Source organism: Blastococcus sp. SYSU DS1021 (genome assembly GCF_054050995.1).
This window is the reverse complement of the sequence record NZ_JBJHAL010000023.1, coordinates 1-55,882: the sequence shown is the minus strand read 5'-3', so window position 1 is coordinate 55,882 and position 55,882 is coordinate 1. Positions and strand designations below refer to the sequence as shown.

Sequence of the window (55,882 nt, the reverse complement as noted above, 5' to 3'; positions counted from 1 at the left end):
TCGGTGAGCACGACTTCGCGGCCTTCTGCAGGCGCCGCGAGGGGGCGACGACGATCCGCACCCTGCTGCGGCTCAAGGTCTCGAGGGCCGTGGAGGACGCCGGCGTCGAGGTGCTCCGCATCGATGCGTCCGCCGACGCCTTCTGCCACTCGATGGTGCGCAGCCTCGTGGGGGGCCTGATCGCGGTGGGTGAGGGGCGGCGCCCGCTCGACTGGCCGGCGAGCCTCCTGGCACGCTCCGAGCGGTCCAGCGAGGTGCCGGTCGCCCCGGCCCACGGCCTGACGCTGCTCGCCGTCGACTACCCGCCCGATGCCGAGCTCGCCACCCGTGCCCAGGTCACCCGGGCGCGCCGGGGGTGACGGCCGGGCCGTCGAACAGCCGGTCCAGGCGGTAGCCCAGGATCGCCAGCGCGTCCTCGGCGTCCCGCTGCCGGCCGAGCACGCTGTCGCTGAGGCCGTTCACCAGGGCGAGCAGGCTCGCCGCCTCGATGCGGGCGTCCCGCTGTGCGTCGACATCTCCGCTCTGCTGCGCGCGCACGACGTACCCGGTCAGCAGGTCGGCGAGCGCATCCGGGTGGTCGGTGGTGCCCTCCAGCAGCCCGGGGTCGGTCAGCGTTGCGGCGAAGTAGGCCGTCCACGCCATGCGGTCCGCACGACTCGACTCGTCGGTGGGCAGGATGCTGCCGAGCACGACCTCGAGGGCCAGCCGCGGTGGCAGGCCGGCACCGTGCGCGGTGGCGCGCTCACGGACCCGGCGGTCGAACCGCGCCGCGAGCTCGTCCAGGCCGGCCCGCATCAGCGTCCGCTTGTCGGTGAAGTAGTACTGCACCAGGCGCAGCGACACCCTCGCTTCGGCGGCGACCTCCCGCATGGTGACCGCCTGCAGGCCGCGGCTGCTCGCGATGCGCAGCAGAGCCGCTGTGATGTGTGCCCGCCGTTCGCCGTGGTCGACGCGCCTGGGCATCAGGCCTCCGCGCGTGGGCAGCTCACGGATGGGGGGAAGGAGAGCACCCGGTCGGCCACCAGCTCGGGAGCCTCGACCTGCAGCGCGTGGCCGGTGCCGGGGACGACCTCCACGCGCCAGTCCGGCCGTACGGCGGACAGGCGGCGGGCGACCGCGGTGGCATCGTGGATGGTGCTGCGCTCGCCGATCAGCACCTGCACCGGCGGGGCGACGCTCTCGAGCTCGTCGTCCGACCACGGCGAGGGGGCGGGGAGCCGGCGCCGGAAGGCCATGGATGCCGACACCAGGGCCATGAGGTCGTCGTCGGCGAGCGTGCCGTTCACCAGGCGCCGGGCCGCCCGGTGGCGCAGTCCCCGGGGCAGTGCGGCGGCCATCCCGCCGAGGACCACCCAGCGGTAGAAGCGGCCGGTCAGCGGCTGGAGGCCGGCCGGGTCCACGAGCGTCACCGCGGAGATCCGCCCCGGCTGCACCCGCGCGTGCTCCAGGGCCAGCCAGCCGCCGTAGGAGCACCCCACCAGGTGGGCGCCACGGGCCCCGACCCCGGCGAGCACCTCCTCGAGCCAGCCCGTGAGCGCCGGCCCGTCGGCCGGCGGCGCGGTCTGCCGGGAGCGGCCGGGCTCACCGGGTGTGTCCACGACCAGCACCGGGTGCTGCCGGCTCAACGCGGCGACGGCGCGGTACCAGCCGATCGCGTTGCCACCCGCGCCGCTGAGCAGGACGACCGGGGCGCTGCCGGTCGGGCCGGCCCGGTATCCCCGGACGGTGCCCGCCGTGGTCGGCAGGTCGACCGGATCGACCGGGACCGGCCAGACCCGGTCCAGCACCTCGTCGTAGCGCACGAGGAACCTGTTCCGCGCTGCATCGCTGGTGAACGCGGACGGGCGGGCGGTCCTGGTGGGCATGGCGGCTCCTGCCTCGGCAGCCTTGATGATACAGGTGTACCACCAAGCGTCGCCGGGCGGAAGGGCCGCGTCAGGGGACGGAGGCGACCGCCTCGGCGACCGGCGTCGTGCCGGAGACCAGCTCCACCACGGCTCCGTCGCGCGGGGAGTCGAGGAATGCCAGCAGCACGGCGGCGACGTCGTCGCGGGGGATCTCGCCGCGCTCCACGTGCCGGTCGAGGGTGACCCGGCCCGTGCCGGGATCGTCGGTCAGGCCGCCCGGCCGCAGCACCGTGACCGCGAGGGCGGGGCGGGCGAGCAGGTTCTGCTCGGCGGCGAGCTTGGCGCGCAGGTAGGCGGCGAACACCTCGTCGACGCCGTCGGGCGCGGCGCCACCGGCCACCAGGTCGGTCCCCATGGACGAGACGAGCAGGTAGGTGCGCACCCCCGCCCGCTCGGCGGCGTCGGCCAGCAGCACCGCCGCTCCGCGGTCGACGCTGTCCTTGCGGGCGGCCCCGCTGCCCGGCCCGGCGCCCGCGGCGAACACGACCCCGTCAGCGCCCTGCAGCACCTCGGCGACCTCCTCGAGCGAGGCCGACTCGAGGTCGATCACCGCCGGCGTCACGCCATCGGCTTCCAGGTCGGCCCGGTGATCGGGATTGCGGACGAGCCCGACGACGGTGTCGCCGCGGCCGGACAGGAGACGGCCGAGGCGGCGGGCGACCTGCCCGTGGGCCCCGGCGATGACGATGCGCATGCCCACGCCCTACCCGGGGGGCGCGCCGGCTACCGCCCGGGCGCGCGCCAGCTCCTCGGGGGTGTCGCAGTCCAGCCACGGCGCCGGGCGGCCGGGTGCCACCGGCGGGGAGAAGCGGTCGACGGCGAGCCCGGAGACCACCCGGTGCAGGGCGCGAGGGCAGTCCGGCGCGGCCACGGCGGCGCGCAGCGCAGCCGTGCGCCAGGCGCCGAGCAGGAGCTGGTCGCGACCGGTGTCGTCGACCACCAGGACACCGTCGTGGCGCAGGCGTCGGCGCAGCTCCGCGACCAGGTGGGCGGTGAGGAACGGCAGGTCGGCGGCGAGGAGGACGACGACGGCGGTGTCCACGACCGCGAGCCCGGCCCGCAGCGCCGCGACGGGCCCACCGCCGGGCGGCGCCTCGCGGGTCAGGAGGACATCGCCCGGGACCTCCTGCGCCGGCCCCACGACGATCCGCTGCCGCGCGTCGCCGACGGCGTCGAGGACGGCCGTCAGCATCGACCGGCGGCCCACGCGCAGCTGGGGCTTGGCCTGCCCGCCCAGCCGCTCGGCCCGTCCACCGGCCAGCACCACGGCCGAGTACGGGGGCAGCGGGTCCACGCCGACACGGTAGGCCCACGGCATGGGTACCGTCCTCCGCGTGGGACGAGTCACCAGCCGCACCCCGGTGCTGCGCATCCGCGGCGCGCAGCACACCACCCGGCCCGACACGGTCGCCGCGGAGGAGCCGCTCGAGATCCGCCTGGGCGGTACCGCGCTGGCGATCACCATGCGCACCCCCGGCGACGACTTCGACCTGGTGCACGGCTTCCTGGCGACCGAGGGCGTGATCCGCGGCGCCGACGACGTCGCGGGCCTGCGCTACTGCGACTCGGTCGACGCGGACGGGCGCAACACGTACAACGTCGTGGACGTCGACCTGGCGCCCGGCGTGCCGATGCCCGACACCGGGCTGGAGCGGAACTTCTACACGTCCAGCTCCTGCGGGGTCTGCGGCAAGGCGAGCATCGACGCGATCCGCACGAAGACCTCCTTCGACGTCGCCGCCGACACCCTGCGGCTCCCACTGGCGGCCCTGCTGGCGCTGCCGGACCGGCTCCGCGCCCAGCAGCAGGTGTTCGACAAGACCGGTGGCCTGCACGCCGCCGGGCTGTTCGGCGCCGACGGCGAGCTGCTCGCGCTGCGCGAGGACGTCGGTCGGCACAACGCGGTGGACAAGGTGATCGGCGACGGCGTGCGGGCCGGCCGGCTGCCGCTGGCCGGGCACGTCCTGATGGTGAGCGGCCGGGCGAGCTTCGAGCTGACCCAGAAGGCGGCCATGGCCGGCATCCCGGTGCTGGCGGCGGTCTCCGCGCCGTCGTCGCTGGCCGTGGAGCTGGCCCGCGAGGTCGGCATCACCCTCGTCGGCTTCCTCCGTGGCGACGGCTGCAACGTCTACACCCACCAGGAGCGCATCGCACTGGACTGACGCGGCCACCTGCACGGGCCTTGCGCGCCCCGCGAGGTGACCGCAGGAGTGGGGGCCGGAGGCTCCCGCGACGCAGGTCAGGACGCGCTCAGCGCAGCTGGGGCACGGCTCCTGGCCGCGATGTCGTCCGGAGGACGACGTCAGACATGGTCTCCGCCGCGGAGCTGGCTCACCACGTGCGGGAGCAGCGGGCCGAGGACGGCGAGCCCGTCCCGCACCCCGCCGGTGGAGCCGGGCAGGTTGACGATCAGCGTGCGCGCGGCGGTGCCGGCCAGCCCGCGGGAGAGGACCGCCGTGGGGACCCCGTGCTCGGCGCCGTACCGGCGGACCGCCTCGGCGATGCCGGGCGCCTCCCGCTCGAGCACCGCCCGGGTGGCCTCGGGTGTGACGTCGGTGGGGGAGAGGCCGGTGCCGCCGGTGGTGACCACCAGGTCGACGCCGAGGTCCACCGCGTTGCGCAGCACGGCCTCCAGCTCGGCGGCGTCGTCGGGCCGCACGTGCGGCCCCTCCACCGCGAAGCCCAGCTCGCGCAACCCGGCGGCGAGCACCTGGCCGCTGCGGTCCTCGTAGACGCCGGCCGCGGCCCGGTTCGAGGCGGTGAGTACGACGGCGCGCGCGCCGGCCGGGAGCGCGGCGGTCACCGGGTCCACTCCCCGCTCTTGCCGCCGGACTTCCGCAGCAGCCGGACGTCGGTGATCGTCGCCCGCGGGTCGACCGCCTTCACCATGTCGATCATGGTGAGCCCGGCCACGGTGACCGCGGTGAGCGCCTCCATCTCCACCCCGGTGCGGTCGGCGGTGCGGGCGGTGGCGGTGATCTCGACCGCGTCGTCGGCGACCTCGACGTCCACCGTCACGCCGTGCAGGGCGATCGGGTGGCACAGCGGCACCAGGTCCGGCGTCCGCTTGGCCCCGGCGATGCCGGCGATCCGCGCGACGGCGACGGCGTCGCCCTTGGGGACGCCCTTCCCGCGCAGCAGGTCGACCACCTCGGCGCTGACCAGCACCCGGCCGGCCGCGGTGGCCTCCCGGGCGGTGACCGCCTTGGCGGAGACGTCGACCATCCGGGCGGCGCCGGACTCGTCGACGTGGGTGAGGCGTGGTCCGGTCACTGGAGCGCTCCCTCGATCAGCACGACGTCCACGGAGGCGCCGGCGGGCAGTTCGGTGACGTCCTCGGGCACGACGACCAGGCAGTTGGCCCGGGCCAGGTGTGCGACCAGGTGGGAGCCGGGTCCGCCGACCTGGGAGACCTCCCCGCCCTCGTAGCGGCCGCGCAGGTACTGCCGGCGACCGGCGGGGGAGCGCAGCGGGCCGGCGAGCCGGGCGGGTACCCGCACCCGGGCGGGCGAGCTGTGCCCCAGTGCCCGGCGCAGGGCCGGGCGGACGAACACCTCGAAGGAGACGAAGGCGCTCACCGGGTTGCCGGGGAGGGTGACCACGGGGACGCCGTCGACCGTGCCGGCGCCCTGGGGCCCGCCGGGCTGCATGGCGACCTTGCCGAACTCGACGGTGCCGAGCGTGCGGAAGGCGTCCTTGACCACCTCGTAGGCGCCGGCGCTCACCCCGCCGCTGGTGATCAGCAGGTCGGCCGTCGCCAGCTCCGCCCGCACGGTGGCGAGGAACTGGTCCACGTCGTCGGGGACGAAGTGCAGTCGCCGGGGGATGCCGCCGGCCTCCTCGACCGCGGCGGCCAGCAGCACCGAGTTGGACTCGTAGATCTGCCCCCGCGCCAGCGGCTGCCCCGGTGCGACGAGCTCGCTGCCGGTGGAGAGGACCAGTACCCGCGGCCGGCGCCGGACGACCAGCTCCGAAACCCCCACCGCGGCGGCCAGGCCCAGCTGGGCGGCGCCGAGCGGGGCCCCGGCGGGGAGGGCGACGGTGCCTGCGGTGATGTCCTCGCCGGCCGCCCGCAGGTGGCTCCCGGCGGGCGGGCGGTCGCGGATCTCCACGACGTCGGTGCCCCCGTCGGTGAGCTCCACGGGGACGACGACGTCGGCCCCCGGGGGCAGCGGGGCCCCGGTCATGATGCGGTGGACGGTGCCCGGCGCCAGGGGGACGACGTCGGTGCGCCCGGCGGGGATGTCCTCGGCCACCGGCAGCCGGACCGGGCCGCCGTCGTCGCCGGCGAGCTCGGCCCACCGGCCGGCGTAGCCGTCCATCGCCGAGTTGTCGAAGCCCGGCAGCGGCACCTCGGCGACGACGTCGCGCGCCAGCACCCGACCGTGCGCGGCCGACACGGGCACGGTCTCCTCGGGCAGGGCGGGCAGCAGGGCGTCCACCACCGACTGGTGTTCCTCGACCGTGCGCACGGGGCACATCCTCGCCCATCGCCGCGTGCCCGCCACCGGCGGTGGAAGGGGGCGCGTGGATGGCAGCGGTCGTCGTGCTGGGCCAGATCGGCCGCGATCTGGTGCTCCGGCTCTCGCGGGTGCCCGCGGCCGGTGGGTCGGCCCCGGCCACGGGGCGCCGGGAGCTGCTCGGCGGGAAGGGGGCGAACCAGGCGGTCGCGCTGACCCAGCTCGGCGTCCCGGTGGCGCTGGTCGGCGTCGTCGGCGACGACGCCGCGGGACGCGACGTGCGGGCGCAGGCCGCCGCCGACGGGATCGACGTCTCCGGCGTCGTCACCCGGCCGGGCACGCCCACCGCGCTGCTGCTCGACCTGGTGGAGGACGGCGGCCGCCGGCGGCTGGTCGAGGACGTGCCGCCCGGCGCGCTGCTGACCCCCGCCGACGTGGCCGGCGCGGCCGAGCAGCTGGCGGCCTGCCAGGTGCTGAGCCTGCAGCTGCAGCAGCCCGGCGCGGCGGTGCGCGCGGCGCTGGCGCGCGTCCCCCGGACGGCCTTCGTGGTGGCCGACGGCGCCGCGGAGGACCCGGCGACGAGGGAGGCGGTGCTCGCCCGCGCGGACGTCGTCCGGGCCGACGCCACCGAGGCCGAGCTCCTGGTCGGCCGCCCGCTGCCCCGTGTGGAGGACGCCCGCGACGCCGCGGCGCAGCTGCTGGCGGCGGGCCCCCGGCTGGTGGCGATGGCGGTGGGGAAGCAGGGCGACCTGGTGGCCTGGCGGTCCGGACCGGCCCTCGGCGTCGCGGCGGGGGAGCGCGAGGTCGACCCGGCGTGGGCCGATGGCGAGCTCGTCGTGCCGCTGCTCGGGGAGGCGTCGGTCGACCCGACCGGAGCCGGGGACGTGTGGGTGGCGGCGCTCGTCGCCGCGCTGCTCGGCAGGGGCGGCCCCGAGGACGCGGCCTGGCTCGCCGCCGCGGCGGCGGCCGCGACGGTCTCGCACGCAGGGGGCAGGCCGGCGCTGGACCCGGCGGTGCTGGCCGACGTGGTCGCCCGCGAGCGCGGACGCCTGGGAGTCCGGTTATCGTCCGGTCGTGGCTGAGATCGACCGGATGCTCGAAGCGAACGCGGAGTGGGCCGAGCGGTTCCCCGGCAGCAAGCCGGTGGCCCCGGCCCGGAAGGTCGCCGTCGTGGCGTGCATGGACTCCCGGATGCCGCTGTTCCCCCTCCTGGGTCTGGAGGTCGGTGACGCGCACGTCATCCGCAATGCCGGCGGCGTCGTCACCGAGGACACCGTGCGGTCGCTGACCATCTCGCAGCACCTGCTCGGCACCCGGGAGATCGTGCTGGTCCACCACACCGACTGCGGGCTGCAGAAGAGCAACGACGTCGACTTCGCCGACCGGGTCGAGCAGGCCACCGGCCGCCGTCCCCCGTGGTCGGCGCGCACGTTCACCGACGTCGACGCCGACGTCCGCGAGTCGATGCGGCTGCTGCGGGACTGCCCCTACCTCCTGTCGCGCGAGGTGCGGGGGACGGTCTACGACGTCGACACCGGGCGGCTGCGCGAAGTCCGGTAACCGGCCGTCAGCGGCCCCCGTCCAGGGTCCCGGTGACACGCTGGAACGGCCCCCGTCCAGAGGCTCGCCCCGAGCCTGCGAGGGGTGAGGAGGACGGAGGTCCTTCGACTGGTATCGTGCTCGGTTGGCGCGCGTGCCGGCTGGTGCCGCGCGTGCAGAACCGTCTCCCGTGCTCGGCGAGGCGATCCCACCAGCCATCCCGACGACGACGGAGGACGCGCGCCGTGCGCACGTACACCCCCAAGCCCGGCGAGGTCGCCCGGGCCTGGCACGTCATCGACGCCACGGACGTGGTGCTCGGTCGACTGGCCAGCCAGACCGCGCAGCTCCTGCGCGGCAAGCACAAGCCCCAGTACGCCCCGCACGTGGACGTCGGCGACTTCGTCGTCATCGTCAACGCCGGCAAGGTCGCCCTGACCGGGTCCAAGCGCGAGGACAAGCGCGCCTACCGGCACTCCGGCCACCCGGGTGGCCTCAAGACCATCAACGTGGGCGACCAGCTGCGCACGCACCCCGACCGCGTCATCGAGCGCGCGATCAAGGGCATGCTGCCGCACAACAGCCTCGGTCGGCAGATGATCAAGAAGCTCAAGGTCTACGCCGGCCCGGAGCACCCGCACGCCGCGCAGCAGCCCCAGACCTACGAGATCAAGCAGGTGGCCCAGTGACCAGCGCACTGACCGTGACCGACGCCGAGGGGCGTCCGGTGCAGACCGTCGGCCGGCGCAAGGAGGCAGTCGTCCGCGTGCGGCTGCTCCCCGGCACCGGCCAGTTCAAGCTTAACGGCCGCACCCTCGAGGAGTACTTCCCGAACAAGGTGCACCAGCAGCTCATCCGTGAGCCGTTCGTGACCCTCGAGAAGGCCGAGCAGTACGACGTCGTCGGCCTCCTCAAGGGTGGCGGCGTCACGGGCCAGGCCGGCGCGCTGCGCCTGGCCATCGCCCGCGCCCTCATCGAGGTCGAGAGCGAGGACCGCCCGGCCCTCAAGAAGGCCGGCTTCCTGACCCGTGACCCGCGGGTCAAGGAGCGCAAGAAGTACGGGCTCAAGAAGGCCCGCAAGGCGCCTCAGTACTCCAAGCGCTGACCGGCACGGCTGCGTCGGCCATGGGGGGGAGACTCTTCGGCACCGACGGCGTCCGGGGTCGGGCGAACGCCGACCTCACGCCGGAGCTGGCCCTCTCGGTGGCACGCGCCGCCGCAGGCGTGCTCGCCGACCGCGACGGGACCTCGCGTCCCGTCGCGGTCGTCGGCCGCGACCCCCGTGCCAGCGGGGAGATGCTCGAGGCCGCGGTCGTCGCGGGCCTCACGAGCGCCGGAGCCGAGGTGCTCCTCGCCGGGGTGGTCCCCACGCCGGCGCTGGCCTGGCTGACCGGCCGCAGCGGCGCCGATCTCGGCGTCATGATCTCGGCCAGCCACAACCCGATGCCCGACAACGGCATCAAGCTCTTCAGCCGGGGCGGGCACAAGCTGCCCGATGCCGTCGAGGCGGCCATCGAGCAGACCGTCGCCTCCGGCTCCTCCGACGGCCACCGCCCCACCGGCGGCGGGGTCGGCCGCGTCCGCGCACTCGACGACGGCACCGACGCCTACGTCGAGCACCTGCTCGGCACGGCCGTCCGGCCGCTGACCGGCCTGTCCGTCGTCGTGGACGCCGCCCACGGAGCGGCCGCCACGGCCGCCCCCGAGGTCTACCGGCGGGCCGGCGCGACGGTGCACGCGATCGGCTGCGCGCCCGACGGCTGGAACATCAACGACGGCGTGGGCTCCACCCACCTCGGGCCGCTGGTCGAGGCCGTCCGGGCGCGCGGCGCCGACATCGGGCTCGCCCACGACGGGGACGCCGACCGGTGCCTCGCCGTCACCGCCGACGGCGACGTCGTCGACGGCGACGCCATCCTGGCCATCTGCGCGCTGGACCTGCACGAGCGCGGTGCGCTGAAGTCCGACACGGTCGTCGCGACGGTGATGAGCAACCTCGGGTTCCACCACACGATGCGCGACGCCGGGATCACCGTGAGCACGACGGCCGTCGGCGACCGCTACGTGCTCGAGGCCTTGCGCGCCCACGACCTCAGCCTCGGCGGGGAGCAGAGCGGGCACCTCGTCTTCCTGGAGCACGCCACCACCGGCGACGGCCTGCTCACCGGGCTGGCCCTGCTCTCCCGCATGGCCGGCACCGGCGCCTCGCTGGCGGAGCTGGCCTCGGTGGTGCAGCGGCTGCCGCAGGTGCTGGTCAACGTGCCGGTCTCCGACCGCCTCGCCGTGGCCGAGAGCGACGAGGTCGCCGCCGCGGTCAACGCGGTGGAGGCGGAGCTGGGCGACAGCGGCCGGGTGCTGCTGCGCCCGTCGGGCACCGAGCAGCTGATCCGCGTCATGGTGGAGGCGCCCACGCAGGAGCAGGCCGACGCCGTCGCCCAGCGGCTCGCGGAGGTCGTCGCCGCGGTCGGCTGACGGCTGGATCCGGCCTCACCCCTCGGGGCGGACCGGTCGCGCGCGGGGGACGAACGGGCCACGGTCCCCGGTACTCTCGGTGAAATGTGCGGCATCGTGGGATACGTCGGCCCTCAGGACGCGCTGGACGTCGTCCTGGAGGGGCTGCGCCGGCTCGAGTACCGCGGGTACGACTCCGCGGGCATCGCCGTGGTCTCCGGCGGTGAGCTGAGCACGGCGAAGAAGGCCGGCAAGCTGGCCAACCTGGAGAAGGTGCTGGCCGACGAGCCGCTGCCGGCCGCCACGATCGGCATCGGGCACACCCGGTGGGCGACCCACGGCGGCCCCACCGACCGGAACGCCCACCCGCACGTCTCCGGTGACGGGACCGTCGCGGTGATCCACAACGGCATCATCGAGAACTTCGTGGCGCTGCGGGCCGAGTGCGAGGCCGCCGGCGTGGAGTTCACGTCGGAGACCGACACCGAGGTGGTGGCCCACCTGCTCGCCGCCGTCTACGGGGCGACCCCGGAGGGGCCGGGCCGGCTGGCCGAGGCGATGCGCGGGGTCTGCCGGCGGCTGGAGGGCGCGTTCACCCTCGTCGCCACCCACGTCGCCGAGCCCGACACCCTCGTCGCCGCCCGGCGCAGCAGCCCGCTCGTGGTCGGCATCGGGGAGACGGCCGACGGCGTGGCCGAGTACTTCCTGGGCTCCGACGTCGCGGCGTTCATCGGGCACACCAAGGAGGCCCGGGAGCTCGGCCAGGACCAGGTGGTCGAGATCGACCGCACCCGCGGGCTCACGGTGACCGGCTTCGACGGGGCGCCGGCCGAGCCCACGGCCTACACGGTCGACTGGGACGCCGCCGCCGCCGAGAAGGGCGGCTACGACTGGTTCATGCTCAAGGAGATCGCCGAGCAGCCGCAGGCGATCGCCGACACCCTGCTGGGCCGGCTGGGCGAGAACGGCGAGCTGGTTCTCGACGAGGTCCGGCTGTCGGACCAGGAGCTCCGCGACATCGACAAGATCTTCGTCGTCTCCTGCGGCACGAGCTACCACGCGGGCCTGATCGCCAAGTACGCCATCGAGCACTGGACCCGCATCCCGGTCGAGGTGGAGGTCGCCAGCGAGTTCCGCTACCGCGACCCGGTGCTCGACCGCTCCACGCTGGTCATCGTCATCAGCCAGTCCGGCGAGACGATGGACACCCTCATGGCGCTGCGGCACGCCAAGGAGCAGAAGGCCCGCGTGCTCGCCATCTGCAACGCCAACGGCTCGACCATCCCCCGGGAGTCCGACGCCGTCCTGTACACCCACGCCGGCCCCGAGATCGCCGTCGCGTCGACCAAGGCGTTCCTCGCCCAGGTCGTCGCCTGCTACCTCGTCGGGCTCTTCCTGGCCCAGGTGCGCGGGGTCAAGTACGAGGACGAGATCGCCGCGATCGTCGAGGACCTGCGGCAGCTGCCCGACGCCGTCGAGAAGGTGCTGGAGCAGATGGAGCCGGTGCGCGCGCTGGGCCGGTCGCTCGCCGACGCGGGCACCATCCTGTTCCTCGGCCGGCACGTGGGGTTCCCCGTGGCGCTGGAGGGTGCGCTCAAGCTCAAGGAGCTGGCCTACATCCACGCCGAGGGCTTCGCCGCGGGCGAGCTGAAGCACGGGCCGATCGCCGTCGTCGACCAGGGCACCCCGGTCGTCGTCGTGGTGCCCTCGCCGCGCAGCCGCAACTCGGTGCACGGCAAGGTCGTGTCCAACATCCAGGAGGTCCGGGCCCGCGGGGCGCGCACGATCGTGATCGCCGAGGACGGCGACGACGACGTGGTGCCGTTCGCCGACCACCTGATCCGGGTGCCGCGCACGCCGACCCTCATGGCCCCCGTGGTGACGACCGTGCCGCTGCAGGTGCTCGCCTGCGAGATCGCCGACACCCGTGGGTACGACGTCGACCAGCCGCGCAACCTGGCCAAGAGCGTCACCGTCGAGTAGTAGGACCTCGATGCCCCCCACGACTCGCTCCGCTCGCCGCGGGCCCCTGCATCGAGGCCGTTCCATCCGGTCGCCTCGGTGATCATCGGGGTGGGGATCGACGTCGTGCCGGTCGAGCGGTTCGCGCAGTCGCTCACCCGCACGCCGGGGCTGCGCGACCGGCTGTTCACCGCCGAGGAGCAGCGCACCCCCTCCGGGGCCCCGCGGACCGGGGAGTCGCTGGCCGCCCGGTTCGCCGCCAAGGAGGCGCTCGCCAAGGCCCTCGGCGCGCCCGGTGACCTGCGCTGGCACGACGCCGAGGTGACCGTCGGCGAGCACGGGCGCCCGCAGCTGGCCGTCCGCGGCTCGGTGGCCGGGCGGGCCGCGCAGCTGGGCGTCACGTCGTGGCACGTCTCGCTGAGCCACGACGGCGGCATCGCCTCCGCGGTGGTCGTCGCCGAGGGCCTGACCCGGGAGGCCACATGATCGACCTGCACACCGCCGCGGAGGTGCGGGCGGCCGAGGCCCCGTTGCTGGCCGCCCTCCCGGACGGCGCCCTCATGCAGCGGGCGGCTGCCGGGCTGGCCACCGTGTGCCTGCGGCTGCTCGCCCGCCCGTACGGCGCCCGGGTGGCCCTGCTGGTGGGCGCGGGGAACAACGGCGGCGACGCCCTCTTCGCCGGCGCCCGGCTCGCTGCGCGTGGCGCCCGGGTGACCGCCGTCCTCCTCGCCGCCGACCGCACGCACCCGGCCGGCCTCGCCGCTTTCCGCCGGGCCGGTGGCCGCACCGTCGACGCCGGGTCGGCCGGTCCGCTGCTCGACCGCGCGGACCTGGTGCTCGACGGCATCGTCGGCCTGGGCGGTACCGGCGGGCTGCGGCAGCCGGCCGCCGCACTCGTCGAGCGGGCCGCCGCCGGGCCGGCGCACATGGTGGCGGTCGACCTGCCCAGCGGCGTGGACGCCGACACCGGTGCCGTGCCGGGCGCTGCCTTTCCGGCGACCCACACCGTCACCTTCGGGGCGGTCAAGCCGGGCCTGGTCACCGGGGCCGGGCGCGGCTGCGCCGGGCAGGTGCACCTGGTCGACATCGGGCTCGGGCCGCACCTGCCGGCACCGACCGCCCGCCAGCTGACCGACGCCGACGTCGCCGCCCGGCTGCCGCTGCCCGACGCCGACGACGACAAGTACTCGCAGGGGGTCGTCGGCGTGGTCGCCGGCTCGGCCGCCTATCCCGGGGCCGGGGTGCTCTGCACCGGTGCGGCGCTGCGGACCCGTCCCGGGCTGGTGCGCTACGCCGGGACGGCGGCCGACGGCGTGCGGGCCGCGTGGCCGGAGGCGATCGTCACCGACGGCCGGCCGGGGGACGCCGGCCGCGTGCAGGCGTGGGTGGTCGGGCCGGGCCTGGGCACCGGCGACGACGCCCGGAGCGTGCTCGCCGAGGTGCTCGCCACCGATCTGCCCGTGCTCGTCGACGCCGACGGGCTGACCCTGCTCGCCCGCGAGCCCGAGCTCGTGCGCCGCCGGGCGGCCGCCACCGTGCTCACCCCGCACGACCGGGAGTTCGCCCGCTTCGGTGCCGAGCCCGGGGACGACCGCCTCGGGGCCACCCGCCGGCTGGCGGCCGACCTGGGGGCGGTCGTCCTGCTGAAGGGCGACGCCACCGTGGTCGCCGATCCGGAGGGCACCGCGTTCGTCAACGGCACCGGCACCCCGTGGCTGGCCACCGCGGGCACCGGCGACGTGCTCTCGGGCATCGCCGGCGCACTGCTGGCGGCGGGTCTGTCCGCGGCCGAGGCGGCGGCGGTGGCCGCGCACGTCCACGGGCGGGCCGGGCAGGTCGCCGCGGCCGGCGGCCCGTTCCTCGCGGGCGACGTCGTGCGACACCTCCCCGAGGCGATCAGCCGGGTCCGTGGGACCTCGCCGGCCGGCCTGCCAGACTCGGAGGCGTGACGAACGGAACCGGTGCGGAGGTGGTCGTCGACCTCGACGCGATCGCCCGGAACACCGCGGTGCTGCGCGAACGGGTGGGCCGCCCGCTGATGGCGGTCGTCAAGGCCGACGGGTACGGGCACGGTCTCGTCCCCTCGGCGCGGGCCGCGCTCGCCGGCGGTGCCGACCAGCTGGGCGTGGCGGTGATCAGCGAGGCGCTGGCCCTGCGGGCGGCGGGCATCACCGCGCCGGTGCTGGCCTGGCTCAACGGCCCGGGTGCCGACGTCGCCGCTGCGCTGACCGCGGACGTCGAGGTGTCGGTCAACGCCGCGTGGGGCCTCGCCGAGGTCGTCGCCGCCGCCCGGGCGACCGGCCGGACCGCGCGGCTGCACCTGTTCGTCGACACCGGGCTCTCCCGGGAGGGCGCCCCGGTGGCCGAGTGGCCGGCGCTCGTGGCCGCGGCCGCCCGCGCGCAGGCCGACGGCGACGTCGTGGTCGTGGGGCTGTGGAGCCACCTGGCCTACGCCGACGCGCCCACGCACCCCACCATCGGCGCGCAGGTGCGGGTCTTCGAGGAGGCGGTCGCGGTGGCCCGGGCAGCCGGGCTCACCGACGCCCGCCGGCACCTGGCCAACTCGGCGGCGACGGTCGCCCTGCCGGGGACCTGGTACGACATGGTGCGCCCGGGCGTCGCCGTCTACGGGCTGGACCCCCTCGGCGGGGACGCCGCCGACCACGGCCTGCGGCCGGCGATGACGGTGCGGGCCCGCGTGGCGCTCACCAAGCGCGTCGCAGCCGGGGCCGGGGTCTCCTACGGCCACACCTACGCGACCCCGGCCGAGACCACCCTGGCCCTGGTGCCCGTCGGCTACGCCGACGGGGTGCCGCGGGCCGCTGGCAACAGCGCACCCGTCCTGGCGGCGGGCACGCAGCGGACCATCGCCGGCCGGGTGTGCATGGACCAGTTCGTCCTGGACGTCGGCGACGACACGATCGCCGCCGGCGACGAGGTGGTCCTCTGGGGGCCGGGGGACGGTGGAGAGCCGACCGCCCAGCAGTGGGCGGACGCCGTCGGCACCATCCACTACGAGCTGGTCACCCGGATCGGCGGGCGGTTCACCCGCCGCTACGTCGGGTCGGCGGGGGCGGTCTGATGGTGCGGAACCGCTCGCGGCCGGCCCGGCGCCCGCACAAGCACCCCACGGCGCACGCCGCCGGCCTGCTGGGTGCCGTCGTCGGGCTGGCCGCCGCCGGCACCGCGGCCGGCGTGGCGCTCAGCCGGGTCGCGGCCCGCCGCGTGCGCGCTGCCGAGCTCGGCCCCGCCGCCGAGCTCTCGGCCGCGCGGGCCGAGCGCCGGCTGCGGCAGGCCGACCCGCTCGGCGCCGACGCCCGCCCGGCCGACCGCACCGCACTGGTGCGCGCCGACGACGGCGTGCTCCTCTCCGTGGAGGAGATCGGGCCCCGCGACGCACCCCTGACCGTCGTCTTCGTGCACGGCTACACGCTCTCGATGGCGTCGTGGGCGTTCCAGCGACGCACCCTCGCCGCGGAGCTGGCCACCGGGAACGGGCACCGACCGCAGGCCCGGCTCGTCTTCTACGACCAGCGCGGCCACGGCTCCTCCGGCCGGGGCCCGGCCGAGCACTCCACCATCGAGCAGCTGGCGGCCGACCTCGTGGCGGTCCTGGACGCCCGGGTGGCGCGTGGACCGGTCGTCCTCGTCGGTCACTCCATGGGCGGGATGACGATCATGGGCCTGGCCGCGACGCGACCGGACCTGTTCGGCAGCCGGGTGCGCGGCGTCGCACTCGTCTCCACCTCGAGCGGCAACCTCGCCGACCTCAGCTTCGGCCTGCCCGAGATGCTCACCCGGATGCGGGCCGCGGTGCTGCCGGTCGCCGCCTGGACGATGCGCCGCCGGCCGGCCTTCGCCGAGCGCACCCGTCGGGTGGCCGCCGACCTCGTCTCGGCGGCGACCCGGGCGCTCTCGTTCGGCTCGTCCGACGTCGAGCCCGCGCTGGTGCGCTACGTCGACGCGATGATCGCCGGCACCCCGGTCGACGTCATCGCGGAGTTCTACCCGGCGCTCGCCGGCCTGGACGAGACCGGTCGCCTGGAGCCGCTGCGCCGGGTGCCGACCCTGGTGCTCACCGGGGACCGGGACAGGATGATCCCCAAGGAGCACAGCGACCTCATCGTGGAGCGGCTCGACGCGACGGGGGAGAACGCCGTCGACTACGTCGTCGTCCCCGGGGCCGGTCACATGGTCCCCCTGGAGGAGCCCGACCAGGTGAGCCGGGCGATCGCCGGGCTGCTCCGGCGCGTGGCCGCCGGGCTCGGCGTGGGCGCGACGAGCTGACCCGGCCCCCGGAGCGGGCCTGCCGGCGCGGTTAGGGTGCGGGGGTGGCCGCCCTCCGTCCGCCCCGGCTCGACGCCGCCGCCGACGAGGTCGCCCGCACCGCGGCAGCGGCCGCGGACTGGGCGGCCCTCGCGGACGTGGCCCGCTCCTGCGTGGCGTGCCCCGAGCTGGCCGCGGCCCGGCAGCACGTCGTCGTCGGGGACCTCCCGCGCGGCGGCCGGCCCAGGTTCGTGCTGGTCGGCGAGGCGCCGGGCGCGACCGAGGACGAGACCGGCCGGCCGTTCGTCGGGAAGTCGGGGGCCTTGCTGGACCAGCTGCTGGCCGAGGCCGGGCTGTCGCGGGCCGAGGCCGCCGTGCTCAACATCGTGAAGTGCCGGCCGCCGGCCAACCGCACACCGAAGGCTGCCGAGGTGGCGCGGTGCAGCGGGTGGCTCCGCCGTCAGCTCGAGCTCCTCGACACGCCCGTCGTCGTCGCGCTCGGGCTCTCCTCGGCCAAGTGGTTCCTCGGCCCGCGCACGGTGCTCGCGGCGGTCCGCGGCCGCCCGCACGACGTCGACGGCCGCGCCGTCTGGGCCACCTACCACCCGTCGGCCGCCATCCGGTTCGGCCCGAACGGTGCCCCCCGCGCCGGGCTGCTGGCTGACCTGACCGCCGTCGCCGGGGCGCTGGAGGAGGTCGCGTGAGGCGCGAGCACGTGCTGCCGGAGCTCGCCGACACCCACGCCCTGGGCGAGGCGCTGGCCGCCCTCGCCCGCCCCGGCGACCTGCTGGTGCTGGTCGGCCCGCTCGGCGCGGGCAAGACGGCGCTCACCCAGGGCATCGGTGCCGGGCTCGGCGTCCGGGAACCGGTCACCTCGCCCACGTTCGTCATCGCCCGGGTGCACCGCGGCGGGCGGATCCCGCTGGTGCACGTGGACGCCTACCGGCTCGGCGGGCACGCCGACGTCGACGACCTCGACCTCGATGCCTCGACCGAGGAGTCGGTCACGGTCGTCGAGTGGGGGCAGGGGCTGGTCGAGCAGCTGGCCGACGAGCACCTGGAGGTGCGGCTGGACCGGCGCGACGACGACGTCCGCACCGCGTTGCTCGTGCCGCACGGCCCGGGGTGGGCGGCCCGGCTCGACGCGAGCTGACACCGGCGGCCACACGGGGTCGGGTGGCAGGATCCGCCACCGTGACCCCTCCTGGTGCGCCCCCGGCGCCGTACCGCACCGTCGTCGCCGACGGGCTGCCGGAGCTGGACCAGCGGTTGTCCGGCGAGCTCGACGCGTTCAACGCCGCCGCGACCGAGCCCGTGGCGCCGGCCCGGGAGCTGACCGTGCAGGTCCTCGACCCCTCGGGACAGCTCGCCGCGGGGTTGAGCGGCTGGACGTGGGGTGTGGCCGCCGGCATCGGGATGACCTGGGTGCGCGCGGAGTCCCGTGGCGACGGCCTGGGGGCAGTGCTGCTGGCGAGCTTCGAGACCGAGGCGCGGGCACGGGGGTGTACCCACGTGTTCGTCACCTCGTTCACCTTCCAGGCGCCGGGCTTCTACGAGCGGCACGGCTACCGCGAGATCTTCCGCTGGGAGGGCGTGCCCACGCCCGGCGCCGCCGACGTGCACCTCCGGAAGGAGCTGTGACCCCGGGCCCTCCCGCTGTGGAGCTCATCGCCCTCGGCCCGACCGCGCTGCGTGCGCTCGCCGACGGGGACCTGGCCGCGGCCGAGGCGGCGGCGCCGGTGCCCCTGAGCCCCTACCTCGTCGGGCGGGAGTGCCGCTGGGTGTGGAGGGTCCGGGCCGAGCAGGTGGTGGCCGACCCGGGCAGCGCCCGCTGGATCACCCGGGTGGTCCGCGATCCGGGGCGGGAGCTGACCGTGGGCCGGGCCGGCTTCCACGGGCCGCCGGACGCCTCCGGCATGGTGGAGGTCGGCTACTCGATCGATCCGGAGCACCGGCGGCAGGGGTACGCGCGGGCGGCGCTGCGGGCGCTGCTGGCGTGGGCGGCCGACGAGCCGGCGGTGACCACGGTTCGCGCGTCGGTGGCCCCGGCGAACACCGCCTCGCGGGACCTGGTGGTCGGCGAGGGGTTCGTCGCCGTGGGGGAGCAGGTCGACGAGGAGGACGGTCTCGAGATCGTCTACGAGGTGGCCGCCGGCACTCGCCTACGCTGAGCGGTCGTGCTGGTCCTCGCGCTCGACACCGCCACCCCGACGCTCGTCGCGGGGCTCGCGCGGTGGACCCCTGACGGCGGCACGGAGGTGCTCGCCGAGCGCGCCGTCCCGTCGGGCACGAAGCACGCCGAGCTGCTGACCCCGGCGATCGAGGGCGTGCTCGCCGACGCAGGTGTCGCGCTGGGCGACGTCGAGGCGGTCGTCACCGGGCTCGGCCCCGGGCCGTTCACCGGTCTGCGGGTCGGCATCGTCACCGCGGCGGCGATCGCGGACGCGCGCGGCCTGCCGGTCGTGGGGGTCTGCTCGCTGGACGCCGTCGGCTCGGGCGCCCGCACGGTGGTCACCGACGCCCGCCGCAAGGAGGTCTACTGGGCCGCCTACGACGACCAGGACCGGCGGGTCGACGGCCCGGGCGTCGAGCGCCCCGAGGAGCTCGGCCGGACCGGGCCGTTCGTCGGTGACCCGGCGTTCGCCGAGCGGCTCGGTGCCGACGTGCAACCGGCGGAGGTGACGACGGCGGGGCTGCTGCGCGCCGCGGCGGCACAGCTGGCCGACCCGTCGTCCGCCGCGCCGCTGGTGCCGCTGTACCTGCGCCGCCCCGACGCCGTCCCGCCCAGCTCGATCAAGGCGGTGTCGCAGAAGTGACCGTCCGGCTGCGCCCGATGCGGCTGGCCGACCTGCCCGCGGTGATGGAGCTGGAGGAGGAGCTCTTCGCCCCCGACACGTGGACGGTCGCCATGTACCGCGACGAGCTGGCGCGCACCGACACCCGGCACTACCTGGTGGCCGAGGACGAGGGGGCGGTCGTCGGCTACGCCGGGCTGATCGCCTACGACGACGAGGCGCACATCGCCACGATCGGAGTCACCGGCGCCCGGCAGGGCGAGGGGATCGGCGCCCGGCTGCTCGACGCGCTGCTGGCCGAGGCCGACCGGCGCGGCGCACCGGTGGTGCTGCTCGAGGTGCGGGCGGACAACGAGACGGCGCAAGGGCTCTACCGGCGGCGCGGGTTCGCCGAGATTGGCAGGCGGCGCGGCTACTACCAACCGAGCGGCACGGACGCCGTGGTGATGAAGCGGGAGCGGACAGGGGCGTGAGCATCGCAGCGAGGAACGAGCGAGGAGCGGAGCGCCCCGCGGGAGCGACATGTGACGGAGGGACGCCGTGAGCGAGCCGCTGGTCATCGGGTTCGAGACCTCGTGCGACGAGACCGGCGTGGGCATCGTCCGCGGGCACACCCTGCTCGCCGATGCGCTGGCCACCTCGATGGCCGAGCACGAGCGCTTCGGCGGCGTCGTCCCGGAGATCGCCTCCCGCGCGCACCTGGAGGCGATGGTGCCGACGGTGCACCGGGCGCTGGCCGACGCAGGTATCCGGGCCTCCGACATCGATGCGGTGGCGGTGACCTCGGGTCCCGGCCTGACCGGCGCGCTGCTGGTCGGGGTCGCGGCCGCGAAGGCGTACGCACTGGCGCTGGGGAAGCCGCTCTACGGGGTCAACCACCTGGCCGCGCACGTCGCCGTCGACGAGCTCCAGCACGGGCCGCTCGCCGAGCCGTCGATCGCGATGCTCGTCTCCGGCGGCCACAGCTCGCTGCTGCTGGTGCCCGACCTGGCGCAGGAGGTGCAGTCGCTGGGGCGCACCATCGACGACGCGGCCGGGGAGGCGTTCGACAAGGTCGCCCGCGTGCTGGGGCTGCCGTTCCCGGGCGGTCCACCGATCGACAAGGCCGCGCGTGAGGGGGACCCGCACGCCATCGCGTTCCCGCGCGGGCTCACCGGTCCGCGCGACCCGGCCTACGACTTCTCCTTCTCCGGGCTGAAGACCGCCGTCGCCCGGTGGATCGAGGCCCGGGAGCGCGCCGGGGAGCCGGTGCCGGTGGCCGACGTGGCCGCCTCGTTCCAGGAGGCGGTCGCCGACGTGCTCACCGCCAAGGCCGTGCGCGCCTGCCGCGACCACGGCGTCGACCACCTCGTGCTGGGCGGGGGAGTGGCGGCCAACTCCCGGCTGCGCGCGCTGGCCGAGGAACGGTGCGCGAAGGCGGGCATCGTGCTGCGGGTGCCGAGCCCGAAGCTCTGCACCGACAACGGCGCGATGGTGGCGGCGCTCGGTTCGCGGCTGGTCGCCGCCGGGGTGGCGCCGTCCGCTCCGGACCTCGGGGCGGACAGCTCCCTGCCGATCGACGTCGTCAGCCGCTGAGAGAGGACCCCGCCCTCCCCACCCCTCGCAGGCTCGGGGCGGGCCCCTGGTCGGGGCCGACGGCTGGTCAGGTGGTGACGTCGCAGACCAGCGCGGTCGGGGCGCCGGCGACGCGGGTGACGACGACGATCGCGGTGCCGGGGGCGTCGGTGCGCAGCTGGCGGGCCAGGGTCTCCGGCTCGATCGCCGAGCCGCGCTTCTTCACCACGACCCGGCCCACCCCGCGGTCCCGCAGCAGCGCCTTGACCTTCTTCAGGTTGAACGGCAGCACCTCGTCGACCCGGTAGGAGCTGACCCAGGGGGAGTCCGCGCGGGTGTCGGTGGTCAGGTAGGCGATCGTCGGGTCGACCAGGTTCGCGCCGAGGTCGGCGGCGACGAGCGACACCAGGCCGGAGCGGATGACGGCGGGGTCGGGCTCGTGCAGCCAGCCGCGCACCGGGCCGGCCGGCGCGGGGCCGGGGTCGGCGTCCGCCGTCAGCTCGTGCACCTCGTCGTCGCGCAGCAGGGTGGCGCGACGCCACGTCGTCGACACCGCGGGGCCCCACAGCAGCGCCTCGACGATGGAACCGCCGACCGACACCCATTCGGCCTCGACCCCGTCGGGCACCCGCTCGTGGTCGAGCCCGGGGGCCACCTTCACCACCGAGGTGGGCACCCGGTCCAGCAGTTGGACGACGGTGGACCACGGCGGCGACCAGCGGTCGGGGTCCAGCAGCCGCCGCCCACCCGCCCGCCGGGCCGGGTCCAGGACGGCGGCCCCGCACCCGGCCACCTCCCCACCACGGGCGGCCGCCACCAGCTCCACCGCGTCGCCGGCGACCACCCAGACGTCGTCGTCGACGCCGAGCGCCTCGGCGTTCAGGGCGGTGAGCTCGCGCGCCACCGGGTCGACGTCGACGGCGAGCACCCGCGCGCCCGCGCGGGCGAGGGCGATCGTGTCGGTGCCGGCGGCGCACCCGAGGTCGGCGACGGAGTCGGCCCCTCCGGCCAGCAGGCGGGCTGCGCGCCGGGAGGCGAGCTCCGGACGTCCTGCCTGCTCGAGGGTGTCGCCGGTGAACAGCATCCGGTCCGCGTCGGCCCCGAACGTCGGCCGCGCCTTCTGCCGCTGCCGGGCGATGCCCCATGCCGGCCCGGCGAGATCGGTGCCCACCTCGGCGCGCAGCCGCGTCAGCGCGGTGACCGCATCGGTCCCCTCGTCCAGCAGCGTCGCCGCGCGCGACAGCGCCCTGGCGCCCTCCGGGGTCACCAGCGCGCGCAGCTGGCGCACGGTCTCGACGGTCTGCTCGTCGGTCGGCCGGTCCACCTGCACAGGGTGGCGCACGGGCTGGTCAGCCCCCACGTCACCCACCTCGGCGACCGGGTTGAGCGGCTGGCACTCTCCTGGGTAGAGTGCCAAACGACACGGGCTGGCGCCCGACCCCCGCGACGGCGGGTGCCCGGACCCCGTGCCACAGCATCGAACATCCCTGCCGTCCTACACCGAAGGGGGCGTCACCGACGTGACGACCGCTACCAAGGTCAGCATCAAGCCGCTGGAGGACCGCGTCGTGGTCCAGGCCAACGAGGCCGAGACCACCACCGCGTCCGGTCTGGTCATCCCGGACACCGCCAAGGAGAAGCCCCAGGAGGGCACCGTCGTCGCCGTCGGCCCCGGCCGCATCGACGACAACGGCAACCGCGTTCCGCTCGACGTGAACGTCGGCGACGTGGTCATCTACTCGAAGTACGGCGGCACCGAGGTCAAGTACGCCGGCGAGGAGTACCTCGTGCTCTCCGCCCGCGACCTGCTCGCCGTCGTGGAGAAGTAGAAGGACCCCCTCACCCCCACGCCTCGCTCCGCTCGCCGCGGGGCCCTGCGAGGGGGCCGTTCCAGCACGTTGCGTCCGCCCCGGCGACCCGAACACCGGGTCCCGGGGCGGTCGTCTTCGCCCAGCACTCCCTGATCGGAAGGGCCCATGGCCAAGATCATCAAGTTCAACGAGGATGCGCGCCGCGCCCTCGAACGCGGTGTCGACAAGCTCGCCGACGCCGTGAAGGTGACGATCGGCCCGCGTGGCCGCAACGTCGTCATCGACAAGAAGTTCGGCGCTCCCACCATCACCAACGACGGCGTCACCATCGCCCGCGAGGTGGAGCTCGAGGACCCGTACGAGAACCTCGGCGCCCAGCTGGCGAAGAGCGTCGCGACCAAGACCAACGACGTCGCCGGCGACGGCACCACCACCGCCACCGTGCTCGCCCAGGCGCTGGTGCACGAGGGCATGCGCAACGTCGCCGCCGGGGCCAACCCGATGGCGCTGGGCCGCGGTATGCGTGCCGCGGTCGACGCCGTGCACGCCGCGCTCGACGCCGCCGCCATCCCGGTCGAGAAGCGCGACGCGATCGCGGGTGTCGCCACCATCTCCGCCCAGGACGCCGAGGTCGGCGAGCTGATCGGCGAGGCGATGGAGCGCGTCGGCAAGGACGGCGTCATCACCGTCGAGGAGAGCAACACCCTGGACACCGAGCTCGACGTCACCGAGGGCGTCCAGTTCGACAAGGGCTACCTCTCGCCGTACTTCGTCACCGACCCCGAGGCCATGGAGGCCGTCCTCGAGGACGCCCTCGTGCTGCTGGTCAGCGGCAAGATCAGTGCTCTGGCCGACCTGCTGCCGCTGCTGGAGAAGGTGCTGTCGACCGGCGGCCGCCCGCTGCTGATCGTCGCCGAGGACGTCGAGGGCGAGGCGCTGTCCACGCTGGTCGTCAACTCGATCCGCAAGACCATCAAGGTCGTCGCCGTGAAGTCGCCCTACTTCGGCGACCGGCGCACGGCGTTCATGACCGACCTCGCCGTCGTCACCGGCGGTCAGGTGGTCAGCGAGGACGTCGGCCTCAAGCTCGACCAGGTGGGCCTGGAGGTGCTCGGCACCGCGCGCCGGGTCACCGTGACCAAGGACGCGACGACCATCGTCGACGGCGGCGGCACGTCGGAGACCATCGGCGACCGCGTCGCGCAGATCCGCCGCGAGATCGACGCGACCGACTCCGACTGGGACCGCGAGAAGCTGCAGGAGCGGCTGGCCAAGCTGGCCGGCGGCATCGGCGTCATCCGGGTCGGCGCGGCCACCGAGGTGGAGCTCAAGGAGCGCAAGCACCGCATCGAGGACGCCATCGCCGCCACCCGCGCGGCGGTGGAAGAGGGCGTGATCCCCGGCGGTGGCTCGGCGCTGGTGCACGCCGCGAGCGCGATCGACGCCCTCGAGCTGACCGGCGACGAGCTGACCGGCGCGCGCGCCGTCCGCACCGCGCTGGAGGCCCCGCTGGTGCAGATCGCCGACAACGCCGGGTTCGAGGGCCGCGTCGTCGTCGCCAAGGTGCGCGACCTCGGCACCGGGAACGGCTTCAACGCCGCGACCGGTGAGTACGGCGACCTGGCCGGGCAGGGGGTCATCGACCCGGTGAAGGTCACCAAGGCCGCGCTGGGCAACGCCGTCTCGATCGCGGCGATGGTCCTGACGACCGACTCCGCCGTCGTCGAGGCTCCCGAGGAGGAGCACGACCACGACGGCGGTGGGCACCACACCCACGGCCACTCGCACGGCCACGGGCACAGCCACTGAGAAAGGACCCCGTCCTCCTCGCCGCTAGCACGCTCGCGGCGAGCCTCTGGACGGGGCCGGGGTCCTGGCTCACCGTCGACCGTGAGCCAGGACCCCACCGGCTGAGCCCGGACGGTGCTCGCGCCGTCCGGGCACACGAGAGGGCCCGGTCCAGGACTTCCTGGACCGGGCCCTCTCGGCGTTCGTGGCGGGGTGCTACACCCCCGCGGCCACGGCGGCGGGCTCGGTGGCGATCAGCCGGGCCCGCTCCTCCTCGCTCATCCCGCCCCAGACCCCGTAGGGCTCGCGGACGGCCAGCGCGTGCTTGAGGCACGCGTCGACGACCGGGCAGCGCGCGCAGACGGCCTTCGCCGCTGACTGCCGTCGCGCCCGGGCCGGCCCCCGCTCGCCGTCGGGGTGGAAGAAGAGGGACGTGTTCTCGCCACGGCAGGCGCCGTGCAGCTGCCAGTCCCAGACCTCGGCCACGGGCGTCGGGAGTCTGCGGATGTCGGCCATGTCTCCTCCAGGACTCGGTTGAGCCGGAGGGGGCTGTCCGGCTGCAAGGGGCCGGGTGCCCTCGCCGTCCCACGTCCAAACACAGCCGATTCGCAACTTTTCCCAGGTGCGCCCTGCGTCACCTCCGCGTGCGGCGCTCACCCCCGGGGGTGAGGGCGTCTGTTCCCCCGGTCGGGAGTCGATCAAGGTGGCTCCAGGTCGCGCTGGCGTCCGGGAGGGGGAGAAACCCGGACCGGTCGCGTGACCAGCGCGGAGGTGGGGGGCCCGGTGGGCCCTCCACCCGAGCGACACCCGGCCGGGTGCCTTCCCCGGCCGGCGGGGGGACCCGGCCGCCGCGCGGCCGGGGAGAGCGAGGAGCAGGCGTGATCGACGACAGGATGCGCGCACCCGTGCACGGCGCGACCGTGTGGGTGTACGACGAGCGACGGCGGGTCCGTGACGACGTCGCCTCGCGGCTGGTCGCCCTGCCCTTCGTCGGCCGGGTGGAGGTGGTCGGCGACGCGCAGTCGCTCATGGCCCGCCTCGCCACCCGCACCCCCGACGTGCTCGTCGTGGGCACCCAGCGGGCCGTGGACACCGGGCTGTCCGCCGCCACGCAGGCGCTCCGGTCCCACCCGGGGCTCCCGGTGCTGGTGCTCGGCGCTCCCGATGACGCCGACAGCGTGCGGGCTGCCGTGGCCTTCGGGGCCCGCGGCTACCTGCGCTGGGACGCCACCCCGATCGAGATGGGGCTCGGGCTCTCCCGCGTGGGGCTGCGTGCCGACGGACGGATCCCGCAGCAGGCGACGGCCTCCGTGGCCGCGTGGAGCGGTGCGGCGCCGCTCGCCGGCTCCGCGCCCACCACGGTGCGGTCCACCGTGCGTGACGCCGCCCCGGCCGTGGCGCTGTCCATGCGCGAGATGCAGGTGCTCACCGGGATGAGCCAGGGCAAGAGCAACGCCCAGATCGGCCGGGAGCTCTACCTGTCCGAGGACACCATCAAGACCCACGCCCGGCGGCTGTTCCGGAAGCTGGGCGCCAAGGACCGCGCCGAGGCGGTGGCCACCGGCTTCCGCCGCGGCATCATGACCTGAGCGGTCACCCGACCGACGCACGCGCTGAGGGCCGTCTCCCGAGCCGGGAGGCGGCCCTCGACGCGTTCTCGACGGAGGCATTCACGCCCTCGGGGGAACGGCGCCCGGCCCGGGGTGGTCGCGCCGAGTGGGCCCGGAGGGTCCGCGCAGGCGCGACGGACGCGCTCAGCCCAGCTGGGGGACGGCAAGTGGCCGCGGTGCGGTCCGGAGGACCGCAGTGTCACAGCTCTAGTCGTCGCGGGCGTGGCGCCCGGTGCGCCGGCCGCTGGGCTCGTCCCGCTCGGCGAGCGCCGCGACACCGTCGGCGTACCCGCTGGCGTAGTCCCAGCTGACGTAGTCGTCGGGGTTCGGGTCGAACGGCGGCTCGTGCCGGCCGGTCTGCCCCTCGTCCAGCAGCTGGCGCAGGTTCGCCTGCATCAGCGCCCAGTCGACGTGGTGCTCCTCCTCGCAGTCAGGGCAGTCGACCACGATGCCCTTGATGCCGGTCGGCTCCAGGAGGGTGCGGAAGACCTCGAGCTCGGCCAGGTCGTCGAGGACCCCGGCCCGCTCCTCCATCGAGAGCGGCGGAGGGGCTGGGCCGTCGGCGGAACTGAAGTCCGGCCCGAAGGCGTCGTCGAACGAAGACACGGTCACACGGTAGCCGCCGAGCGGGCGGCGCACCGCCTCCTCCGCGCCGCCGCCTACGATCGGGGCAGGTCCCGCGCGCCCGTGAGGTGTGTCGACCGGTGTCCGACCCGATCCGCGCCGAAGGGTGGCCGCGCACATGCAGCCCGACTCCGTGACCGAGCTGCCGGCGAAGTTCGCCCGCCTCGGTCTCACCTACGACGACGTCCTGCTCATCCCCGGGGCGTCCGACGTCGTCCCGGCGGAGGTGGACACCAGCAGCCGGGTGACCCGGCGCATCACCCTGGCGGTCCCGCTGCTGTCCAGCGCGATGGACACCGTCACCGAGGCCCGCATGGCGATCGCCATGGCGCGGGTCGGCGGCATGGGCGTGCTGCACCGCAACCTCTCCGCCGAGGAGCAGGCCGGCCAGGTCGACCTGGTCAAGCGGTCGGAGGCCGGCATGGTCACCAACCCGGTCACCTGCTCGCCCGACAACACGCTCGCCGAGGTCGACGCGCTCTCGGCGCGCTACCGCATCTCCGGGGCGCCGGTCGTCGACGCCGACGGCGTCCTGCTCGGGATCGTCACCAATCGGGACATGCGCTTCGAGACCGACATGAACCGGCTCGTGCGCGACGTCATGACGCCGATGCCGCTGGTCACCGCGCCGGTCGGGGTCGACCCGGACACCGCCCTGGGCCTGCTCTCCCAGCACAAGATCGAGAAGCTGCCGCTGGTCGACGACGCCGGCCGGCTGCGCGGGCTGATCACCGTGAAGGACTTCGTCAAGCGCGACCAGTTCCCGAACTCCACCAAGGACGCCGACGGGCGACTGGTCGTCGGGGCGGCGCTGGGCGTCGGCGAGGACGCCTACAAGCGGGCCGGCCTGCTGGTCGACGCCGGCGTCGACGTGCTCGTCGTCGACACCGCGCACGGCCATCAGCGCGCGGTGCTGGAGATGGTCGCCCGCGTGAAGCAGGAGTTCGGCGGCGATGCCGGGGTGGAGGTCGTCGGCGGCAACGTCGCCACCCGCGCCGGTGCGCAGGCACTGGTCGACGCCGGGGTCGACGCGGTCAAGGTCGGCGTCGGACCGGGTTCGATCTGCACCACCCGCGTGGTCGCCGGCGTCGGCGTCCCGCAGATCAGCGCCATCTACGAGGCGTGGCTGGCCGCCGGCCCGGCGGGGGTCCCGGTCATCGCCGACGGCGGGCTGCAGTACTCCGGCGACATCGCCAAGGCCCTGGTGGCCGGCGCCGACACGGTGATGATCGGTGGTCTGTTCGCCGGCGTCGAGGAGGCGCCGGGCGAGCTGGTCTTCATGAATGGCAAGCAGTACAAGACCTACCGGGGCATGGGGAGCCTGGGCGCCATGCAGAAGCGCGGCAACCAGTCGTTCAGCCGCGACCGGTACTTCGCCGACGACGTCCTCTCCGACGACAAGCTCGTGCCGGAGGGCATCGAGGGCCAGGTGCCCTACCGCGGCGCGCTGGCCGGCGTGGCGCACCAGCTCGTGGGTGGCCTGCAGGCCTCCATGGGCTACGCCGGAGCGGCCACCATCGCCGACCTCAAGGAGCGCGGGCAGCTGACCCGCATCACCTCCGCGGGCCTGGTGGAGAGCCACCCCCACGACATCCAGATGACCGTCGAAGCCCCCAACTACCGGGGTCGGTGACCGAGATGAGCGAACGGCACATGTCATCTAGTCAGTCCGTCGAGGCACCGAACCACCGGGGACGCTGGGCATGAACGTGCGCGACACCGTCGAGATCGGGCTGAACCGCTTCGCCCGCCGGGGCTACGACCTGGACGAGGTCTCCATCGTCCCCTCGCGGCGGACCCGTGACGTCGACGACGTCTCCACCGCCTGGCAGATCGACGCCTTCCGGTTCGACCTCCCGCTGGTGACCAGCCCGAGCGACGCCGTCGTCAGCCCGGCGACGGCGATCGCCGTGGGGCGCGCGGGTGGCCTGGGGGTGCTCAACGGCGAGGGGCTGTGGGCCCGCTACGACGACCCGGCGCCGGTCTACCGCGAGATCGCCGAGGCGGCCGCGGCCGGCGCTCCGCCGGTGGCGCTGCTGCAGAAGGTCTACGCCGAGCCGGTCAAGCCCGACCTCATCGCCGCCCGCATCAAGGAGATGGGCGACGCGGGGGTGACGACGGCGATCCGGATCTCCCCGCAGCACACCGAGCAGCTGGCCCCGGCCGCGCTCTCGGCGGGGGTGGACCTGCTCGTCATCCAGGGCACGATCGTGTCGGCCGAGCACGTGACCAGCCAGGGCGACGCGCTCAACCTCAAGGAGTTCATCGCCGACCTCGACGTCCCCGTGATCGTGGGCGGCGCGGCCAACTACACGACCGCGTTGCACCTGATGCGCACCGGCGCGGCCGGCGTCATCGTCGGAGTGGGCGGTGACACCTACTCGACGACCGACGCGGTCATGGGCATCCGCGTGCCCCTGGCCAGCGCCATCGCCGACGCCGCCGCCGCCCGCCGCGACTACCTCGACGAGACCGGTGGCCGGTACGTGCACGTCATCGCGAACGGCCGGATCGAGACCAGCGGTGCCATCGCCCGCGCGCTCGCCTGCGGTGCCGACGCCGTCCAGCTGGGGGAGCCGCTGCGGGTGGCCGCCGAGGCGCCGGCCGGTGGCGTGTGGTGGGACTCGGTGGCCGCCCACCCCCGTCTGCCGCGCGGATCAGCGTCGGCGCCCGTCGAGCCCTCGGGATCGCTGGAGCAGGTGCTGCTCGGACCGGCGGACTCCGCCGACGGCCGGACGAACCTGTTCGGGGCGCTCGCCCGCACCATGGCCAAGACCGGCTACTCCGACCTCAAGGAGTTCCAGCGGGTCGACCTCGTGATCGGCGGCTGAGCGTGGACTTCCCGACCGTCCTGGTCGTCGACTTCGGCGCCCAGTACGCGCAGCTCATCGCCCGGCGCATCCGCGAGGCCGGGGTCTACTCCGAGATCGTGTCGTCGGAGGTTCCCGCCGAGGAGATCGTCGCGCGCAAGCCGGCCGCGATCGTGCTCTCCGGCGGGCCGTCCAGCGTGTACGCCCCCGAGGCGCCGACGGTCGACCCGACGCTGTTCGAGTCCGGCGTCCCCGCCTTCGGCATCTGCTACGGCTTCCAGGCGATGGCCGCCTCGCTCGGCGGCACCGTCTCCCGCACCGGCGACCGGGAGTACGGCGGCACCCCGCTGACCGTCACCACGCAGGCGCGGCTGTTCGGCGACCTGCCGGTCGAGCAGAACGTGTGGATGAGCCACGGCGACGCCGTCAGCGCGGCCCCGCCCGGGTTCACCGTCACCGCGACGTCGACCGGTGCGCCGGTCGCCGCGTTCGAGGACGTCGACCGCCGGCTGGCTGGGGTGCAGTTCCACCCCGAGGTGCGGCACACCGCGCACGGGCAGACGGTGCTCGAGCACTTCCTGTTCGACATCGCGGGCCTCGAGCCGACGTGGACGATGAGCAACGTCGTCGACGAGCAGGTGGCGGCGATCCGCGAGCGGATCGGGGACCGGCGGGCGCTGTGCGCGCTCTCCGGCGGGGTCGACTCCGCCGTCGCCGCCGCGCTCGTCCAGCGGGCGATCGGTGACAGGCTCACCTGCGTCTACGTCGACCACGGGCTGATGCGGGCGGGCGAGACCGAGCAGATCGAGCGCGACTTCGCGGCGACCACCGGCGCGGACCTGCGGGTCGTCGACGCCAGCGAGCAGTTCCTCGCGGCGCTCGCCGGGGTGAGCGACCCGGAGGAGAAGCGGAAGATCATCGGCCGCGAGTTCATCCGGGTCTTCGAGCAGGCGGCCACCGACGTCGTCGCCGACGCCAAGGCGCACGGCGAGACGGTGGAGTTCCTGGTGCAGGGCACGCTCTACCCCGACGTCGTCGAGTCCGGCGGGGGGAGCGGGACGGCCAACATCAAGAGCCACCACAACGTCGGCGGGCTGCCCGAGGACCTCACCTTCACCCTCGTCGAGCCGCTGCGCACCCTGTTCAAGGACGAGGTGCGCGAGGTCGGCCGGCAGCTGGGCCTGCCCGACCGGCTGGTGCAGCGCCAGCCCTTCCCCGGGCCGGGGCTGGGCATCCGGATCGTCGGCGAGGTCACCCGCGAGCGGCTCGACGTGCTCCGCCGGGCCGACGCCATCGCCCGCGAGGAGCTCACCGCGGCCAAGCTGGACGACGAGATCTGGCAGTGCCCGGTGGTGCTGCTGGCCGACGTCCGCTCGGTCGGCGTGCAGGGCGACGGGCGCACCTACGGTCACCCGGTCGTGCTGCGCCCGGTGTCCAGCGAGGATGCCATGACCGCCGACTGGACCCGGCTGCCCTACGACGTCCTGGCGCGCATCTCCACCCGGATCACCAACGAGGTGGAGGAGATCAACCGGGTCACCCTGGACGTCACGAGCAAGCCGCCCGGCACCATCGAGTGGGAGTAAGGACCCCCTTCCTCCCCGACCCTCGCTCCGCTCGGGCCGGGTCCCTGGAAGGGGGCCGTTCCAGGACGTCACCTGGGTCGTTCCAGCGCCTCACGTCGCGGGCACCCGCACCGTGTGCGCGTCGGGTGGCGGTGTGCCGAACGCGTCCGGATCGCGCTGGGGAGGCGTCTCGGTGGTGAGGTCGGCGGCCTCGATCCGGTCCCAGCGGAACCAGCGCGGCGCGTCCCGCAGCCGGCACCAGGCCACGAGGTACCACCGGTCGCCGGTGCGTGCCAGCAGGTGCGGCTCCACCCGACGTCGGGAGACCGCGCCGCTGTCGTCGCGGTAGCGGATGGCGACCACCCGCCGGCGCAGGAGCGCTTCCTCGACGACGGACGCCGCCCCCGGTCGTCCTCGCTCGTCGCCGCGCACCCACACCCGGCCACCGAGCTCGCGGGCGGACTCCCGGGCACCTGGCCCCATGACATCGAGGACCTTCTCCAGCGCGGCACGGCCGTCCGCGGCGAACGGCGCCTCCGACGCACCGGCCAGCGCCACCGCCAGCGCCACGGCCTGCGCCGGGCTCAGGTTGACCGGCGGCAGGGAGGCCGTGGCGTCGAGCACGTAGCCGCCACCCGGCCCGGCGGTCGCCCAGATCGGCATCCCCGCCTGCTGCAGGGCGGAGACGTCCCGCTTGACCGTGCGCGGCGACACCTCCAGCCAGTCGGCCAGTCGCTGCGCCGTCCGTCCCCGTGCGCCGGCGCGGCGCAGCTCCTCCGAGATGGCGTGCATCCGGTCGGTCCGGTTCATGCCGGGATCCTGGCAGAAAACGGTGACAGGACGGTGTCACCAGCAGCCCGGCAGGGTGACCTCATGACCACCATCGCGCTCTTCCACTCCGTCCTCGGCGTCCGGCCCGGGATCACGGCGGCGGCCGAACGGCTCCGCTCCGCCGGGCACGACGTCCTGGTCGTCGACCAGTACGACGGGCTGGTCTTCGACGACTACGCATCGGCGATGGCCCACGTCGAGGAGGTCGGGTTCCCGGCGCTGATGGCCCGGGCGGTGGAGGCGGTGCGCCACCTGCCCGACGGGTTCCTCGCGGCCGGCTTCTCCAACGGCGCCGGCATGGCCGAGTACGTCGCCACCCAGCGGCGCTGCGCGGGGCTGCTGCTCTTCTCCGGGGCGTTGCCGGTGCAGGTGCTGGGAGCCGACCGCTGGCCGGACGGTGTGCCCGCGCAGCTGCACTACACCGAGGGCGATCCCTTCCGGGAGCAGGACTGGATCGACTCCGTGGTCGCCGACGCCCGGGGTGCGGGAGTCGAGATCGAGGTCCACGACTACCCGGGGACCGGCCACCTGTTCACCGACGTCAGCCTGCCCGGCGAGTACGACGCCGCCGCCTCCGAGCTGCTGTGGCGGCGGGTCCTCGAGTTCTGCGCGCGGGTGGCCGCCTGAGGTCCGCCCCCTCCGGAGACCCTCCGGAGGGGGCCTCGACCGGCAGGATCCCGGTCGGTGTGGTGGGGTCGTCGTCGGCCGTTGCAGTCGAGGACCCGGAGGACGAGTGAGTTTCGCTCCGTGGCCTCTCTGGCCGAGCCTGGGCGTGCTCGCCGCGATGGCCGTCGTCATCGTGGTCGCGGGGGTCCGGCTCACCCGTGTCGCCGACTCCCTGGCCGAGCGCACCGGCCTCGGTGACGCGATCGGGGGTGCCCTGCTGCTGGGGGCGGTCACCTCGCTGCCGGGGAACGTCACCGTGCTCACCGGCGCGATCGAGGGCGACCCGGGGTTCGCCCTGGCCAACCCGGTCGGCGGTATCGCGCTCCAGACGGTGTGGCTGGCGATCGCCGACCTCCTCTACCGCCGGGTGAACCTGGAGCACGCGGCGGCGTCGCTGCAGAACGTGCTGCAGTCGGTGCTGCTGAGCGCGATGCTCGCGGTTCCGGTGATCGCCTACGCCACGCCGGACCTCCGGCTGGGCTGGATCCACCCCATGACCCTGCTGATCCCCGTCCTCTACGCCTACGGGCTGACGCTGCTCCGGCGGATGCAGCGGGAGCCGATGTGGCAGCCGGTCCACACCGACCAGACCGCAGACGGGGACGAGGGCAACGGCAACGGCACCGGCAACGGGGACGGCGACGGGGACGGGGACGGCGACGGGAACGGGAACGGGAACGGCGACGAGCGCTCGACCGCCCGCCTGTGGGGCCTGCTCGCCGCGCTCGGGCTGGTGACCGGTGTCGCGGGCTGGATCGTGGGCCGGGCCGGGCTCAGTGTCATCGAGCGGGCCGACCTGGACAGCGGCGTCGTGGGATTCACCCTCACGACGGCGATCAGCTCCCTGCCCGAGCTCGTCGTGCTGCTGACCGCGGTGCGGATGGGCCAGCTGACCCTCGGCGTCGGCAACATCGTCGGCGGGAACGTCTACGACATCCTGATGATCTCGGTCGCCGACGTCGGCTACCTGGAGGGGCCGATCTACCGGGACGCCGGCCCGACCAGCCTGGTCCTCGTCGGCGGCACGCTGGTGATGACCGCGGTGCTCTCCGCAGGGCTGCTCATGCGCGACCGGAAGTGGATCGGCTTCGAGGGCGTGTCGATCCCGCTGATCTACGTGGGCACCGTCGCCCTGGCCGTCGTCGGGTAGCCGCCGCGAGCGCCGGGGGGGGGGGGGGGGGGGGGGGGGGGGGGGGGGGGGGGGGGGGGGGGGGGCGGGGGGGGGGGGGGGGGCGCCCCCCCCCCCCCCCCCCCCCCCCCCCCCCGGCGTCCACCCCTCCCGTCGGTCAGCGGCGGCCCCGCGCCTTCCGCAGCTCCTTCACCAGCAACGCGATCCCGGCACCGATCAGGACCAGCCAGAGCAGGCCACCGTCGTCCAGCAGGCCCAGGGCGAGGTCCACGCCGGCCATCGTCGTGATCGCCAGGAGCACGAAGACCAGGCCGGGCACCAGCGCGACGAGATCCGGCTTCCGCCGCTGCGGCGGCTGGGGCTGGTCCTCGGTCGCCAGCGGCGCCACCATCTGCCACTGCTGCTCCTGCCACGCCGTCGGCGTGGTCGGGAACTCGCTGTAATCAGCCACGGGACACCTCCACCTGTCCGATACCGGAGTCGATCTCGAGCACGATCTCGGCCTCGCCGTCGCCGGTCCACTCGGCCGCGCCCGTCCCGGGGTAGAAGCCGCCGCCGGACCCGAGGGAGCCGAGGACGTCGGACTCACCGAGCCCCTGGTCCACGCGGACGCGGGCGTCCGCGGAGGAGGGCAGGACGACCTCGACGTCGCCGACGCCGTGCTCCACGCGGATCTCGAGGGCGTCGGGCAGATCGGCCATGGGCACCTCGGAGAGGTCCACGGTGAGGTTGCCGACACCGCCCTCGTAGAGCTCGCGCACGTCCGCGACGGACTGCGGCCGGTACGTGCGGTCGCCCACCCCGGCGTCGTTCGGCGCCGCGTCGGCGATCGCCAGCGCCACCGCCAGGACGATGCCGAGGGTCAGCAGGCCGCCGCGCGCGGTGCGGCCCTGGCCGAACGCGGCGACGACGAGCCCGGCGCCGACCACGAGCAGGGCGGTCCCGAGGTAGCCGACGGCGCCGACGTCCCAGTCGGTGAGCTGGGCGATCAGCGCGAGCGCCCCGACGACGATCAGCAGGCAGGCGATCGTGAGACCGGGGACGGGGGAGCGGGGGCCGGCCGGTTCCCGGACGCGCGGTGCGGCGGGCTGCCCGGGCGACGGCTCGGCCGTCCCCTCCGGGCCGGCCGGCATGAGCAGCCAGAGCAGGAGGTAGACCAGCAGGCCGGTGCCGCCGGCGAGCGCGAGGGCGACGAAGCCGACCCGCCACAGCAGCGCGTCGATGCCGGTGTACTCGGCCAGGCCGCCGTTCACACCGCCGATGACCTTGTCGGTGCGGCTGCGGCGCAACTGGGGGCGGGCCGGTGGGCCGGGGGGCGGGGACCAGGCCGGTGGCTCCACCGTGGGCGGAGCCGGAGGGGGTGGTGAGGTCATGCCACAGAGCCTGCCCACCGGACGAGGCGGACACCATCAGGGAACCCCCCCAACCGACCCTGGTTCCTCTTCCGGGGTGATCACCGGTGTCGGCGGCGCCACGCCCGGTGCGACGATCGGTAGCGTGACCACCACCCTGCCGCCGCGCCCGCCGCTGGTGCGCCCGCGCGAGGGCCGGGTCGTCGCCGGCGTGGCGGCCGGAACCGCGGCCCACCTGCGCCAGGACCCCCTGGTGGTGCGGGTGGCCTTCGTGCTGCTGGCCACCACCGGGCTGGGCATCATCGGGTACGGGCTGCTCTGGATGACGATGCCGGTCGGCGCGCCCGGGGTCCCGGCGCCCGAGCCGCAGGGCTGGCGACCCGCCGGCGTCCGCCAGTGGGTCCTGCTGGCGGTCCTCGGCCTCGCCGCGGCGAGCCTGCTCGGTCAGCTCACGGCCTGGACCAGCAGTGACGTCGTCCTCCCGCTCGTCCTCCTCGTCGGCGGCCTGGCCGTGATCTGGCGGCAGCTGGACACCGACCGGACGCTCGCCGTGCCGGCGGCCCGCTGGGTGCTGGCCGGCGGGGTCGCCGTCGTGGGTGTCGGGCTCTTCCTCCTGCTGGCCACCACCGGTCAGCTGGCCAACGCCCGCAACGGCTTCGCCGCGACGCTGCTGATCCTCACCGGCGTCGTCCTGGCGACCGCACCGCTGTGGCGCCGGCTGCTCGACTCCCGCGCCGAGGAGCGCGCCGCGCGGATCCGGTCGGAGGAACGAGCCGCCGTCGCCGCGCACCTGCACGACTCGGTGCTGCAGACCCTGGCCCTGATCCAGCGCAACGCCGACGAGCCGCAGGCGGTGAGCCGGCTGGCCCGCAGCCAGGAGCGCGAGCTCCGGGCCTGGCTGTACGACCCGGCGGCCGTCCGCGAGGGCGGCACGTGGGCCGGGCTGGTGGCGGGCATGGTCGCCGAGGTGGAGGCGGACCACGCGCTGACCGTCGACCCCGTCGTGGTCGGCGACGCCCCCGTCGACGAGGAGCTGGCCGCGCTCGGCGCCGCGACCCGCGAGGCCCTGGTCAACGCGGCCAAGCACTCCGGCGTGCCGTCCGCGGACCTGTACACCGAGGTGACCGCCGACCAGGTGTCGGTGTTCGTCCGGGACCGCGGCAAGGGGTTCGACCCCGGCACGGTGCCCGACGACCGGCGCGGCCTGCGCGACTCGGTGCGCGGCCGGCTGGCCCGGCTGGGCGGCAGCACGCAGATCCGGTCGACGCCGGGGGAGGGGACCGAGGTGGAGCTGGTCCTGCCGAGGAAGGCCCTGGGCGGGCAGCGGCGGGAGCAGCGCGGCGAGGCGGCCGCGGACCGGGCGGGAGCACCGCAGCGAGGATCGAGAGTGGAGCGGACCAACCGCGGAGGTGGCCTGGGCATGCGAGCGGGGAGCGGTGCGCCGCACGGAAGCGAACAGGGAGGCCGGGCATGACCCCGCGGGTGTTCGTGGTGGACGACCACGCGATGGTGCGCACCGGGGTGCGGGCGGAGCTCGGCGACTCCGTGGCCGTCGTCGGGGAGGCGGCCGACGTCGCCGGCGCGGTCGAGGGCATCCGTGCCACCCGCCCCGATGTCGTGCTGCTGGACGTGCACATGCCCGGCGGGGGCGGGCGCGCGGTGCTGGAGACGCTGCGGGGCGAGCTGCCCGACGTGCGGTGGCTCGCGCTCTCGGTGTCCGACGCCGCCGAGGACGTCATCGCCGTCATCCGCGCCGGGGCGCGCGGCTACGTGACCAAGACGATCTCCGGGCCCGACCTGCTCGACGCCGTCCGCCGGGTCGCCGACGGCGACGTCGTCTTCAGCCCCCGGCTGGCCGGGTTCGTGCTGGACGCCTTCGCCGCCGGGGGCGCGGTCGCGCAGGCGCCGGCGGCCGAGGAGGCCAGCGACCCGGGGCTGGACCTGCTGAGCGCCCGCGAGCGGGAGGTCATGCAGCTGCTTGCCCGCGGCTACACCTACCGCGAGATCGGCTCCCGGCTGTTCATCTCGGTGAAGACGGTCGAGTCCCACGCCTCCAACGTGCTGCGGAAGCTGCAGCTGTCCAACCGCAACGAGCTCACCCGCTGGGCGGCGACCAACCGGCTGCTCTGACCGGCGACGACTGGCCGCTCCGCCGGCCCCCGGCCAGGATGTGTGGCGGACCACATCCCCGGGGAGAGGAGCTCCTTCGTGCTGCGCACCCTGTCGCGCCCGCTGGTGACCGGCGTCGAGAGGTACCTCCCGGGGGCCTTCGTCTTCGCCGTCGTCCTGACCGTGATCGTCGCCGTCCTCGCGCTGGTCTTCGGCGACATCGGTCCCGCCGAGCTGACCCGGGCGTGGGGCGACGGCCTCTCCGGCCTGCTGGCCTTCATGACGCAGGTGGCCCTCGTGCTCCTGCTCGGCTACACGCTGGCGCTCACGCGGCCGGTCAAGGCCGGGCTGACCCGCATCGCCGACGTCCCCAAGAGCCCCCGGGCGGCGTACGCCTTCGTGGCGCTCGTCTCGGCCCTCGCCTCGCTGATCAGCTTCGGGCTGGGGCTGGTGGTCGGCGGCGTCATCGCCCTCGAGGTCGGCCGGGCCGCCCGGCGTCGCGGCACGCGACTGCACTACCCGCTGCTGGTGGCCAGCGCCTACTCCGGCTTCGCCGTCTGGCACATGGGCTACAGCGCCACCGGCCCGCTGGCCGCGGCGACCCCGGGGAGCTTCGTCGAGGAGGCGATCGGCCGCACCATCCCGATCAGCGAGACGGTCTACTCGCCGTGGAACCTCATCGCGATCGTCGTCGCCGTCGCCGCGATCCTCGGCACGGTGGTGCTCCTGGCCCCCAAGGACAGGGACCGGGTCGTCCAGCTCCCCGAGCGGATGGGGACCGAGGAGCCCGACATCGAGCTGAAGACCCCGGGGACCCCGGCCGAGCGCCTGGAGGCCTCGCGGCTGGTCACCCTCGTCCCGGGTGTCGCCCTGCTCGTCTACCTCGGCGTCTACTTCGCGCAGGAGGGCTTCGACCTCACCCTCGACATCGTCAACTGGAGCTTCCTCGCGGCGATCCTGCTCATCGTGCGCAGCCCGGCGGAGCTGGCCGAGCTCGTCGGCGGAGCGGTGCGGACCGTCGGGGAGGTGCTGCTCCAGTACCCGCTCTACGCCGGGATCATCGGGATGATGACCGCCTCCGGGCTGGCGGCGCAGCTGAGCGGGTGGTTCACCGACATCGCCAGCCCCGGCAGCCTCGGGCTGATGGCCTTCCTCTCGGCCGGGCTGCTGAACCTGTTCGTGCCGAGCGGCGGCGGCCAGTTCGCCGTGCAGGCACCGATCTTCCTCGACGCCGCCGACTCCCTCGGCGTCGATCCGGCCGTCATCACCATGGCGATCGCCTACGGCGACCAGTGGACGAACATGATCCAGCCGTTCTGGGCCCTGCCGCTGCTCGCGGTGGCCGGGCTCGGCGTCCGCGACATCTTCGGGTTCACCGCGATCACCTGCCTGATCACCGGCATCGTCTTCGCCGGCACCCTGCTCGTGCTCGGCGGCGGCTGAGCGGCGCCGCCGCCGAGCACGGCCGTCAGCGGAAGTGGCTCTTCGGGATGACCCCGTGCACGCCGACGGTCCGGTCGACCACCTGGGAGACCTCGAAGTCGACCGCGGCGGACAGGTACGCGTAGGCGACGGCGCGGTCCATCCCGAGGTCGTTCTGCAGGAAGTCCAGGGCGTGCACCACCGCCCGCCGGTTGGCGACGTCGAGATCGCTGCCCTGCCCGAACCGGGCGCCGTCGGGGTCGGACAGGCCGATCGGCAGCCATGACTCCGGCGTCTCCCCGAACGGGTAGCGGAACGCCACCGAGGGGGCGTCGGAGGTGCCCGCGCGGCAGACGGTCAGCCGGAACGTGAGGCGCAGCGAGCCCTCGAGGGCGGTGAGGGCGACCTCGCCGCTGCCCATCGACATGTGCGGGTCCCCGACCGAGAAGAGCGCGCCGGCCGCGACGACCGGCACGTAGAACGCCGACCCCACACCGAGAAGGTTCACGTCGATGTTGCCGCCACCCACGGTGGGCGGGATGGAGTTGACCAGCGGGTCGTTGAGCGCCGTCGCGTCCCCGACCGTCGCCACCGCCATGAGGCCGGCGAAGGGGTCGACCGGCCAGGAGACCGTGCCCTTCGGCCCGCGCGGCAGGGCTGCCCGCACCACGCCGCCGCGGACCGCCAGCGGGGTGAAGTGCGAGACGTTGCCGTACCTCAGCGGGTCCCCGGTGCCGCGCCCGTCGGGCGTGGTGGGCATGACCTCGGCAGCGGTGATGTCGCCGGGGTCGGCGGCGAACGCCGCCGACAGCGCGCCCTTGCCGTGCCGGCTGGAGACGACGCCGTAGGGGACGCGGGGCAAGGCCGTCAGCAGTTCGATCTTGAGGACGTCGCCCGGGCGCGCGCCGTCGACGTGCACCGGCCCGGTGACCACATGCGGGCCGTCGGCGTCGAAGTTCCGTGGGTGCCGGGCGTACTCCGCCGCGATGGCGACGGCGTCGTCGAGCACCTCGCCCCGGGGCACCCCCTTGCTGCCGAACCAGGCCACCGGGTCGCGCCCCTGGTCCTCGAGGATCCCTTCGTGGCTGACGGTGTCGATGGTGATCGTCCCGCCCGACCGCAGGTGGGCCACCGGGGTGTCGGTGGTGCGCGGGAGGTAGCCCCACCGCACCTCGTCGGGTCGTGAGGGCAGGTAGACCTGGCCGTCGATCGGTCCCTTGCCCGGCTGGAGGACCTCCCGGGGCAGCCGCGTGCGCGGCGCGGGTGCGGCGGCCGCCGGACCCGCTGTCGCCGCCCCCGCGGCCAGCAGCGCCCCGGTGGCCAGGGCGGCCTGCACGAACCCGCGGCGGCCGAGCCCCCGCTCGAGGCGCTCGGCCGCCTCCTGCGGGTCGGGGGTGGTGCGGTCGTGCGAGGTGGTCGTCAACGTGTTCTCCCGGTGCCGGCGGTGGGCGTCGGGGGAGTTCTACGGGCCCGGTGTTGCGTCCACGTGGCGCCGACGGGACGCCGTGTTACGAGCTCGTTCCGCCCGCCGTCGAGCGCTCGGGAGCGAAGGCGGCGCGCCGGAAGGCGTCGAACAGCGGCGGTGGCTGCGGGGAGGCCCACATCTGGTTGGTCAGCAGGACGGCCGTCGTGCCGGTGACCGGGTCGGTCCACCACGTGCTGCCCAGGCCGCCGTCCCAGCCGTAGGACCCGGCGTGCCGCCCGTCCGCCTCGTCGGTGCGGCGGACGCCGATACCCAGCCCCCATCCGCCGCCCTCCTCGTCCACCGGGCCGACCTGATCGGTGGTCATGGCGCGGACCGCGCCCTCGCTCAACACCCGGGGCCCGTCGGGAGCGCACCCTCGCGTCTCCAGCGCGCAGGCGAGAGCGGCCAGGTCGCCGACCGTGGAGACCAGGCCGTCGGCGCCGTCGGGGAACGCGGGTGCCGACGACCACTGGCCGTCCACCGGGTCGTAGAGCTCCCGCACGCCATCGGGCCCCGGCGGCGTCCAGTGCGGCCCCAGCCGGTGGCGGGCCGCCGCCGGCACCCCGAAACCGGTGCTGCGCATCCCCGTCGGCCGGAGGATCCGCTCGTCCAGGACCGCGGGCAGCGGCCGCCCCGCGGCGCGCGACACCAGGACGCCGAGCACGCTGGCGCCCACGTGGTAGAGCCAGCGCCTGCCGGGCTGGTGGGCCAGCGGGACTGTGCCGAGCAGCCGCATCCACTCGTCCGGCTCCGGTGCGGCCCGGGGCGCCGGGGGTCCCACGGGCAGCCCCGCTGCGGCGAGCGCGGCCACCGTGGGGGACGGCCAGGGCGCGGTGAAGTCCAGGCCGAGCCCCAGCCGGAGGGTGAGGACGTCTCGGAGCGTGATCGGCCGCTCGGCCGGCACGGTCCCGGCGTCCGGGTCGGTGGGATCGACCAGGACCCGACGGGCGGCGAGCTCGGGGAGGAGTGCGTCGACGGGCTCGTCGAGGGCGAGGACGCCGTCGTCCACGAGCGCCATGGCCGCCGCGGCGACGACCGGCTTGGTCACGGAGGAGATGCGGAACACGGTGTCCGGGCGCACGGCGTCGCCGGTGCCGGGCGCGTGCACGCCCGCTGCGCCGCTGGAGACGGGTTCGCCGTGCCGGCCTACCCACCACGCGGCGCCCGGCACCTCCCCGGCGGCGACCGCCCCGGCCACCGCGTCCTCGATCCGGTCTGCGCGCTCTCTGCCACCGTCCACGGGGAGATGACCGGTCGCGCGGCCGCGACTCATCGCGTCAGGCGGTGTGCACCACGTGGAAGGCCTCGGCGGCCCGGCCGGCGGGCAGGCCGAACCGCTCCGCCGTCTGCCGCATCCAGGCGGTGACGAAGCCGTCGAGGTCGTCCAGATGGCTCACCTGGGTGACGTGGCGCCGGAGCGCGGCCAGCTTCCGGTCGAGCGCGTCGGTGACGTCGACGGCGTGGTCGGCGCGCGGGCTGGCGCCGAGCCACACCTCCGCGACGGTCCACGCGTCCAGCCCCTCGTCGGTCAGCAGCTCGGGGAAGGCGAACGGGTTGCGGGCGTCGGGGTAGACCGCGCGCAGCGTCGACTCGCCCACGGTCATGTGGTCGGGGTGGCTCGCGCCGATCCGCTCCCAGAAGCGCTCCGGCGAGCTGGTCAGCACCCGCTGGGGCCGCACCTGCCGGATGACCCGGCTGATGTCCCGGCGCAGGTCGAGGGTGAGCTCCAGCCGGCCGTCCGGGTAGCCGAGGAAGCGGACGTCGGTGACGCCGACCTCCGCGGCCGCCGCGACCTGCTCGGCCCGGCGCAGCGGCCCCATCCGCTCCCGCGGCGTCTCGTCGAACCCGCCCGCGTCGCCGTCGGTGACGATCAGGTAGGTGACCTCCGTGCCGGCGGCGGTCCAGGTGGCGACCGTCCCGGCGCTGCCGAAGTCCACGTCGTCGGGGTGGGCGAGCACGCAGAGAGCGCGCTCGACGTGGTCGGCGGGCCGGGTCGGCAGCGGGGAGGTCACCCGGCGGAGCCTACGGAGAGCCCGCGGAGCTTGTCCGGGTTGCGCACGACCAGCAGCTGCTCGATCCGCCCGTCGGTGACGACCGGCGAGATGGCCAGCAGCGGCGTTCCACCCGCCCACGCAGCGATGCCCGCGGCGCCGTTGACGTCGACGACCTCGATCCTCAGGTCTGGCAGCGCCGCGCCCTGCGCGACGATCCCTAGCAGGAAGCGCGCCACCTTGTCCGCGCCGGTGACCGGCCGCAACGCCGCCTTCACCTTGCCGCCCCCGTCGCTCACCAGGACGACGTCCGGCGCGAGGGCGGCGAGCAGCGCCTCGACGTCCCCACCGGCGCAGGCCGCGAAAAACCGCTCGGTCACCTCCTGCTGCGACCGGCGGTCGGCGGCGAACCGGGGACGGCGTGCCCGCACGTGCTCGCGGGCGCGGTGGGCGGTCTGGCGGACCGCGGCCTCGGACCGGCCCAGCGCCGCCGCCACCTCGGCGACCGGCAGGCCGAAGACCTCGCGGAGCACGAAGACCGCGCGCTCGGCGGGGGAGAGGCTCTCCAGCACCACGAGCAGGGCGAGGCCGACCTGCTCGCCGAGTTCCGCGGATCCGGTCGGGTCGGTGGGTGCGGGCGCGGCCGCCACCGGGGCGGCGCCGGTGAGCAGCGGCTCGGGCAGCCACGGCCCCACGTAGCTCTCCCGGCGGGCCCGGGCCGAGCCCAGCCGGTCCAGCGCCAGCCGGGTGGTGATCCGCACCAGGTAGGCCCGCGCGTCGGCCACCTCGCCCCGGTCGGCCGCCGACCAGCGCAGCCAGGCGTCCTGCACGACGTCCTCGGCGTCGGCGACGCTGCCGAGCATCTGGTAGGCCACCGAGAACAGCAGCCCCCGGTGCCGGTCGAACGGGGCGAGGGGCGCGGTCACGCGGGGAGCTCGCAGCGGTCCGAGAAGCCCTGGCTGGTGAGGCCCAGTGCGCTGTTGAACCGGGACCGCGAGTTCTCCACGGAGATCATCATCGTCAGCTCGACGAGCTCGGCGTCGTCGAGGTGGCGGCGCAGACCGGCGACCATCTCGTCGGTGACCTGCACCGGGGTCGTCGTCATCGCCTCCCCGTAGGCGAGCACCTGCCGCTCGAGGTCGGTGTAGACGTCGCTGTCGCGCCACCGCGGGACGTCCCGGAGCTTCGCCGGGTCGACCCCGTCCTGCGTGCTCCCCCAGTAGCCGAAGTCCAGGCACCAGGAGCAGCCGATCGTCGCGGCCGACGACATGACCGCCAGCGCCTTGAGCGTGGGGTCCAGGCGGTTCCAGCGGGCCACCGACTGCTCGTGCCGGACGTAGGCGCGCAGCACGCGGCCGTGGTGCGCCATCGCCGCGCCAGGGTCCAGGACGACGCCGAAGCGGCGGCGGGAGTACCACTCGGCGAGGCGGACGAGCGGGGTGCGGGGCGGGTCGAGCGGGATGCGGGCCATGGTCGTTCCTCTCCACGGGGACGGGTGCCCATGGAGACGACGCAGCCGGCCGGGATGTGACACCGGGGCGCCGTCGACCGCGCCGCCGGCATCCCGCAGACTCGCCGTCGTGCCCGCCTTCACGCTCTCGGTCGCCCTCCGGTCCTCCGCCCCGCTGGACGACGCCAGGGTCGACGAGCTCCGGGCCGCCCTCGCCCCGGGCGACCCCGAGCTGCGGCTGTGGCGGGAACCCGACCGGGCGGTGCTGCGGGTGGCGACGGAGCGGGAGGCCGCAGACCTCGACGCCGCGCTGGTGCTGGGCATGCAGCTCGCCGACGAGGCGAACGAGGCCTGCCCGGGGCGGGTGTTCGAGGTCGCGGCGATGGGCGACGACGACTCGCAGGTCTGGCGCAGCGGCCCCTAGGCCCCCGTCGAGCCCCTCACCCCTCGCGCGCGAGGGGTGAGGAGGACGGCGGCCTCCTTGCAGGGGCCCGCGGCGAGCCTGCGAGCGGTGGGGGGCAAGGAGGTCCTTCTAGAGCCGGCCGCGGCCCTGGCGCAGCAGCATCATGCCCAGGTCGGCACCGCCGGGCCCCAGCGCCGAGCGGAACCGGGACAGGACCTGCTGCTCGCGGGAGAGCGAGAGCCGGGTTCCGCCGGAGGCAGCGCGCAGCGCGCCGATCTCCTGGCTGATCCGCAGCCGGCGGCGGACGAGCTCGATGATCTCGGCGTCGCAGGCGTCGATCGCGCTGCGGAGCGCACCGATCCGTTCGGCCGGGTCGGCGGGAGCGGTCGGGCCGGCGGGGGAGGAGGCGGTGAGCGTGTTCATCGGATGTCCTTCGCGGTGGCTGGACCTGGACCCGGGAAAAGAAAAAACGCCCCGGGCTCCTCGGGCCCGGGGCGTCGATTGCGGCATGTGCTCAGCCAGCGGTGACGGACACCGGATCCCGGTGGCCGTAGGAAAAGCGGACCGTGGCGAACACGAGCGGGAGTGTGCCACAGCCGCGCGGCCGGAGGTAGACGCGGTCGCCCGGGGCGGGTGGTGCGGCTGGTCCCCGGGCCCGGCGGAACGGTCACCCGTCCGGCTTACAGTGGCGGTCTCATGAGCAGCAGCCTCCAGCAGTCCCTCCCCGGCACCGCCGCCCTGCAGCGCTCCGCTCCCGGCTCGCTCGGGCGGGAGCTGGACCGGATGCTGGCGGGGCTCAACGGCCCGCAGCGCGACGCCGTCGTCCACGAGGGCAGCCCGCTGCTCATCGTCGCCGGCGCCGGGTCGGGCAAGACCCGGGTGCTCACCCACCGGATCGCCTACCTGCTCGGCGCGCGCGGGGTGCAGCCGGGCGAAATCCTCGCGATCACCTTCACCAACAAGGCCGCCGGTGAGATGAAGGAGCGGGTCGCCGCACTGGTCGGACCGCGGGCGCGGTCGATGTGGGTGTCGACCTTCCACTCGATGTGCGTGCGCATCCTGCGGGCCGAGGCCGCCAAGCTCGGAATGAAGTCCTCGTTCACGATCTACGACCAGGGCGACTCCATCCGGCTGATGACGATGGTCGCGCGCGACCTGGACCTCGATGCGAAGCGCTATCCCGGCCGCAGCCTGGCCAACCAGGTGTCCAACCTGAAGAACGAGCTCGTCGACGAGGAGTCGTTCAGCCCCCAGACGGCGCCGGAAAAGGTGCTGAAGGAGGCGTACACGCTCTACCAGCGGCGGCTGCGCGAGGCGCACGCCATGGACTTCGACGACCTGATCATGACGACGGTCCACCTGCTGCAGGCGTTCCCCGACGTCGCCGAGCACTACCGCCGCCGGTTCCGGCACGTGCTGGTCGACGAGTACCAGGACACCAACCACGCCCAGTACATGCTCGTGCGCGAGCTGACCGGCACGGGCGAGGGGCCGGTGCCGCAGGCCGAGCTGTGCGTCGTCGGTGACGCCGACCAGTCGATCTACGCGTTCCGCGGCGCGACGATCCGCAACATCGACGAGTTCGAGCGCGACTACCCGCAGGCGACCACGATCCTGCTGGAGCAGAACTACCGCTCCACCCAGCGGATCCTCAAGGCCGCGAACACGGTCATCGCCAAGAACACCGGCCGCCGGCCGAAGAACCTGTGGACCGACTCCGGCGACGGCGAGCTGATCGAGGGCTACGTCGCCGACAACGAGCACGACGAGGCGGCGTGGGTCGCCGAGCAGATCGACGCCCTGGTCGACGAGGGCGCGTTCCAGCCGAAGGACATCGCGGTCTTCTACCGCACGAACAACGCCTCCCGCGTGTTCGAAGAGGTCTTCATCCGCGTCGGCATGCCGTACAAGGTCGTCGGCGGGGTCCGGTTCTACGAGCGCAAGGAGGTCCGCGACGCGCTGGCCTACCTGAAGCTGGTCGCCAACCCGGCCGACGTGGTCAGCCTGCGCCGCATCATCAACGTGCCCAAGCGGGGGATCGGCGACAAGGCCGAGTCCTGCATCGAGTCGTTCGCCGACCGGGAGCGGATCGCGTTCGGGTCGGCCCTGCGGCGCTGCGCCGAGGTGCCCGACCTGGCCACCCGCTCGCTCAAGGCGCTGCAGGAGTTCGTGGCGCTGCTCGAGGAGTTCGAGCAGCTCGTCGAGACCGGCTCGGGCCCGGCTGCGCTGCTGGAGAGCATCCTCGACCGCACCGGCTACCTCGCCGAACTGCAGGCCAGCACCGATCCGCAGGACGAGGGCCGCGTCGACAACCTCAACGAGCTCATCTCGGTCGCCGCGGAGTTCGAGGCCGCCAATCCGGGTGGCTCGGTCACCGACTTCCTGGAGCAGGTGTCGCTGGTCGCCGACGCCGACCAGATCCCGGTCTCGGGTGACGAGGCCGGCGTGGTCACGCTGATGACCCTGCACACCGCGAAGGGGCTGGAGTTCCCGGTCGTCTTCCTCACCGGCATGGAGGACGGCGTCTTCCCGCACCTGCGCGCGCTCGGTGACCCGCGGGAGCTGGAGGAGGAGCGCCGGCTGGCGTACGTGGGCATCACCCGGGCGCGCCAGCGGCTGTTCATCTCGCGGGCGACGGTGCGCACCAGCTGGGGGCAGCCGGCCTACAACCCGCCGTCCCGGTTCCTCGACGAGATCCCGGCCGAGACCATCCACTGGGAACGCACCGACCCGGTGCCCGCCCCGTCGACCGGCTACAAGTCGGCGCAGACGCGGGTGGCCGCCACCGGCCTGTCCACCGGTGGTCTGCGCGGCGGGGCCGGCAACCGGCAGGTGATCAGCGTCGAGGTCGGCGACCGGGTCAGCCACGACGCCTTCGGGCTCGGCACGGTAGTGGAGGTGACCGGCGTGGGGGACAAGGCCCAGGCCACGGTCGACTTCGGTTCCGGCGGCACCAAGCGCCTCGTCCTCCGCTACGCCCCCCTCGTGAAGCTGTAGCCCGAGGAGCGGGGCCCGAAGGGTCCCCGACGAGGGCTGGAAGCCGCGGCACCGACAGGGGACGGCACGGAGCTGCGCCCCACGACGCGCGCCGCGTGCGACGTGACCGGAGGAGCGGGCCCGAAGGGCCCTCGACGAGGGTCAGGACGCGCTCAATGCATCAGGGGACGGCACGTGGCCGCGGTGTCGCCCGGAGGGCGACGGATCAGGGAGTCGCGGTGTCGGCCGGAGGCCGACGGATCACACGCTCGCCCCGCGCTCGGCCAGCCAGGCCCGGGGGTCGATCGGTCGCCCGTCCATCCCGCCGCGGTGGATCTCGTAGTGCAGGTGCGGCCCGGTCGACTGGCCCTCGTTGCCGATCTTGGCGATCTGCTCCCCGGCGGTGACGATGTCGCCGGCGGAGACGCTGTAGTAGCGCATGTGCCCGTAGATGTGCACGTTGCCGTCGGCATCCTGGATGTAGACGGCGTTGCCGTACCCCGAGGCGCGTCCGGCCCGCACGACGACGCCGTCGGTGGCGGCGACGATGGGCGTGCCGAGCGGCGCCGCCAGGTCCAGGCCGTAGTGCATGGTGCCCCAGCGGCGGCAGAAGCAGGTGGTGAGCGTGCCCTGCGTCGGGGCCACGATCTTGGGCTGCCGGGCGGCGCGGGAGGCGGCGAGCTCGCTGAGCCGCGCCTGGGCCTCGGCCTCGGTGATGCCGCGCCGGGCGTCGGCGCCCTCGAGGCCGCCGGCGAAGCTCACTTCGGTGCTGACGCCGAGGCCGTAGTCGGAAGCGGAGGCGGAGACGTCCGCGCGGTCCCCGGTCGCGGCCGGGATCCCGGCGAGGACGGCGCCGGCGACCAGGGCGGCGAGCCAGAGGGGGGCGCGACGGCCCGGCGGGTGCGGCAGCCGGCGGCGGACGCGTGGCTCGGCCGAGGTCGTGGGCTCGGCGGGCGGCGGCGTCGGGGCCGGCGCGCGCACGGGGCCCTCGACGGCGGCGCGCGGCCGGGGCACCACGGCGACGTCGGCGCGTGGTCCCTCCAGCACCTGTGCACTGCTGCGAGACACGGCGAACCTTCCCGGACTGCCTGGCCGGCGAGCGCTCGCTGAGCGTTCGTCGGGGGAGCGACGACGGCGAGGACACCGTCAGTGGCGTCCGCCGGCCGTGCCGGCGCCGTGATCGGACCGTAACGATCCGTGAGTGGGCGACCAAGCACCGAACGTTGCGTGTCGCGATGTGTGCACGTCGTCTCGTCGACGGGTCGACTCGGCGCGCCTCCCCGGGGCCGGTCGGCTCAGGCGACCGCGGCCACCGGTGCGCCGTGCGCAGTGGGCTCGGCGACGCCGGCGAGGGTGGCGGCCACCTCGTCCAGGACGCCGCGGTGGATGGGCAGCGACATGTGCCCGACGCCCCGGAACAGCACGTTGCGGGCGCCGAGGTCGGGGTGGTCGCAGCGCCCCGAGTGCGTGGGCAGCACCACCTGGTCCAGGTCGCTGTACACGGCCGTGACGCGGGTCCGGCAGGCCGGCGCAGGGTGGTCCAGTTCCTGCAGCAGCGGCGAGCCGGGACGCAGTTGGCGCACCAGCGGCGTGGGCAGCACGTGGGCCAGGATCGAGCCCCGGTGCGGCGTGCCCAGGGTCACGAGCGTGTCGACCCGGCGGTCGCCACCCTGCCGCTGGACGTGGTACCGGGCGATCAGCCCACCGAGGCTGTGCCCGACGACGTGCACCCGGTCGTAGCCGGTCTGCTCGCAGATCCGCTCGATGTGCTCGCCCAGGTCGGCGGCACCGCGCGTGACGTCGGTGAGGAAAGGGCTGTAGTTCCACGAGCAGACGGCGGCGAACCCGCGCCGGCGCAGGCTCCGCCGCATGACGGCGAAGACCGAGCGGTTGTCGATCAGCCCGTGCACGAGCAGCACCGGGGTGCGGGCCGCCAGCGGATCGGTGGCGAACAGGGCCCGCGCGGCGGGGGGCTGGGCATCGGTCCGCCGGCACGGGTCGGGGCGGAACTGCTCCATCCGGGTGCCCAGCGGGTACAGCAGGGCATGGGCACCGACCCAGGCCAGCTCGGTGAGGCCGCCGACGATCCCGGCGGGCGAGCAGAGCGCGCGCAGTCCTCGTGGCGTGGCGTCGGCGTCGTCCGCGGTGTGCCACTCTGGACCAGGGCCCAGCTCGCTCGATGGGCGCATGGCTGCCCTCCCGTTGGAGCCTCCGGCGGAGCACGGCTCGTGCCCGTCCCGCCGACCGGCGGTGCTCGGGTGTGTGTGCTCCGTTCACCGCACGGTAATGCGGGGGTGTGTCGGTCGTCACATGAAAGTCACCGACGAGCCGTCGATCGAGTCCGGTTCGTGACATGCAGCAGAGGGGGAGACGTGTCCACCCGCGACGATCGCGCCCGGGCAGGCCGGACCAGGGGCGCCGCCCGCAGAGGGCCCGCAGGGGCGTCGGCGGCCACGCCGCCGGCGGCCGACGGGGACCGGGTGGTCGTCGGTACCGTGCCGCCCTCGGTGCGGCTCTGCGGACTGCTGCTCGTGCTCGCCGGCCTGGCCGGCGTGCTCGCCGCCGTGCCGACCTACCTCGTCGTCGGTGGAGAGGAGCTGCGCCAGGTGCGGGGGTTCGGCGGTGCGCTCGCGACCCTCCTCGTGCCCGCCGTCCACCTTGCGGTGGGGGTCACGCTGCTCCGCCGCGCCGTTCCGAAGTTCGGGCTGGCCTACGCCGCCGTGGCCGGTGCGCTGTCGGTGGGGGAGCTGCTCATCGAGCTCTACCGGGGGAGCAGTTCGACGGCCCGACCCGGCGTGGAGGTGCTGGCGGGCGAGCGGGTGCTGACCAGCGGCGTCCAGATCGGCGCCGGCTGGGTGCTGGGCATCGTCGCGCTCGTCCTGACCGTGCTGGCCGGCGCCGTCGCCGTGGCGGCCTGGGGCCGGACCGTGATGGAGGACCGCGGACCGCTGGAGCCGATCCGCTCCGTGCTGGCGGGGGCCGCGGTGCTGCTGGGGGTGGTGGCCGTCCTCTGCCTGGCGCTGCCGCCGGCCGATGTGCCCCAGGAGCTGCGCATCGACCCCGTGACCGGCATGCGGGTCGTCGTGACGCAGGAGGGGCCGCAGGCGCTGCTCGAGCGGCCGGGGCTCGCGCTGCTCGGTGGGCTGCTGCTGGCCGGTGCGCTGCTGCTCTGCGCGGTCGTCGCACCGTCGCTGCGGCCCCGGCTGGGAGCGGTCGGGGGGCTGCTCGCCGTCGCCGTCACCGTGCTCGGTGCGGGGCTGGAGGGCCTGCGGGACGCCGTCTCGTCCGACGAACTGGTCTGGACCGTTCCCGGCATCGGGCTGCTCGTCGCGGGGCTGGGTCTGCTCGGCCTGACGGCGGGCGCCTGGCGGGTGCGGCGCACCGGGACGTGACCCGCGCCACTGCGCCGGCGCGAGAGCTCCTAAGCTGCCTGCCGTGGTGGACGAACGCATCCGGGTGGTCATCGCAAAACCAGGGCTCGACGGGCACGACCGCGGGGCCAAGGTCGTCGCGCGGGCACTGCGCGACGCCGGGATGGAGGTCGTCTACACCGGCCTGCACCAGACGCCCGAGCAGATCGTCGAGACGGTCGTGCAGGAGGACGCCGACGCCGTGGGCCTGTCCGTCCTCTCCGGCGCGCACATGACGCTCTTCGCCCGGCTCGCGGAGCTGCTCCGGGAACGCGGTGTCGACGACGTGGTCGTCTTCGGTGGCGGCATCATCCCGGAGGAGGACGTGCCCGAGCTCCAGCGGCTCGGCGTCACCGGCATCTTCACGCCCGGGGCCACGACGACCGAGATCGTGGAGTGGGTGCGCAACCACGTGGGAGAGCCCGCAGGCGCCTGAGGGGCCTTCGGCGCTGTGACCAGCGCGAACGCGCGAGCAGCGTTGTGATGCAGACCACGTCCGACCCCCGTCCGGGCCGCCCGGGGCAGCGTTCCGGTGGCCAGCGGTCTACGGTGCCTTTCCGTGGATCTCTTCGAGTACCAGGCCCGTGACCTGTTGGCCTCGCACGGCGTCCCCGTGCTCCCCGGCGGCGTCGCCGAGACCCCCGAGCAGGCGGAGGCGATCGCCCGCGAGATCGGGCAGACCGTCGTCGTCAAGGCGCAGGTGAAGACCGGCGGCCGCGGCAAGGCCGGTGGCGTCAAGCTCGCCGACAACCCCGAGGACGCCAAGGCGCGCGCCCAGGACATCCTGGGGCTGGACATCAAGGGCCACATCACGCACCGCGTGATGGTGGCCCAGGCCAGCGACATCGCCGAGGAGTACTACTTCTCCTACCTGCTCGACCGCTCCAACCGCACCTTCCTGGCCATGGCCTCGAAGGAGGGCGGCGTGGAGATCGAGCAGCTGGCCGTCGAGCGTCCCGAAGCGCTGGCCCGCATCCCGATCGACGCCACGGTCGGCGTCGACAGCCAGAAGGCCGCCGAGATCGTCGACGCCGCCGGCTTCCCCGCCGAGGTGCGCGACCAGGTGATCGCCATCGCCGTCCAGCTGTGGGACACCTTCGCCAAGGAGGACGCCACGCTGGTCGAGGTCAACCCGCTCGCCAAGGCGCCCGACGGCACCGTCCTCGCCCTGGACGCGAAGGTCACCCTCGACGAGAACGCCGGCTTCCGGCACGCCGAGCACGCCGCGCTCGAGGACGCCGCCGCCGCCGACCCGCTCGAGGCCGCGGCGAAGGAGAAGGACCTCAACTACGTCAAGCTCGAGGGCGAGGTCGGGATCATCGGCAACGGTGCCGGCCTGGTCATGAGCACCCTGGACGTCGTCGCCTACGCCGGAGAGGAGTTCGGCGGGGTCAAGCCGGCCAACTTCCTGGACATCGGCGGTGGCGCCTCGGCCGAGGTCATGGCCAACGGCCTGGGGATCATCCTCTCCGACCCCGCCGTGAAGAGCGTCTTCGTCAACGTCTTCGGCGGGATCACCGCCTGCGACGCCGTCGCCAACGGCATCGTCGCCGCCCTGCAGCAGCTGGGCGACCAGGCCACCAAGCCGCTGGTGGTCCGCCTCGACGGCAACAACGTGGAAGAGGGTCGGCGGATCCTCGCCGAGGCCAACCACCCGCTCGTGACCGTGGTCGACACGATGGACGGCGCCGCGCGCCGGGCCGCCGAGCTCGCCGCCGCCTGAAGCCCTAGCGAACAGGACCTGTAGAGATGTCGATCTTCCTCAACGAGAACAGCAAGGTCATCGTCCAGGGCATGACCGGCTCCGAGGGCATGAAGCACACCTCGCGCATGCTCGCCTCCGGCACCGCGATCGTCGGGGGCGTGAACCCCCGCAAGGCCGGTACCAACGTCGACTTCGACGGCAGCAGCGTGCCGGTGTTCGGCTCGGTCGCCGACGCCATGAAGGAGACCGGCGCCGACGTCAGCGTCATCTTCGTGCCGCCGCCGTTCGCCAAGGGCGCCGTCATCGAGGCCGTGGACGCCCAGATCGGGCTCGCCGTGGTCATCACCGAGGGAATCCCGGTGCACGACTCGACCTACTTCTGGGCGCACGCCCAGGGCGGCTCGACGCGCATCATCGGCCCGAACTGCCCCGGGCTGATCAGCCCCGGGCGCAGCAACGCCGGCATCATCCCGGCCAACATCACCAAGCAGGGCAAGATCGGCCTGGTGTCGAAGTCGGGCACGCTCACCTACCAGATGATGTACGAGCTGCGTGACATCGGTTTCTCCACCGCGATCGGCATCGGTGGCGACCCGGTCATCGGAACCACGCACATCGACGCCCTCCAGGCCTTCCAGGACGACCCGGAGACCGAGGCGATCGTGATGATCGGCGAGATCGGCGGCGACGCCGAGGAGCGGGCCGCTGACTTCGTCAAGGCCAACGTCACCAAGCCGGTCGTCGGGTACGTCGCCGGCTTCACCGCGCCCGAGGGGAAGACCATGGGCCACGCCGGCGCCATCGTGTCCGGCTCGGCCGGTACCGCCCAGGCCAAGAAGGAGGCCCTCGAGGCCGCCGGTGTGCGCGTGGGCAAGACGCCGTCGGAGACGGCGCAGCTCATGCGGGAGATCGTCGGCTCCTGACCTCCCACGCCGCCACGCTGCCCGGTGACCGCTCTGGTCACCGGGCAGTGGTGCGTCCGGAGGGCGCCGGGTGGGTGGCAGCATGTCGTTGCGCGGGCCGCGTCCCGACCGCCACGATCGATGAGCACCTGATCCGTCCGGAGGAGATCCAGTGACCGCGAGCCAGCCCCCGCAGCCGCCCGAAGGCGGCCGACCTCCTGCGGGTGGCCAGTCACCCGAGGGGCTGGGTGAGGAGGCTCCGCGGACCGCGGAGGCCGGGGCGCAGGGAGGGGACCCGGGGCCGTACCAGCAGCCGCAGGGTGGACAGGCCCACGAACAGCCCGCCTACGGCCAGTTCCCGTACGGGCAGCAGCAATACGGCCAGCAGCAATACGGCCAGCAGCAGTACGGGCAGCCCCCGTACGGGCAGCCCGCCTACGGCCAGCAGTACGGGCAGCCCCCCTACGGGCAGCCCCCGTACGGCCAGCAGCAGTACGGGCAACCCCCCTACGGGCAGCCGGCCTACGGCCAGCAGTACGGGCAGCCCACGTACGGGCAGCCCCCGTACGGCCAGCCGCCGTACGGTGCGCCCCAGCAGCCCTACGGCCAGCCGGTCCACGGGGCTCCCGGCTACGGACCCCCGTTCGCCGGTCCCGGGTACCCGGGCGGCCGGCGACCGGGCGGCGCCGAGTTCTCCTTCGACCCCAAGCGGCTGGCCTGGACCGACTACGCCGTCGCGGGCGGGACGCTGCTGTACCTGCTCGTCGCCTTCCTGCCCTGGTGGCGGTTCGGCGACGCGACCTTCGGCGTGACGTTCAGCGGGCTGGAGGACGGCATGGTCCGCGCCGCCTTCGTGCTCCTGCTGCTGGCGACGACGTGGGCGGTCCTGCCGGCCTTCGTCCGGACGACGCTGAGCTTCCCGCGCTCCGCGGTGACCGCCGGCCTGGCCGGCCTCGGCCTGGTCCTCACCCTGTTCTCGTGGTTGGACACCCTGCGGTACGCCTTCTCGTTCTGGGCGCTGCTGGGCTTCCTGACCGCGGCCGCCGTCACCGCGCTCGCGGTGGTGGCGCTGCGGAGGGAGCTGCGCGAACGACCGGCGCGGCCGGCCACCTCGCACCCCGGCGGGCAGTGGGCCGGCCCGGGGGTCGGGCAGCCGTACCCCTACGCGCCGTACGGGCCGGGGCCGTATCCCTACCCGGGGCAGCAGGCCCCGCCCCCGTGGCCGCCGCATCCCGGCGCGGAGCAGGGTCCGGCCCCGGGACCCGCCGGCGGGCCCGGGGGGTCGACCGCCTCCGGCGAGCCCCCGGGCACTACGCAGAGCGAGCGCCCCGGCACGGACACCTGATCGGCGTTCCGGCGCGCCCCTTCCGGGACGGCCGGCTCCGGCGCGTGCGGCGGACATCCGCCGCGCTGGCTTGCGAGAGTGGAGGGGTGGTCGCCCTGCTCGCACGCCTGCCCTTCCGGCGGGACGACGGGTCGACCACGCGACCCGCGCCGCCGGCCTTCCTGGCGGCCCTCGCCGCGGCCGCCGTCACGGTCGCGGGGGTGGCCGGCCTCTGGCTGGCGCTGGTGGTCGTGCAGGCGCTGGACCCGGCCGGTGGCATGTCGGCGGGCGGATCGGCGTCCCTCGCCACCCGGCTGTGGCTGCTCGCGCACGGCGCCGAGCTCCGGCCGGCCTCCGGCGCGCTGGCGCTGGCGCCCTTGCTGCTGACCCTGCTGGCGGCCCGGGGCCTCTGGTGGGCCGGGCGGGTGGCCGTCCGGGTTCTGGACGACGACGCGTCGGCGCCGACGGTGGCCGGCGCGGCGTCCCTGGTCGTGCTCGTGCACCTCGCGGTCACCTGGCTGCTGGCGATGGTCGTGGACGACGCGACGGCGGGGATCGGCTGGCCGCGCACGCTGTCGGTCCCCGCCGGCCTGACCCTGGTCGCCGTCGGGTGGGGCGCGGGGCGGGAGTCCGGGCTGCTCGACGCCGGGCTGGACCGGTTGCCGGGTGTCGTCCGCCCGGTCCTCCGCGGAGTGCTCGCCGGGCTGCTCACCGCGCTCGCCCTGTCCCTCGTGGTCGTCGCCGTGGCGCTGGCCAGCGACGCGGGCGGCTACGCGGCTCTGTCGCGCGCGCTCGGCGGGGCGGGTGCGGGCGCCGTCGGGCTGCTGGGGCTGAGCGCGCTCTACCTGCCGAACGCGGGGATCGCCGTCCTCGGGCTGGCGGCCGGCCCCGGCTTCTCCGTGGGCACCGGCACGCTCGTGTCGGTGCACGGCGTCACGCTGGGCAGCGTGCCCGCCCTCCCGTTGCTCGCGGCGCTGCCCGACACGCAGGCGGTCCCGCTGGTCGCCTTCGTGTCCCAGGCGATCCCCGCCGTCGCGGGCCTGGTGGCCGGCAGCACCCTGGGCCGCTGGTTCACCGACCGGGACGGCGGCTCGGTGGTCGCCGGACTCGCCGGGCTGCTGGCCGGCTCCCTGCTCGGGCTGCTCACCGGGGTGCTCGCCTGGGCCGCGGGCGGCGCCCTCGGGAACGGCGCACTCGCGGTGATCGGTGCCCCGCCCGTGGCCACCGGCATCGCGATGGCCGCGCAGGCCGGGATCGCCGCGGCGCTCGCCGGCGCGGTGACCCGCTGGCGGGCGCTGGGCTGAAGCGGCCCCGTCGAGAGGCTCGCGCCGAGCCTGCGAGGCGTGAGGACGACGGGGTCCTTATAGGGTCGACGCCGTGCCCGCCGACGAGCCTCCTGCCCGGGCACGGGTCGTCGTCCTGCTGTCCGGCACCGGGTCGCTGTGCGCCGCCCTGCTGGACGCCACCGACGACCCCGCCTACCCGGCCGCCGTAGTGGGGGGGGGGGGGGGGGGGGGGGGGGGGGGGGGGGGGGGGGGGGGGGGGGGGGGGGGGGGGGGGGGGGGGTGGGGGGTGGGGCGCCGGGGGGGGCGGCCGCGCCGCGTA

General features: G+C 74.9%; 59 protein-coding genes (1 of these 59 cut by a window edge). 38 read left to right on the top strand and 21 right to left on the bottom strand.

The features are described 5' to 3' along the window. Nucleotides 1–359, top strand: partial view of a tRNA pseudouridine(38-40) synthase TruA gene (gene truA / locus ACI8AP_RS16425; protein WP_456590437.1) — the 3' portion only. Its footprint begins 511 nt before the window's first position; 359 of the gene's 870 nt are visible here — the last part of the coding sequence; the start codon falls outside the window, past its left edge; the stop codon is at nt 357–359. Here truA and ACI8AP_RS16420 read toward each other — a convergent pair. The 4 genes from ACI8AP_RS16420 to mobA form a co-directional block, all read right to left on the bottom strand. Then, nucleotides 337–963 carry a TetR/AcrR family transcriptional regulator gene (locus ACI8AP_RS16420; protein WP_456590436.1) on the bottom strand — a complete coding sequence of 209 codons (627 nt, stop codon included), beginning with the start codon at nt 961–963 and terminating at the stop codon, nt 337–339. The two genes, truA and ACI8AP_RS16420, sit on opposite strands and share 23 nt — an antisense overlap. Further along, nucleotides 963–1,865 carry an alpha/beta fold hydrolase gene (locus ACI8AP_RS16415; protein WP_456590435.1) on the bottom strand — a complete coding sequence of 301 codons (903 nt, stop codon included), beginning with the start codon at nt 1,863–1,865 and terminating at the stop codon, nt 963–965. The genes ACI8AP_RS16420 and ACI8AP_RS16415 overlap by 1 nt, the downstream gene beginning before the upstream one ends. Nucleotides 1,866–1,935: 70 nt before the next feature. After that, nucleotides 1,936–2,601, bottom strand: coding sequence for an NAD(P)H-binding protein (locus tag ACI8AP_RS16410; protein ID WP_456590434.1), 666 nt, complete (start codon nt 2,599–2,601; stop codon nt 1,936–1,938). A 9-nt stretch (nt 2,602–2,610) separates the two neighbouring features. Continuing rightward, complete coding sequence (mobA, locus tag ACI8AP_RS16405; RefSeq protein ID WP_456590433.1) at nt 2,611–3,201, bottom strand: molybdenum cofactor guanylyltransferase; 591 nt, start codon at nt 3,199–3,201, stop codon at nt 2,611–2,613. A 40-nt stretch (nt 3,202–3,241) separates the two neighbouring features. On the opposite strand from mobA, the gene fdhD reads away from it, so the two are divergent. Further along, nucleotides 3,242–4,069, top strand: a complete 828-nt coding sequence (fdhD, locus tag ACI8AP_RS16400; RefSeq protein ID WP_456590432.1) for a formate dehydrogenase accessory sulfurtransferase FdhD — start codon at nt 3,242–3,244, stop codon at nt 4,067–4,069. A gap of 140 nt (nt 4,070–4,209) precedes the next feature. Here the strand turns inward: fdhD and ACI8AP_RS16395 are convergent, their stop codons facing one another. Genes ACI8AP_RS16395 through moeA form a run of 3 tightly spaced genes read right to left on the bottom strand, consistent with a single transcriptional unit; the run spans nt 4,210 to nt 6,388 of the window. Continuing rightward, on the bottom strand, nt 4,210–4,710 hold the full coding sequence (locus tag ACI8AP_RS16395) for a MogA/MoaB family molybdenum cofactor biosynthesis protein (protein WP_456590431.1): 501 nt from the start codon (nt 4,708–4,710) through the stop codon (nt 4,210–4,212). Then, on the bottom strand, nt 4,707–5,180 hold the full coding sequence (moaC, locus tag ACI8AP_RS16390) for a cyclic pyranopterin monophosphate synthase MoaC (protein WP_456590430.1): 474 nt from the start codon (nt 5,178–5,180) through the stop codon (nt 4,707–4,709). The genes ACI8AP_RS16395 and moaC overlap by 4 nt, the downstream gene beginning before the upstream one ends. Continuing rightward, nucleotides 5,177–6,388 (bottom strand): molybdopterin molybdotransferase MoeA, encoded by a 1,212-nt coding sequence (moeA, locus tag ACI8AP_RS16385; RefSeq protein WP_456590429.1) that lies wholly within the window; start codon nt 6,386–6,388, stop codon nt 5,177–5,179. Before moeA ends, moaC begins: the two co-directional genes overlap by 4 nt. Nucleotides 6,389–6,438: 50 nt before the next feature. Between moeA and ACI8AP_RS16380 the strand changes: the two genes are divergently transcribed. From ACI8AP_RS16380 to tsaD, 17 genes are all read left to right on the top strand, one after another. Beyond that, a complete protein-coding gene (locus ACI8AP_RS16380; RefSeq protein ID WP_456590428.1) occupies nt 6,439–7,449 on the top strand; it encodes a PfkB family carbohydrate kinase in 1,011 nt (336 codons plus the stop codon). Continuing rightward, complete coding sequence (locus ACI8AP_RS16375; protein ID WP_456590427.1) at nt 7,442–7,927, top strand: beta-class carbonic anhydrase; 486 nt, start codon at nt 7,442–7,444, stop codon at nt 7,925–7,927. Before ACI8AP_RS16380 ends, ACI8AP_RS16375 begins: the two co-directional genes overlap by 8 nt. Nucleotides 7,928–8,151: 224 nt before the next feature. Next, nucleotides 8,152–8,595, top strand: a complete 444-nt coding sequence (gene rplM / locus ACI8AP_RS16370) for a 50S ribosomal protein L13 (RefSeq protein WP_456590426.1) — start codon at nt 8,152–8,154, stop codon at nt 8,593–8,595. After that, complete coding sequence (rpsI, locus tag ACI8AP_RS16365; RefSeq protein WP_456590425.1) at nt 8,592–9,011, top strand: 30S ribosomal protein S9; 420 nt, start codon at nt 8,592–8,594, stop codon at nt 9,009–9,011. The genes rplM and rpsI overlap by 4 nt, the downstream gene beginning before the upstream one ends. A 20-nt stretch (nt 9,012–9,031) precedes the next feature. Next, the gene (gene glmM, locus ACI8AP_RS16360; protein WP_456590424.1) at nt 9,032–10,378 is read left to right on the top strand and encodes a phosphoglucosamine mutase; all 1,347 of its coding nucleotides are present in this window, start codon (nt 9,032–9,034) and stop codon (nt 10,376–10,378) included. An 84-nt stretch (nt 10,379–10,462) separates the two neighbouring features. Then, the gene (gene glmS, locus ACI8AP_RS16355; RefSeq protein ID WP_456590423.1) at nt 10,463–12,340 is read left to right on the top strand and encodes a glutamine--fructose-6-phosphate transaminase (isomerizing); all 1,878 of its coding nucleotides are present in this window, start codon (nt 10,463–10,465) and stop codon (nt 12,338–12,340) included. A gap of 78 nt (nt 12,341–12,418) precedes the next feature. Next, nucleotides 12,419–12,805: a holo-ACP synthase gene (locus ACI8AP_RS16350; RefSeq protein ID WP_456590422.1), complete on the top strand. Its 387-nt coding sequence runs from the start codon at nt 12,419–12,421 to the stop codon at nt 12,803–12,805. Further along, nucleotides 12,802–14,268, top strand: coding sequence for an NAD(P)H-hydrate dehydratase (locus ACI8AP_RS16345; RefSeq protein ID WP_456590421.1), 1,467 nt, complete (start codon nt 12,802–12,804; stop codon nt 14,266–14,268). The genes ACI8AP_RS16350 and ACI8AP_RS16345 overlap by 4 nt, the downstream gene beginning before the upstream one ends. Further along, on the top strand, nt 14,265–15,401 hold the full coding sequence (alr, locus tag ACI8AP_RS16340; protein ID WP_456590420.1) for an alanine racemase: 1,137 nt from the start codon (nt 14,265–14,267) through the stop codon (nt 15,399–15,401). The genes ACI8AP_RS16345 and alr overlap by 4 nt, the downstream gene beginning before the upstream one ends. Next, nucleotides 15,401–16,606, top strand: a complete 1,206-nt coding sequence (locus ACI8AP_RS16335; protein WP_456590419.1) for an alpha/beta fold hydrolase — start codon at nt 15,401–15,403, stop codon at nt 16,604–16,606. Before alr ends, ACI8AP_RS16335 begins: the two co-directional genes overlap by 1 nt. 44 nt (nt 16,607–16,650) lie before the next feature. Further along, entirely contained in the window at nt 16,651–17,289 is a 639-nt protein-coding gene (locus ACI8AP_RS16330) for a uracil-DNA glycosylase (RefSeq protein WP_456590418.1), read from the top strand. After that, nucleotides 17,286–17,738, top strand: coding sequence for a tRNA (adenosine(37)-N6)-threonylcarbamoyltransferase complex ATPase subunit type 1 TsaE (gene tsaE / locus ACI8AP_RS16325; RefSeq protein WP_456590417.1), 453 nt, complete (start codon nt 17,286–17,288; stop codon nt 17,736–17,738). The genes ACI8AP_RS16330 and tsaE overlap by 4 nt, the downstream gene beginning before the upstream one ends. A gap of 41 nt (nt 17,739–17,779) precedes the next feature. Beyond that, on the top strand, nt 17,780–18,226 hold the full coding sequence (locus ACI8AP_RS16320; protein WP_456590416.1) for a GNAT family N-acetyltransferase: 447 nt from the start codon (nt 17,780–17,782) through the stop codon (nt 18,224–18,226). After that, complete coding sequence (locus ACI8AP_RS16315) at nt 18,223–18,756, top strand: GNAT family N-acetyltransferase (RefSeq protein ID WP_456590415.1); 534 nt, start codon at nt 18,223–18,225, stop codon at nt 18,754–18,756. Before ACI8AP_RS16320 ends, ACI8AP_RS16315 begins: the two co-directional genes overlap by 4 nt. A 6-nt stretch (nt 18,757–18,762) precedes the next feature. Further along, a complete protein-coding gene (tsaB, locus tag ACI8AP_RS16310) occupies nt 18,763–19,401 on the top strand; it encodes a tRNA (adenosine(37)-N6)-threonylcarbamoyltransferase complex dimerization subunit type 1 TsaB (RefSeq protein WP_456590414.1) in 639 nt (212 codons plus the stop codon). Continuing rightward, nucleotides 19,398–19,853 (top strand): ribosomal protein S18-alanine N-acetyltransferase, encoded by a 456-nt coding sequence (gene rimI, locus ACI8AP_RS16305; RefSeq protein WP_456590413.1) that lies wholly within the window; start codon nt 19,398–19,400, stop codon nt 19,851–19,853. The genes tsaB and rimI overlap by 4 nt, the downstream gene beginning before the upstream one ends. A gap of 67 nt (nt 19,854–19,920) precedes the next feature. Further along, on the top strand, nt 19,921–20,955 hold the full coding sequence (gene tsaD / locus ACI8AP_RS16300; RefSeq protein WP_456590412.1) for a tRNA (adenosine(37)-N6)-threonylcarbamoyltransferase complex transferase subunit TsaD: 1,035 nt from the start codon (nt 19,921–19,923) through the stop codon (nt 20,953–20,955). A 67-nt stretch (nt 20,956–21,022) separates the two neighbouring features. Here the strand turns inward: tsaD and ACI8AP_RS16295 are convergent, their stop codons facing one another. Continuing rightward, the gene (locus ACI8AP_RS16295) at nt 21,023–22,258 is read right to left on the bottom strand and encodes a THUMP-like domain-containing protein (RefSeq protein WP_456590411.1); all 1,236 of its coding nucleotides are present in this window, start codon (nt 22,256–22,258) and stop codon (nt 21,023–21,025) included. Nucleotides 22,259–22,454: 196 nt separating this feature from the next. On the opposite strand from ACI8AP_RS16295, the gene groES reads away from it, so the two are divergent. Both groES and groL read left to right on the top strand, forming a co-directional pair. Beyond that, complete coding sequence (gene groES / locus ACI8AP_RS16290; protein ID WP_014377938.1) at nt 22,455–22,763, top strand: co-chaperone GroES; 309 nt, start codon at nt 22,455–22,457, stop codon at nt 22,761–22,763. A 147-nt stretch (nt 22,764–22,910) separates the two neighbouring features. Then, nucleotides 22,911–24,554 carry a chaperonin GroEL gene (groL, locus tag ACI8AP_RS16285; protein WP_456590410.1) on the top strand — a complete coding sequence of 548 codons (1,644 nt, stop codon included), beginning with the start codon at nt 22,911–22,913 and terminating at the stop codon, nt 24,552–24,554. Nucleotides 24,555–24,749: 195 nt separating this feature from the next. Here groL and ACI8AP_RS16280 read toward each other — a convergent pair whose 3' ends face one another. Next, complete coding sequence (locus ACI8AP_RS16280) at nt 24,750–25,019, bottom strand: WhiB family transcriptional regulator (RefSeq protein WP_456590409.1); 270 nt, start codon at nt 25,017–25,019, stop codon at nt 24,750–24,752. Nucleotides 25,020–25,411: 392 nt separating this feature from the next. Between ACI8AP_RS16280 and ACI8AP_RS16275 the strand changes: the two genes are divergently transcribed. Further along, nucleotides 25,412–26,122: a response regulator transcription factor gene (locus tag ACI8AP_RS16275; protein WP_456590408.1), complete on the top strand. Its 711-nt coding sequence runs from the start codon at nt 25,412–25,414 to the stop codon at nt 26,120–26,122. Between the two features lie 228 nt (nt 26,123–26,350). Here the strand turns inward: ACI8AP_RS16275 and ACI8AP_RS16270 are convergent, their stop codons facing one another. Continuing rightward, complete coding sequence (locus tag ACI8AP_RS16270; protein ID WP_456590407.1) at nt 26,351–26,749, bottom strand: DUF5319 family protein; 399 nt, start codon at nt 26,747–26,749, stop codon at nt 26,351–26,353. A gap of 136 nt (nt 26,750–26,885) precedes the next feature. Here ACI8AP_RS16270 and guaB point away from each other — a divergent pair, with 136 nt between their 5' ends. The 3 genes from guaB (at nt 26,886) to guaA (ending at nt 31,163) form a co-directional block, all read left to right on the top strand. Next, nucleotides 26,886–28,400: an IMP dehydrogenase gene (gene guaB / locus ACI8AP_RS16265; RefSeq protein ID WP_456590406.1), complete on the top strand. Its 1,515-nt coding sequence runs from the start codon at nt 26,886–26,888 to the stop codon at nt 28,398–28,400. 70 nt (nt 28,401–28,470) lie between these two features. Then, complete coding sequence (locus tag ACI8AP_RS16260; protein WP_456590405.1) at nt 28,471–29,598, top strand: GuaB3 family IMP dehydrogenase-related protein; 1,128 nt, start codon at nt 28,471–28,473, stop codon at nt 29,596–29,598. 2 nt (nt 29,599–29,600) lie between these two features. Continuing rightward, nucleotides 29,601–31,163, top strand: coding sequence for a glutamine-hydrolyzing GMP synthase (guaA, locus tag ACI8AP_RS16255; protein WP_456590404.1), 1,563 nt, complete (start codon nt 29,601–29,603; stop codon nt 31,161–31,163). A gap of 90 nt (nt 31,164–31,253) precedes the next feature. Here guaA and ACI8AP_RS16250 read toward each other — a convergent pair whose 3' ends face one another. Beyond that, nucleotides 31,254–31,952, bottom strand: coding sequence for a helix-turn-helix transcriptional regulator (locus tag ACI8AP_RS16250; RefSeq protein WP_456590403.1), 699 nt, complete (start codon nt 31,950–31,952; stop codon nt 31,254–31,256). 63 nt (nt 31,953–32,015) lie between these two features. Here ACI8AP_RS16250 and ACI8AP_RS16245 point away from each other — a divergent pair, with 63 nt between their 5' ends. Then, complete coding sequence (locus tag ACI8AP_RS16245) at nt 32,016–32,600, top strand: dienelactone hydrolase family protein (RefSeq protein ID WP_456590402.1); 585 nt, start codon at nt 32,016–32,018, stop codon at nt 32,598–32,600. Nucleotides 32,601–32,706: 106 nt separating this feature from the next. Then, a complete protein-coding gene (locus ACI8AP_RS16240) occupies nt 32,707–33,789 on the top strand; it encodes a sodium:calcium antiporter (protein ID WP_456590401.1) in 1,083 nt (360 codons plus the stop codon). A 136-nt stretch (nt 33,790–33,925) separates the two neighbouring features. Here the strand turns inward: ACI8AP_RS16240 and ACI8AP_RS16235 are convergent, their stop codons facing one another. Both ACI8AP_RS16235 and ACI8AP_RS16230 read right to left on the bottom strand, forming a co-directional pair. Next, complete coding sequence (locus ACI8AP_RS16235) at nt 33,926–34,219, bottom strand: hypothetical protein (RefSeq protein ID WP_456590400.1); 294 nt, start codon at nt 34,217–34,219, stop codon at nt 33,926–33,928. After that, nucleotides 34,212–35,141 (bottom strand): PspC domain-containing protein, encoded by a 930-nt coding sequence (locus ACI8AP_RS16230; RefSeq protein WP_456590399.1) that lies wholly within the window; start codon nt 35,139–35,141, stop codon nt 34,212–34,214. The genes ACI8AP_RS16235 and ACI8AP_RS16230 overlap by 8 nt, the downstream gene beginning before the upstream one ends. Before the next feature lie 124 nt (nt 35,142–35,265). Between ACI8AP_RS16230 and ACI8AP_RS16225 the strand changes: the two genes are divergently transcribed. The 3 genes from ACI8AP_RS16225 (at nt 35,266) to ACI8AP_RS16215 (ending at nt 38,672) form a co-directional block, all read left to right on the top strand. Beyond that, on the top strand, nt 35,266–36,594 hold the full coding sequence (locus ACI8AP_RS16225; RefSeq protein WP_456590398.1) for an ATP-binding protein: 1,329 nt from the start codon (nt 35,266–35,268) through the stop codon (nt 36,592–36,594). Next, a complete protein-coding gene (locus tag ACI8AP_RS16220) occupies nt 36,591–37,250 on the top strand; it encodes a response regulator (protein WP_456590397.1) in 660 nt (219 codons plus the stop codon). Before ACI8AP_RS16225 ends, ACI8AP_RS16220 begins: the two co-directional genes overlap by 4 nt. Before the next feature lie 78 nt (nt 37,251–37,328). Then, nucleotides 37,329–38,672: a short-chain fatty acid transporter gene (locus ACI8AP_RS16215; protein WP_456590396.1), complete on the top strand. Its 1,344-nt coding sequence runs from the start codon at nt 37,329–37,331 to the stop codon at nt 38,670–38,672. Between the two features lie 25 nt (nt 38,673–38,697). Here the strand turns inward: ACI8AP_RS16215 and ACI8AP_RS16210 are convergent, their stop codons facing one another. The 5 genes from ACI8AP_RS16210 to ACI8AP_RS16190 all read right to left on the bottom strand — a co-directional run bounded on the left by ACI8AP_RS16210 (nt 38,698) and on the right by ACI8AP_RS16190 (nt 43,578). After that, nucleotides 38,698–40,074: an acetamidase/formamidase family protein gene (locus tag ACI8AP_RS16210; RefSeq protein WP_456590395.1), complete on the bottom strand. Its 1,377-nt coding sequence runs from the start codon at nt 40,072–40,074 to the stop codon at nt 38,698–38,700. Between the two features lie 85 nt (nt 40,075–40,159). Continuing rightward, nucleotides 40,160–41,356, bottom strand: a complete 1,197-nt coding sequence (locus ACI8AP_RS16205; protein ID WP_456590394.1) for a serine hydrolase domain-containing protein — start codon at nt 41,354–41,356, stop codon at nt 40,160–40,162. Between the two features lie 37 nt (nt 41,357–41,393). After that, the gene (locus tag ACI8AP_RS16200) at nt 41,394–42,128 is read right to left on the bottom strand and encodes a PIG-L deacetylase family protein (RefSeq protein WP_456590393.1); all 735 of its coding nucleotides are present in this window, start codon (nt 42,126–42,128) and stop codon (nt 41,394–41,396) included. Further along, complete coding sequence (locus ACI8AP_RS16195) at nt 42,125–43,033, bottom strand: RNA polymerase sigma-70 factor (protein WP_456590392.1); 909 nt, start codon at nt 43,031–43,033, stop codon at nt 42,125–42,127. The genes ACI8AP_RS16200 and ACI8AP_RS16195 overlap by 4 nt, the downstream gene beginning before the upstream one ends. Continuing rightward, a complete protein-coding gene (locus ACI8AP_RS16190; RefSeq protein ID WP_456590391.1) occupies nt 43,030–43,578 on the bottom strand; it encodes a carboxymuconolactone decarboxylase family protein in 549 nt (182 codons plus the stop codon). The genes ACI8AP_RS16195 and ACI8AP_RS16190 overlap by 4 nt, the downstream gene beginning before the upstream one ends. A gap of 109 nt (nt 43,579–43,687) precedes the next feature. On the opposite strand from ACI8AP_RS16190, the gene ACI8AP_RS16185 reads away from it, so the two are divergent. After that, on the top strand, nt 43,688–43,981 hold the full coding sequence (locus ACI8AP_RS16185; RefSeq protein WP_456590390.1) for a hypothetical protein: 294 nt from the start codon (nt 43,688–43,690) through the stop codon (nt 43,979–43,981). Nucleotides 43,982–44,089: 108 nt separating this feature from the next. On the opposite strand, the gene ACI8AP_RS16180 is transcribed toward ACI8AP_RS16185, so the two are convergent. Continuing rightward, nucleotides 44,090–44,383: a chorismate mutase gene (locus tag ACI8AP_RS16180; protein WP_456590389.1), complete on the bottom strand. Its 294-nt coding sequence runs from the start codon at nt 44,381–44,383 to the stop codon at nt 44,090–44,092. A gap of 273 nt (nt 44,384–44,656) precedes the next feature. Between ACI8AP_RS16180 and pcrA the strand changes: the two genes are divergently transcribed. Then, nucleotides 44,657–46,957, top strand: a complete 2,301-nt coding sequence (gene pcrA, locus ACI8AP_RS16175) for a DNA helicase PcrA (protein WP_456590388.1) — start codon at nt 44,657–44,659, stop codon at nt 46,955–46,957. A gap of 240 nt (nt 46,958–47,197) precedes the next feature. Here pcrA and ACI8AP_RS16170 read toward each other — a convergent pair whose 3' ends face one another. Next, the gene (locus tag ACI8AP_RS16170; protein ID WP_456590387.1) at nt 47,198–48,004 is read right to left on the bottom strand and encodes a M23 family metallopeptidase; all 807 of its coding nucleotides are present in this window, start codon (nt 48,002–48,004) and stop codon (nt 47,198–47,200) included. Between the two features lie 227 nt (nt 48,005–48,231). Continuing rightward, nucleotides 48,232–49,125 (bottom strand): esterase/lipase family protein, encoded by an 894-nt coding sequence (locus ACI8AP_RS16165; RefSeq protein ID WP_456590386.1) that lies wholly within the window; start codon nt 49,123–49,125, stop codon nt 48,232–48,234. 318 nt (nt 49,126–49,443) lie between these two features. Here ACI8AP_RS16165 and ACI8AP_RS16160 point away from each other — a divergent pair, with 318 nt between their 5' ends. From ACI8AP_RS16160 to ACI8AP_RS16135, 6 genes are all read left to right on the top strand, one after another. Further along, nucleotides 49,444–50,328: a hypothetical protein gene (locus ACI8AP_RS16160; protein WP_456590385.1), complete on the top strand. Its 885-nt coding sequence runs from the start codon at nt 49,444–49,446 to the stop codon at nt 50,326–50,328. Nucleotides 50,329–50,371: 43 nt separating this feature from the next. Next, nucleotides 50,372–50,782 (top strand): cobalamin B12-binding domain-containing protein, encoded by a 411-nt coding sequence (locus ACI8AP_RS16155; RefSeq protein WP_456590384.1) that lies wholly within the window; start codon nt 50,372–50,374, stop codon nt 50,780–50,782. A 123-nt stretch (nt 50,783–50,905) separates the two neighbouring features. Then, the gene (gene sucC, locus ACI8AP_RS16150; protein WP_456590383.1) at nt 50,906–52,069 is read left to right on the top strand and encodes an ADP-forming succinate--CoA ligase subunit beta; all 1,164 of its coding nucleotides are present in this window, start codon (nt 50,906–50,908) and stop codon (nt 52,067–52,069) included. Between the two features lie 26 nt (nt 52,070–52,095). Beyond that, complete coding sequence (gene sucD, locus ACI8AP_RS16145) at nt 52,096–52,974, top strand: succinate--CoA ligase subunit alpha (protein ID WP_456590382.1); 879 nt, start codon at nt 52,096–52,098, stop codon at nt 52,972–52,974. Nucleotides 52,975–53,125: 151 nt separating this feature from the next. Continuing rightward, nucleotides 53,126–54,298: a hypothetical protein gene (locus ACI8AP_RS16140; protein WP_456590381.1), complete on the top strand. Its 1,173-nt coding sequence runs from the start codon at nt 53,126–53,128 to the stop codon at nt 54,296–54,298. Between the two features lie 86 nt (nt 54,299–54,384). Next, a complete protein-coding gene (locus ACI8AP_RS16135; RefSeq protein ID WP_456590380.1) occupies nt 54,385–55,581 on the top strand; it encodes a cell division protein PerM in 1,197 nt (398 codons plus the stop codon). Nucleotides 55,582–55,882 lie beyond the last annotated feature (301 nt).

Coding starts and splice junctions, on each gene's coding strand:
- ACI8AP_RS16245 (WP_456590402.1), top strand. CDS start 32,016: ATGACCACCATCGCGCTCTTCCACTCCGTCCTCGGCGTCCGGCCCGGG.
- pcrA (WP_456590388.1), top strand. CDS start 44,657: ATGAGCAGCAGCCTCCAGCAGTCCCTCCCCGGCACCGCCGCCCTGCAG.
- groL (WP_456590410.1), top strand. CDS start 22,911: ATGGCCAAGATCATCAAGTTCAACGAGGATGCGCGCCGCGCCCTCGAA.
- glmM (WP_456590424.1), top strand. CDS start 9,032: ATGGGGGGGAGACTCTTCGGCACCGACGGCGTCCGGGGTCGGGCGAAC.
- guaB (WP_456590406.1), top strand. CDS start 26,886: ATGCAGCCCGACTCCGTGACCGAGCTGCCGGCGAAGTTCGCCCGCCTC.
- ACI8AP_RS16180 (WP_456590389.1), bottom strand. CDS start 44,383: ATGAACACGCTCACCGCCTCCTCCCCCGCCGGCCCGACCGCTCCCGCC.
- ACI8AP_RS16190 (WP_456590391.1), bottom strand. CDS start 43,578: ATGGCCCGCATCCCGCTCGACCCGCCCCGCACCCCGCTCGTCCGCCTC.
- ACI8AP_RS16260 (WP_456590405.1), top strand. CDS start 28,471: ATGAACGTGCGCGACACCGTCGAGATCGGGCTGAACCGCTTCGCCCGC.
- ACI8AP_RS16335 (WP_456590419.1), top strand. CDS start 15,401: ATGGTGCGGAACCGCTCGCGGCCGGCCCGGCGCCCGCACAAGCACCCC.
- ACI8AP_RS16380 (WP_456590428.1), top strand. CDS start 6,439: ATGGCAGCGGTCGTCGTGCTGGGCCAGATCGGCCGCGATCTGGTGCTC.
- ACI8AP_RS16220 (WP_456590397.1), top strand. CDS start 36,591: ATGACCCCGCGGGTGTTCGTGGTGGACGACCACGCGATGGTGCGCACC.
- ACI8AP_RS16165 (WP_456590386.1), bottom strand. CDS start 49,125: ATGCGCCCATCGAGCGAGCTGGGCCCTGGTCCAGAGTGGCACACCGCG.
- sucD (WP_456590382.1), top strand. CDS start 52,096: ATGTCGATCTTCCTCAACGAGAACAGCAAGGTCATCGTCCAGGGCATG.
- ACI8AP_RS16410 (WP_456590434.1), bottom strand. CDS start 2,601: ATGCGCATCGTCATCGCCGGGGCCCACGGGCAGGTCGCCCGCCGCCTC.
- ACI8AP_RS16250 (WP_456590403.1), bottom strand. CDS start 31,952: ATGAACCGGACCGACCGGATGCACGCCATCTCGGAGGAGCTGCGCCGC.
- moeA (WP_456590429.1), bottom strand. CDS start 6,388: ATGTGCCCCGTGCGCACGGTCGAGGAACACCAGTCGGTGGTGGACGCC.
- ACI8AP_RS16345 (WP_456590421.1), top strand. CDS start 12,802: ATGATCGACCTGCACACCGCCGCGGAGGTGCGGGCGGCCGAGGCCCCG.
- ACI8AP_RS16230 (WP_456590399.1), bottom strand. CDS start 35,141: ATGACCTCACCACCCCCTCCGGCTCCGCCCACGGTGGAGCCACCGGCC.
- glmS (WP_456590423.1), top strand. CDS start 10,463: ATGTGCGGCATCGTGGGATACGTCGGCCCTCAGGACGCGCTGGACGTC.
- ACI8AP_RS16415 (WP_456590435.1), bottom strand. CDS start 1,865: ATGCCCACCAGGACCGCCCGCCCGTCCGCGTTCACCAGCGATGCAGCG.
- ACI8AP_RS16420 (WP_456590436.1), bottom strand. CDS start 963: ATGCCCAGGCGCGTCGACCACGGCGAACGGCGGGCACACATCACAGCG.